This window comes from Roseibium sp., from assembly GCF_048260565.1.
In the GTDB taxonomy this organism is placed as follows: Bacteria; Pseudomonadota; Alphaproteobacteria; order Rhizobiales; family Stappiaceae; genus Roseibium.
In genome coordinates this window covers 1-56892 of sequence record NZ_JBLXGP010000009.1, presented here as the reverse complement: position 1 = coordinate 56892, position 56892 = coordinate 1, and the positions used below count along the sequence as shown (strand labels likewise).

The following is a 56892-nucleotide window of genomic DNA, read 5'->3' as shown; positions in this document are numbered from 1 at the left end:
CGCGATATCCTCGTGCCCAAGAACGAGCTCTGGAAAGAGGAATGGATGGCCGACAAGGCGCTTGCCTATTACGACCGGGTGCTCGTCCACGCCGATCCGGATTTCATCACCCTGGCGGACAGCTTCCCCTTCGCCCACAAGGTGGAGAACCTGGTGCGCTACACAGGCTATGTGATGCGCGCCGGCGACCGGCCCGAGCCGCCCGAAGGTGACGGCGAGGACGAGGTGATCGTCTCCTGCGGCGGCGGTGCCCTGGCCGAGGCTTTCCTGAGTGCGGCGGTGGATGCCCGACCGCTGTCGCGCCGGGCAGGCGACTGCACATGGCGCATTCTGGTCGGCCACAATATTTCGGAAGACGATTTTCAGGACTACCGCAGACGGGCGGGCGAGGGCGTCATCGTCGAGCGCGCACGGCCCGACTTTACCGGCATGCTGAAACGGGCCCGCCTCTCCGTCAGCCAGGCCGGCTACAACACCATTCTCGACATTCTGGATACAGGGGTTCCATCCGTTCTCGTCCCCTTCGCGCAGGCGACCGAAACCGAACAGGCACAGCGCGCCAAGGCCCTTGCCGCCCGCGGCCGCGTGGTGGTGGCCGAAGAGCATAACCTGACCACGGAAAAACTCGCCCAAGCCGCCGACGATGCGCTGGCCCTGCCGCGCTCGCACCATCATGTGCTTCTGGGTGGCGCGGACAAGAGTGCGGATATCCTCATGGAAGACCTGAAGGCGCGGGGCTGATGGATGAGGGCCTTGCAAGGTTCCGCTCGGAGCTGACCGCGCACCTCGACTGGTTCGCGGAGCGGGGACGGACCGTCCGCTTCTGGTGGCGCGACGACGATGCCGTCGAGCCGACAGCGGATCTGGACCGGCTGCTGTCGATCGCGAAGGAACACGACGTCGACGTGGCGCTTGCCGTCATTCCGAAAGATGCCACACAGGCTCTCGCCGACCGGCTGGCGGGCGAACCGCATGCCATCGTCCTGCAGCATGGCTGGCAGCACAGGAATTTCCAGCGCAAGGATCTCGGCGAGGGGGCCGCCGAACTCGGGACCCGCCGCGACCCGGATCATCTGTTGGGCGAACTGTCGGAGGGCAAGGCAAAGCTTGAAACCCTGTTCGGCGACCGGTTCGTGCATGCCATGGTGCCGCCGTGGAACCGGATCGCTCCGGAAATCTCAAGGCGCCTGCCGAAAATCGGGTTGCCCGGTCTGTCCACCTTCACCTGGATGAATTTCCCGCGGGTGCATCAGGTGCAAACCCACCTCGACATCATCCGGTGGAAGAAGGATCGTCGTTTCATCGGCTGGAACAGCGCCGCCATCCGACTGGATCTGCAGCTCTGCCGGCGCCGCACCAATCCCGGGGAGCCGCTGGGAATCCTCTCCCACCATCTGGCGCACGAGGAAGGCTGCTACGCGTTCCTGGAAGAGTTTCTCGGTATCGCCGCGCACCACGACGGCGCCGAATGGCCGCCGGTGAGGGCTCTGTTCAGCGAATAGACGGGCTTGTCAGGCGACAGAAACGAACACGTCCGTCAGCAACTCGTCTTCCGGCGTCTTGGTCGGATCGTTCAGATAGACCTCCCAGGTCGGCGCGCCGATCCGGATGCCTTCTTTCTCCACATGCGCCATCATCTGTCCGTAGCTGTCGCGCAGCTTCGAATAGGGACCGGTATGGCGGAAGTGAAGAACCTGTCCGGCAGGTGTGGTGGCGTATCTTGTGGGCTCTTCCGCGCTTGCCTCGGCCCCGGCGTCAACCGAGAAGCCGGAGCGAAAGGTCATCCGGTCAGGGGCAATGGCCTGGTAGACGGTCAGCGCCGTGCCGGTTGTTTGCACGCCGCTTTTCTGAAGGAAATCCCAGACCGCCTGAAACGTTCCACCCATGGCGGCATTGACCTCTTCCGGCGCCATGCCGCAGCTGCGCTCCTGATAGAAGTAGGGAATTTCGGCAACGTCGACGAGTTTGAATTCCAGCATGATGCGCTCCGGCGGAAGGTCGAGGATATCCGAAAAAGACTATAGGCCGAATGGGCCTGGATCCCTAATCGTGCCGGTTGCTGTCACGTCAGGCGCCAAGGCTTCTCTCTGAAATGGCGCGGTCGCCTTTTCAAACCGTCTCCGCGTTCAGCTCCTTCATCGCATGAGCCGCAATCCTGAAGGAATTCAGCCGGGATACGTGGTCATGGATCTGGCCGGTGATGATCACTTCGTCCGGCTGATAGATCGAGGTCAGTTCCGCCAGCTTCGACTTGACCGTCTCCGGAGCCCCGACGGCCGAGATGCGCAAGGCATCCTCAACCATTTCGATGGCGACCGGCCCGACGAGGGCCTCAAGATCCGCGACCGGCGCGGGCAGGGGGCCGGGCCGTCCGGTCCTCAGGTTGATGAAGGCCTGCTGCATGGACGTCCTCAGATAGGCGCATTCCCCGTCGGTCGCTGCGGCAAAGACGTTGATCGCCATCATGAAGTGGGGCTTGTCGAGGTATTTCGACGGCTGGAACTTGCGCCGGTAGATCTTCGAGGCATTGGAAAGTTCAGCAGGCGCGAAGTGGGAGGCGAAGGCGTACGGTAGTCCGTAAAAGGCCGCCATCTCCGCACCGTAGAGGCTGGAGCCCAGGATCCAGACCGGTACCTTGGTGCCCATGCCCGGAACCGCGCGGATCTTCGCGCCTTCCAGCGGATCGCCGAGATAACCGATCAGCTCCATGACATCCTGCGGGAACGTGTCCGTCTGGTCCATGTTCCGGCGCAGGGCGCGGGCAGTCAGCATGTCGGTCCCCGGCGCCCGGCCGAGGCCGAGGTCGATCCGGTCCGGATAGAGTTCGGCCAGTGTGCCGAACTGTTCGGCAATCACCAGAGGTGCATGGTTCGGCAGCATGATCCCGCCGGAGCCGACCCGTATCGTCGAAGTCGCCCCGGCCACATGACCGATCAGGACGGACGTTGCCGCACTCGCGATACCGCGCATGTTGTGGTGTTCGGCAAGCCAGTAGCGCTTGTAGCCCCAGCTTTCCGCGTGCTGGGCGAGGTCCTTCGTATTGGCGAGCGCTTCACGGACCGTATGGCCTTCGGGGACGGGGGAAAGGTCGAGAACGGAATAGGGGATCATTTGGATTTCGCCATTGCGTGATCAGGGTAATTTTTAAAATAGGAACGTTCGGTCCAAAATGTAACCCTTGCGAACACGTTGCAGGCAGAAGGCGGGGGGCAAGTTCGGCAGAGCTCCTGAAAGTTTCCGCTGTATCTTGAACGAATTTTGCAGCAGTGATTTCCGGTGTGAGCATGTCAGGCCACGCTTCCGGTCCTGTTCATGCTGCACTTCCGGCTTCATGCTGTGATGAAAAAACGGCGGGGGTCGTAAAATGCGTATTCAGGAACGCTCGCTTTTCACCAAAAGATATCGATCTACCGATATGACGTGAATTGCGTCGGTCAACCAAAGGGTTTGATCCGTTTGATTCTGAAGGGTTTTTTGCCGGAAATCAGCTCATCGGGTACGGAGAACAGTTGCACGGCACGCGGATGGGCTTCCACCTCGCCGAAGGTGATCTCCGCCATTTCGAACCGTTCCGGCTTGAAGGTGCCTTCCTGGGCCTGGGCCATGGCCCTTTCCAGAAAATCCGCGCCGAAGACGATGGCGCCGTCGAAGTCGACCGACTGCAGGCCGGCGCCGGTAAAATCCGGCGCGACGAGAAGGGCGTTCCGGAAGGTCGTTCCGCCAATGTCTGCGCCGTTGAAAGTGGCGTTCGAGACGAGGGCGCCATCGAAGTTCATGGCAAGGGCGTGGACGCTGGTGAAGTCGGTGTCGAGCACGACGGCGTCGGCAAAGTCGACGCCCGCCATGGTCGTCGGCATGAACTCCATGCCCGGATCGCCCCGGTAGGGCGGTTCCACCTTGTCGCTGGGGACGGAGGAAAAATCGCATTTCGTGAGCACCGAGTTACGAAACCGGGCCTTGTCGAGGCTGGCCCCGCCGAAGGTCACGGAATTGAGCGCCATGTGCTCGAAACTCGAAAACCGCAGCCGTGCGAAGCGGAAGGTCATCAGGTTCAACGTGTCGACCGCGACTTCGGAATAGGAGAAATCCGCCCCGAAAAAGCTCAGAAGTTCGGTTTCCAGGATACCGGCGCTGTAGAGCATGGACAGGATCACCCCGCGCTCCGGGCTGACCGGATGCTCCTTCAACACACCTCTGTTTCGGCGCCCCACCATTTGCTCGACCAGCTCCGGGTTGCGCAGGATTTCAGGGCGACGGGACATGGCGAGTATGTTGAGGGCGTCGGTGTCGTTGGCGTTGACGAGCGAGGTTTGCAGATAGCGGTAGGGTCGGGCCGATTGGGTCGCCGCTATGATGCGCGCCCGGATGCCGTTGGTCAGTTCGTCCAGCTTGAAGAAAGCGGCAGGGCGGCCGTCGCCTTTCAAGACTTCGGTTTCCTGAGCGAGTTTGTCGCCGATCTCCAGAAGTCCCTGGACGATGCCGGCGGTGCGCTGAGCCTCGCCGAGTTCGATCTGAGTGACGATGAGGTCGTTCTGCTGCTCCAGCCGGGTTGTCTGGATGGCGATGAGTTCGTTCTGGCGGAAAAGGAGCGCCGTCCCGGCCAGGGCGGCCAGAGATGCGATCAGTCCGGTCAGGGAGCCGATCAGCCAGCGGCGGGTGGAAATCCAGGTCCAGCGCGCCAGCAAAAGGCGGGTCAGCTCCTCCGCCGAGTTGATGGCGCTCGCCGGGTTCTTGTCCATGATGCTGCGGGCGGTTTCCGAAAGGGGGCGGGAAAACAGCTCGAGCTGGGTCGCGGAGACATTGAACAGGAATTGCAGGATCCGGCGGCGGAACAGCAGGATCAGCGTGCCTATAAGGGCGATCACCCCTGCAAACGTCAGGATGATGGCAACGAGTGTGCCGGCGTTTTCGGTCAGGAACGAAGTGCCGATGACCGCGAGCGGGAAGCCGACCGCGATCCCGATCATGAACAGGATCAGCCCGATGGTGACGGTGCTGAATTCGAGGCGCTTTGCCGCCGCTTCGGAAAGTTCCGCCTTGTCTTCCGGCGTGAGGGTGTCGTCGTCCATAAAACTTGCCTGAAATGCGGAATAAACAATGATAAACGGCCTGAAACGCCCCCGCTTTGGCCAATTCAAGGGACTTTAGGCGTTTTCGCAGGCGTGATCCAGTCTGTCGAGGCAGGGCGGCCCATGCCGGGTTTGGTCGTCCGGTGGAACCTAAAATCGGAATATCCGGTCCAAAATTGCAGCTGGCGCTATTGAATTACGAACCGGGTGGTCCAATATTCTTGTCATGACCCGAGAACACATCCATACAATTGCCTCGGCAAAAGGCAGCCCGAAAGCCCATGCAGGCCCCGGGCGGCCGCGCTGCTATGACGAAGCGGATGTGCTGGACAAGGCGTTGCAGGTGTTCTGGCGGCAGGGCTACGAGGCCACGTCGGTCGACGATCTGACGGCGGCGATGGGTCTGTCCCGGTCGAGTTTCTATTCCGCCTTCGGTTCCAAGCAGGGCGTTCTGATTGCCGTGCTTCAGAGTTATTCCCATGCAGCCCTCCAGGCATTGGAACAACTTGCCGAGGGGCCGCGTGATCAGGCGATCAAGGCCATGCTGGACGCCCTTTCCGATCCGACCGGCGGACCGCGCGGCTGCATGCTGGTCAACTGTATTACCGAACTGGCGCCGCAACATGAAGAGGTCGCCGAGCTCGGCCGCCATCACCTGGAGCGGATCGAGGGCCTGTTCGCCAAGGCCCTGTCACCCGAAAATCCGGATGCAGCCCGCGATAAGGCCCGCGCCTTGTCCGCACTGGCCATCGGAACTCTGACCCTTCGAAAGTCCGGCATGCCGCCGGAAAGCATTTCCACAGCCCTTGAGGCGGCGAGGACGATCCTGGCCACATAGCCTCAAAAGGGCGGAATATCCGCCGCAACACCGATCCCAAGCAGTGGTGCGGCTATTTTTGGACTGATTGGTCCGTAATTTCCCAGCCTCCGAGGAGAGCAAAATGAGCGAAGCGAAATTGTTTACCCCCCTGAAAGCCGGTTCCATCGCGTTGAAGAACCGGATCGTCATGGCGCCTTTGACCCGCAACCGGGCCAAGCCGGAAGACGACACGCCCTATGACATCCACGTCGACTATTATTCCCAGCGTGCCGGCGCAGGGTTGATCGTGACCGAAGGCTCTCAGATCTCGCCCCAGGGAAAGGGCTATGCCTGGACGCCGGGTATTTACTCCGAAGCCCAGATCGAGGGCTGGAAAAAGGTGACCGATGCAGTTCATGCCAAGGGCGGCAGGATCGTTGTCCAGATCTGGCATGTCGGCCGGATATCACACAGTTCGCTGCAGCCGAACGGGGAGGTCCCGGTCGCCCCGTCCGCGCTTGCCGCGAACTCCCGGACCTTCGACGGCACGGGTTTCGTCGAGACGCCGACGCCGCGTGCGCTTGAGATCGGTGAAATTCCGGGCATTGTCGAAGACTATCGGAAGGCCGCCGCCAATGCGCTCAAGGCCGGCTTCGACGGTGTCGAGATCCATGCGGCGAACGGCTACCTGATCGATCAGTTTCTGCGCGACAGTTCCAACAAGCGCACGGATGCCTATGGCGGTTCGATCGAGAACCGGGCGCGGTTCCTGAACGAAGTCATTGAAGCGGTGGTCTCCGAGATCGGAGCCGACAGGACCGGCATCCGTCTCAGCCCTTTCTCCTCGGCCAACGACATTTCCGACAGCGATCCGATGGGCCTCTTCGGCCATGCCATCGATATCGTGAACGGCCACGGTCTGGCCTATCTGCACCTGGTCGAAGGTCAGACCGGCGGTCCGAGGGACCTGCCGGAAGGCGCAAGCCTGCAAGCGCTTTACGACCGGTTCAAGGGCACCCGCATGGGCAACAACGGTTACACGCGGGACATGGCCATCGAGGCGGTGGAAACCGGCAAGGTCGATCTGGTCGCCTTCGGCAGGCCCTTCATCTCCAATCCGGATCTGGTGCAGCGGCTTGAAGCCAACGCACCGCTGAACGAATGGGATCAATCGACATTCTACGGCGGCGGCCGGGAAGGCTACACCGACTATCCGAATTTGGAGGAAACCAGAGCCGCCTGAATTCAGACGTGTTGAGCCCGGCTGTGCCTGCCCCCGCCACGGTCTCTCCTTGAGCCCGACCGCAGGCGCAGCCCGAAAAACGGCCGGCGCGGAAGCCTCCTCCGCCCGGCCGTTTCAGTTTTTCGCTTCGAGGTCCAGCCTAGCCGGTCGCCTGCCGCCGGGTCGCAAAGGGCGAGAGAACGGTTTTGGGATGAAGCGGACCGGGTTCCAGCGTGTCGTTTGCGACAATCCGGTTGCCGCCCTTGGCTTTCGCCTTGCTCAGGCAATGATCGGCGATTTCAAGAGCGCGTTCGAACGAGGTGTTCGCCTCTCCGCAGAAAATCCCGCAGCTGATGGTTACGGTCATCCGTTTCGCCGCCGCACGGGCGCTTTGCACCGTCAGGGTCCGACTGATCCTCTTGGCAATGGCGCCTGCTTCCGTCTGGTCCGTTTCAGGTACGAACAGCCCGAACTGATTTTCCCGGATAAGGCCGACCTCGGCGCGGCCTGCGGCGGTCTCCTGGCAAACGTGCGCCAGCAACCGCATCAGGGCCTCGCCCATGGAGTGCCCGAACCGGTCATTTATGTTTTGCAAGCCATCGATTTCCAGGGTCACAAGGGCGTAGGTCCCATCACTGCGTTTCATGGTGTCGAGCCGGTTCTGGGCCGAACGTTCAAAGCCGCGGCGGTTGGGCAAGCCGGTAAGGGCATCCACCAGGGCCTGCTCCTTGTACTGGCTCTTCATTTTTTCGAAGACCGCCAGACCCAGCCCGACGATCTTGAAGACGACGGCCGTCAGCAGAACGATCATACTGACCTTCAGGGACGGGGTCTGGAAGGCGTCCTTGAAGGTCGGAAAATGCATTGTGAGATTCGTGACGATCATATTGAGGCGGATCATGATATCGACGCCGAAAATGCTGATCAGAAACCACGAACTGATGAATTGCACCTTGTGCTGAAGCCAGCATTCCCGGATGCAGAGCGCCATTGCGAGAATGCTGAAGCCGTTGATGTACAAGACCCGCAGGATCAGGTCGTCCCGGAACCAGGGGACCTGATACAGTAAAATCCATCCGAAGAGTCCGGCAACCGGCAGCCACGGATAACGAATTCGTTCCGCATTCAGCAGGCTGAGAGCATTGGGGCGGATGCCGAAGCCGAAAATCATCAGAGCATTGGCGACGCCGATGCTGACCAGGTCGGGGATGGCTCCGCGGAGGCTGACCAGAGACGCGCAGGTTCCCGACAGAAGCATGGCAACGGACCACCCGGCCCAGCCGAACCGGATATGTCCGGGCAGGGATCTCAGTGCGAAGGCCATGATCCCCAGCACGAGCGCTCCGGTGTAATAGGCGATGGTAATCGCCGCAAGAAGCGTCGGAGTGTCCAGATTCATGTGTCGAAGACCTTGAGGGATGCCGCACAAAAGTATGGTGAAAAGTCTCTTAAGAAACTCCTACGGTATTGTCTGAATTGCATGGAAAGACAGGCTGGGCTGTCGCGAGCGTGATGATTTTGGAGTTTCCGAATTCAAACTTGCAACAGGTGCCGTACCGCAGCGTACTGTTTTTGCCCAATCCGCCCTTTCGTTCCGGCCAAAAAGCTGACAAAACGGTGCCTAAGAATGGCCGTGCCGGGAAATCCCGAGGGAGAGCGGCCGGACCGGGTGCCAAAGCCCCGGACAAGACCAAGAAGGACGGAAAGATGCCCCCGTATCGTTCAAGAACGTCGACCCATGGACGCAATATGGCTGGCGCGCGCGGATTGTGGCGCGCTACCGGCATGAAGGACGGCGACTTCGGCAAGCCGATCATCGCCATCGCCAACTCCTTCACCCAGTTCGTGCCGGGGCACGTGCACCTGAAGGATCTCGGCCAGCTGGTCGCCCGCGAGGTGGAAAAGGCAGGCGGTGTCGCCAAGGAATTCAATACGATTGCGGTCGATGACGGTATCGCCATGGGCCACGACGGCATGCTCTATTCGCTGCCCTCGCGCGAGGTGATCGCCGACGCTGTCGAATACATGGTCAACGGCCATTGTGCCGATGCGCTGGTGTGCATTTCCAACTGCGACAAGATCACGCCCGGCATGCTGAATGCCGCCATGCGTCTCAACATTCCGGTTGTTTTCGTTTCGGGCGGCCCGATGGAGGCCGGCAAGGTCGTGCTGGAAAACGGCGAGGCGAAGTCCATCGACCTGATCGACGCCATGATCGCGGCCGCCGACGACAACGTGTCGGACGCCGACGTCCTGACCATGGAACAGAATGCCTGCCCGACCTGCGGCTCGTGCTCGGGCATGTTCACCGCCAACTCCATGAACTGCCTGACCGAAGCCCTCGGGCTGGCGCTGCCGGGCAACGGCTCGACGCTTGCCACCCACGCCGACCGCGAACGGCTGTTCGTCGAGGCCGGGCACCTGATCGTCGATCTGGCCAAACGCTATTACGAGCAGAACGACGAAAGCGTCCTGCCGCGCAACATCGCCACCTTCAAGGCGTTCGAGAACGCCATGACGCTCGACATCTCCATGGGCGGCTCCACCAACACGGTGCTGCACCTGCTGGCTGCGTCCTTCGAAGGCGAAGTCGGCTTCACCATCGCCGATATCGACCGTCTGTCGCGCCAGGTCCCCGTGCTGTGCAAGGTCGCGCCGTCGGTTGCCAACATCCATATGGAAGACATCCACCGCGCCGGCGGGATCTTCGGCATTCTCGGCGAACTCGACCGGGCCGGACTGATCGACAGCACCGTGCCGACGATCCATTCAAAGTCCATGAAGGAGGCGCTGGCCCGCTGGGACGTCAAGCAGACCAATTCCGAAAGCGTGCACGACTTCTACCGCGCCGCTCCGGGCGGCGTGCCGACCCAGGTCGCCTTCTCCCAGGATCGCCGCTGGGACGATCTCGATCTCGACCGTGAGACCGGCGTCATCCGCAATGCGGCTCATGCCTATTCCAAGGACGGCGGCCTGGCGGTTCTGTTCGGCAACATTGCCGAGGACGGCTGCATCGTGAAGACCGCGGGCGTCGACGAGTCGATCCTGAAATTCTCCGGTCCGGCGCGCATCTTCGAAAGCCAGGACAGCGCGGTTTCCGCGATCCTGACCAACAAGGTCAAGGAAGGCGACGTCGTGCTGATCCGCTACGAAGGCCCGCGCGGCGGCCCCGGCATGCAGGAAATGCTCTACCCGACGAGCTACCTGAAATCCAAGGGCCTGGGCAAGGCCTGCGCCCTGATCACCGACGGCCGTTTCTCCGGCGGATCCTCGGGGCTTTCCATCGGTCACATCTCTCCGGAAGCCGCCGAAGGCGGCGCCATCGGCCTGGTGGAGGAGGGCGACACCATCGTCATCGACATCCCGAACCGGGTGATGAAGGTGGACCTCTCGGATGCCGTTCTCGCCGAGCGCAGACAGGCCATGGAAGCCAAGGGCGCGGACGCCTGGAAGCCGGTCGAAAAGCGCACGCGCAAGATCACCACGGCCCTGCGCGCCTATGCGGCGCTGACGACCAGCGCCTCCAAGGGCGCCGTCCGGGAAGTCAAATAAGGCGACGGTCACGAACCGAACGCATCAAAAAAAACCGCCCCCGATTTTGGGGGCGGCCCCAGACCCGACCGTGGTCGCATTGCGCTAGGTGCTTCGTGCTGCAGCCCTGCCGAATTCCCGCGCCATGTCGATGAAAGCACGGAATGCAGCCGATGGGTTTTTGCGCCCTGGATAGTAGAGACAAAGGGGCGTTGTTGGCGGAGTCCAATCCTGCAGGACCCGTTTAAGACGGCCCGCGGCGATGTCGTCACGCACGTCTGCTTCCATGAAAAAACCGATCCCGATCCCGTCGAGAACGGCGATCCGCGAAAGCGAGGACTCGTCGAGCGTGATCGGCCCCTCCACGTCGATCAGGAGGGGACTTCCTTCCCTCTCGAAGTGCCAGCGATAGGGCGCACCGTTCGGCAGCCGGATGCAGATGCATTTGTGGGCCAGAAGATCGGGGGGCGTGCACGGGCTACCGTGCTCTGCGAAGTAAGAGGGAGTGGCGACCACGGCGAAGCTGCGAGGCGCTCCGAGCGGCACCGCGATCATGTCACTCGGCACCAGGTCGGCGGTCCGGATGCCCAAATCGAACCCTTCGGCGACGATGTCGATAATTCGGCCTTCGGTGACGACATCGACGTGGACCCGCGGGTAGCGCCGCAGGAAAGCCAGGACCAGCGGTGCCAATATTTCGCGGGCGCCGGTGGCGAAGGCATTGATACGCAAGGTCCCGGATGGCGTGTCCTGTTGCGATCGTACCGTTGCCATTGCGTCCTGGATGCCGCGGAGTGCTGGCGCCACCTGTTCAACGAAGGTTCGACCGGCATCCGTCAATGAGACACTGCGTGTGGTTCGGTTGAACAGGCGAACGCCGAGTTGTCGCTCGATCCTGCCGATAAGGTTGCTGAGCGCCGTTGGCGACAGCCCGAGTTCGAGCGCTGCTGCCCGGAAGGACCCTCGATTTGCAATAGCGAGCACGGCCTCGAGTTCGAGCAGGATCTGTCGCGACATTGTTTCGAAATCCGAAATGTTACATCCAGCTTTGTCCCAATTATCGCAACGAAGGTCCAGCCATATATTTCGAACATCGACGCCGGAACGGCCTGATGATCCGGCCGAACCATCATCAGAGACGGAGATGTGACATGGACATTCAGTTACCCAAGCCGATCACTGCCTATTTCGAAGCCGACAGGAATAAGAATGCCGACGCCGTGGCGGAGTGTTTCAGCGACGAGGCGGTGGTCAAGGACGAGCAAAACGTCAACGTCGGACGGGCTGCGATCCGCCGTTGGAAGGCTGAAGCATCGACCAGGTTCTCATACACGGTCGAACCATTCGCGATCCGGGATGAGGGAAACCGCACGGTGGTGACGGGCCACGTTGTCGGCGACTTTCCCGGCAGCCCGGTCAATCTGCGGTATTTTTTCGTTCTGAAGGGAGAAAAGATTGCTGAACTGGAGATCTTGCCGTGATCCCGTTCATCAGTCTGGAAGGCAAACGAGCACTCGTCACCTCCGGCACCCGAGGTGCAGGAGCCGCGACGGTCAGGCAATTCCGCGAACTCGGTGCCGAGGTGCTGACCTGCGCGCGCACCAGGCCGGAAACGCTTGAAGACGGCATTCAGTTCGTCGCTGCGGATCTGGCGTCGGCAGAAGGCTGCGACACCCTCGCAGCCGCGGTCCGGGAGCGCCTGGGAGGTCTGGACATCATTGTTCATATGCTCGGAGGATCATCCGCTCCAGGCGGCGGGTTCACGGCGCTGACTGATACCGAGTGGCATCATGAGCTCCATCTCAATCTCTTCCCGGCCGTTCGTCTGGACCGGCAACTTGTGCCGGACATGGTTGACCGGGGAAGCGGTGTCGTAATCCACGTCTCGTCGATCCAGAGAGAGTTGCCACTGCCTGAGTCGACGACCGCCTATGCGGCGGCGAAGGCAGCGCTTTCGACGTACAGCAAGGCGCTGTCGAAAGAGGTGTCGCCCAAGGGGGTGCGTGTTGTCAGGGTTTCTCCCGGTTGGATCGAGACGGAAGCTTCTGTGCGTCTCGCCAACCGTCTCGCAAAACAGGCCGGCACCGATTATCAGGGCGGCAAGAAAATCATTATGGATGCGCTCGGCGGCATTCCAATCGGTCGCCCGACGAAGCCTGATGAAGTCGCGAACCTCATCGCCTTCCTGGCTTCCGACCGTGCTGCGACGATTACCGGTACCGAATACGTCATTGATGGCGGAACCGTACCGACGGCTTAAGCAGATCTTTGAACCGGATCATGCGGGTGCAGGGCCTGCTCCGCTTCAGTGGAGAGCGGACAGCTCGCTTTCCGGCGCTCGATCTCGATTTGCATGGCGCTTTTGAAGGCAAGCGATGAAGGCCGTCTGGCGGGGTTGCAGAACTCGTCAGTCCGCAAATGGCCTAATCCGGAGATTTGTCCGGACCGCAGTGACTGGCCGTTCTCCATCGCACAGGAACAAAACGGCTGCCTCGGAAGGCGGCTTTCCATTTTATCGAAGGCCGGTTGTTGCGTGGTTTCTAATCGCGCTGGTACTGGGTGCCGAGCTGGACGTTCTTCAGGCACAGGGCGGCGACGAAGCCGATGAAGCCGAGGAAGGCCGCGACCAGGAACAGCGGGTGACAGGCTGCTGCGTAGAGGTGACTGATCTGATTTTGGGCGTCCGCGGGCAAGGTGGCGATCTGGGCCGGTGTCAGTTTCGCGAAGGTCTCCACGCCGGGGATTGTGCCCTGGAAATTGCCGATCCCGTGGGAAACGATCGCGCCGTAGATCGATATGCCGATGGAGGCGCCGCCGATGCGTGTGAGCGTGGTCGCGCCCGTTGCCGCACCGAGATCGCGATAGGGTGCCGCATTCTGAACGCCGAGGACCGGCACCTGCTGCCCCACGCCGACCCCCAGGCCGTGGATGAAGCACAGCGGAATGAGCAGATACAGGCTCGTTTCGGCATCGACGTAGATGAACAGGAACGTGGCGACCGTGCAAACGCCGGTGCTGAGGATGGAAAAGTTCTTGTAATAGCCGGTCCGTGACATGATCTTGCCCGCATTGACCGAACCGACGGCAATGCCGACGGTTATGGGAATGAAGAGCAATCCAGCCATCGATGGTGTCATCCCCAGTCCTGTCTGGAAGAACAGGGCGAAATAATTGGCGAGGCCTATACCGAGGCAACCGCTGACCATGGTGATGATGAGCAACAGGCGGATCGTCGGGCTCTTGAACAGGTGCAGAGGTACAACTGGCTCTTCCACACGCTTTTCGACCGCAATCCATCCCAGAACACAAGCGATGCCCAGGGCAACGATCATGAGGCTTTGCGGGGCGATCAGGCTGCCGAAAAGTTCGGAACTGTCGGCCCAAAGAACCACGCTGGCGATGGCGCCGGCCAGAAGCAGAGCGCCCAGGTAGTCCACCTTCGGCTTGCGGTCCGGGCGCTTGTACGGCAGCAGGAAGGCGAGCGCGATCAGGACGGCGATGCCGATCGGGATGTTGATGAGAAAAATCGAGCGCCATCCGAACAGATCGGTCATCAGGCCGCCGAGGGTCGGGCCGATGGAGCCGGAAAGCATCAGCACCAGACTGGAATAGCTTTGGTAGCGGGCGCGTTCGCGGGGCTCGAACAGATCCGCATTGATGGAAAAGATGGTCACCATGATCCCGCCGCCGCCAATGGCCTGCAGGACACGGGCGGCGATCAGGGTATTCATGGAAACGGCCAGGCCGCACACGGCGGAGCCGATCGTGAAGATGAAGATGGTCGCCATCATCACGTATTTGCGGCCGAACAGGTCGCCGAGCTTGCCGTAAAGGGGCATGACCGCGCTGGAGGTCAGCAGGTAGGCGGAGCCCACCCAGCTGAACCGCTCCGGGTGCCCGAATTCACCGACGATGGTCGGCAGGGCGGTGGAGACGATCTGGTTGTCGATCATCGCCATGAAAACGGCGGTCATCAGCGTCAGGAAAACGAACAGCCGCAGGCGTCTGTCGGTAATCAGCGGGGCGTGGTGGAGTTCGCCCCGTTGTTCTGGAGCGGAATCGGAAAGAGTATCGGCGGTCATGGAATGTCCTGAAGCCCGACGGGGCATTTATCATATGCTTGACACATATATATGACAGACGCATAAATATGACTAGAGCATATATTATGCAGGGCGGGAAAATTCCTTGGGAGGAGGAGCGGAGCGTTATGGCTTTCGATCGCTGCGAGAGTGACCTGACAGACGAGACATCGCCGGATATCTCCCGGATATCGCAGGCGATGTCCCGGATGCGGGTTTTGATCAAGAACCGGGCGATCGGTAAGCTCATCATGAGTGCCGCCGCGCCGGATCTGGATATGTCTCATCTCGACGTGATCGAACTCGTTCGACGCGGTCCGCAAGATGGCGAGGTCACCATCGGCCACGTCGCGGAGAAAATGTGCATGGATCCGTCGCGAGCAAGCCGTGTTGTGGCTTATCTGGTGGATAGTGGCATCCTGAGCCGTGCTGTTTCGCAGGCGGACGCCAGGCGTGCGGTGATCGTTCTGACCGATAAGGGGCAGGCGATCCTGAAGGAAAAGCGGCGCGTGAAGCTCGAAATGATCGAAAAGATCCTGTCGGACTGGACCGATGAGGAGGTCGCGCAGTTCGCGGAACTTTATGCCCGGTTTGTCGACGAGTTCGAAAATCTCGCCTTGCCCGGCCGGGAATAATCGGCGCCGGGATCAGGCTGGCCCGGACATCCCGGTGAGACACTCCGCCCGTGAACGATGCGCCTATTCTGCCAGCCGATTGACCTCATCTTCGGTTTTCTCAAGGACGATCAGCCCGTTGGAAACCGCGAAGTCGGTTGCGGGAACGGTAATCGTCGTTTCACCGATGCCGAGGAAGCCCCCGATTTCCACATCGACCGACGACAAGGCTCCATTCTCGTCGGTGCCGACAGACGAGACTTCCCCGACGGAGATCCCCTCCAGTGTGACGACGGATTTTCCAACCAGGTCTTTCGGAACAGCCACGACGGCCTTGGTCTTCATTCCCGCTGTGGCGGCCGATACCGGTTCCTGGGCTTGAGTGGCCCCGCACAGGGTGACAGAGAGCGCGAGGCCAAAGACGAGGGCTGTGGTCATCGACGAGATCTTCGCTGCGTTCAGCATTGCGTTTCTCCTCTTTTGTCCTGCGAAAATTCGGTGCCCTTGCACCATTTCTCGAGCTGATACCAGTTGAAGATAGAAATCCGGCCGCAAGAAGATAGTTCCCATGTTTTTTGGGCAGTGCTTTAAGTTCTTCAAATCGCGAGAGGATTCATGTGACAAATTGTCTGGAGACAGTCCGTACGGTGCCGGGGTCCGGACCTGATGGCAATATTAAGGCATCCAGGTTCGGGGCAGGCGGGACCGCTAGCCGGTAAGCCCTTCCAGTCTGCTCGCGATAGAGAGGCGCGCCCTGACGTTCACTTCAAAGCCGGAATATCCAGGGAATTCTTGGGGTTCTCCAGTGATGTGCCGTTCCCGAAATTCCAGTATTTTTGACATTGTCGAAGATGTTGTAAGGTTGTGAAAAACGGAGCATTCGAGCAATGCTTGTAAAATGTACTATTGTATATAGTTACCAGAATTTTAGGTAACCTAACGTGAATTAATACACGTTTAATATTGTTTATATCATGGTGTTTTCAATGAATTTAAAGGTGTTCGATCATTTGATGATCGAGCATCTTCACCTGCCCGCGAGAGTTTCAAATGGCAAAACCGGTGTTTCTCACAGGGGTCGAGAGAACCTTTCCCGACGACGACATTATTGTCAGCAAGACGGATCTGAAGGGACGCATTACCTATGCGAACCAGGTTTTCCTCCAGATAGCCGACTACACGGAAAAGGAGGCGATGGGCCAGCCGCACAGCATCATCCGCCATCCGGCAATGCCGCGGTGCGTGTTCAAACTGCTGTGGGCGACCATCGAGGCAGGCCAGGAAATCTTCGCCTATGTGATCAATCGCGCAAAGAACGGCGATCATTACTGGGTCTATGCCCATGTGACGCCGAGCTTCGACAAGACCGGTCGTATTATCGGTTACCATTCCAACCGGCGTGTTCCCGACCGCAAGATTGTCGACGAGCACATCGTTCCGCTCTATCAGGCGCTCCGGGAGGAGGAGGCCCGCCACCAGAGCCGCAAGGACGGCATGATGGCGGCGGAGCAGATGATCGTCGACGTGCTCGCCGAGCAGGGTGTCGCCTATGACGAATTCGTCGCGACCATCGGCCAGGAGCGACGGCGTGGCTACCGCTGATCTCAGGGCGGTATGACCGGTTCAGACACACTTTCAGGATGATCGACATGTTTTCAGGATTAAAAAAATCGTCACTGAGAAAAGCCACGGCCGTTTGCAAGGCTGTGGCAAACGGCGACTTCGAGGCACGGATCACCAATATCACTGAGACGGGCGAGGCCGCCGAGCTGATGCATGCGATCAACCTGCTGATCGACAGGACCGATGCCTACCTGCGCGAATCCAAGGCCTGCCTCGACTATGTCAGCCGCAACCAGCATTTCAGGCTGATCGCCGAAAAGGGCATGGTCGGCAGCTTTCAGGCGGCCGCGCGCAGCATCAACACGGCTACCTTCAACATCAAGGAAAAGCACGATGGTTTCTGCAAGGTCGCGGCGGACTTCGAAAACCAGTTGAAGGACGTCGTCGATGCGGTGAGCCATTCCGTCAGTGACCTCAACATCGTGTCCACCAATGTGGCCGATGCCTGCAACGAGGTGAACGAGCAATCGCTCGTCGTGGCCGCCGGCGCAGAGGAAGCTTCCGCCAACATGCAAAGCGTTGCCGCTTCGACCGAGGAACTGACCAGCTCGATTGCCGAGATCAACCGGCAGGTCGTTTCCGCGGCCGATATCGCATCCGGCGCCGTGGCCAAGTCCCAGGCCATGAGCAAGGAAATCGACAGCCTGTCGAGCATGTCGACGAAGATCGGCGAGGTCGTGCAGCTCATCAACGATATTGCTGCGCAGACCAATCTGCTGGCCCTCAATGCGACCATCGAGGCAGCGCGAGCCGGCGAAATGGGCAAGGGCTTTGCCATTGTCGCCCAGGAGGTAAAGGCGCTCGCCAGCCAGACGGCAGGCGCCACCGAGGAAATCAACATGCAGATTTCCGGTCTGCAGGAAGTGACTGCGAACGCGGTCGGTGCCAATGCCGAAATCAGCGAGGCGATCGCGCGGGTCAGCGAGATCTCGACGGCCATTGCGTCTGCCGTCGAACAGCAGACGACCGCGACCGGAGAAATCGCCCAGAATGTCGAGGAAGCCGCAAACGGCGCGACCGACGTCACCTCAAGCGTCGTCGGCATCCAGACGGCGTCGGCGGGAACCAAGGAAATCAGCTCCCGCGTCGTCGAAGCTGCCGGCAGCCTGCATCAGCAGGAAGCGCACCTGCAGAAGTTGCGTGACGAGATGAATGAATTTCTGGCGACGGCGACGAAAGTAGGCTGAAAACCGGCGGAGAAATTAGAGCCTCGGGCGCTAACGCCCCCACAAGAATGGGATCAGGATCAAACTGACTGCAGGCAGAGCGCCGACCAGCACCCGCGCGCCCCAGCGGGCGTTCGATTCCGGATATTGGATAAGCGCTCCGCCAACGATGCAAACAAACACGCTTCCCGCGGTAAGCAGGTAATACTTCACCGGGATGTCCGCAGCGAAGTGGAAAGCACCGTTCTCGTCGCGGCCGCCGAGTGCGGAAATGCCATAGAACAAAATCACATAGTTGATTACGCCGACGATCGTTACGATCGTCGTCTGGATCGTGGGGTCACGACCGAGGCCGAGGATTCCAAATGGGACTGTTTTCTTCCTGTCGTCGGGCAAAGCACTCTCCAATTTCAGGGAGAGTGCTGCAAGAGTTGTTAACTTGAGGTTGTGATTTTGGCCAGGTGCCTGACTGTCACACTGTCTCTGCCACCTTCGCCTTCACCAGCTTTGCCACCACATTTTCGATAATCCTGTGGCCGGCGTCCTGGTCGAGCGACATGATCGATTCCGGATGGAACTGCACGGCGGCGATCGGTTCGTTTTCATGTTCTATCGCCATGACCACGCCATCGTCTGTTTCCGCGGTGACGCGCACGTCCTGCGGCAGGGTCTCTCGTTTGGCATAGAGCGAGTGGTAACGGCCGACGATCACCGGCGCCTGCAGACCGTCAAAGAGCAGCGAATTGCCCGATGTCGTGATCGGTGACGGCTTGCCGTGCATCGGTATGTCGAGCTGGCCGAGTTCCGCGCCGAAGCTTTCCGCCAGCGCCTGCAGTCCCAGACAGACGCCGAAGATCGGCAGGCCCCGGGATCGCGCCCGACCGATAGTGGCGGCACAGTCGAAGTCTTTCGGATTGCCTGGTCCGGGTGACAGCACAACCAGATCCGGATTGACATCATAGAACACGTGATCGGCGACCGGCGAGCGATAGGTCACGACCTCCGCTCCGGTCTGGCGGAAGTAGTTGGCAAGCGTATGGACGAAGCTGTCCTCGTGGTCGACCAGCAGGATCTTCAGGCCCTGACCCGGCTTGGCCTTGTGAGCCTTGTCTTCCGCCTGCAACGCCAGCCCGGCTTCGCGCACGGCGGCCCGCATGGCTTCCGCCTTGAGTTCCGTTTCGGCTTCCTCGTCTTCCGGCACGCTGTCGTAAAGCAGGGTCGCGCCGGCGCGGATCTGGGCGACGCCCTCCTTGATCCGTACCGTCCTGAGCGTCAGGCCGGTGTTCATGTCGCCGTTGAAGAGCACCGCGCCGATGGCGCCGCCGTACCAGGCGCGAGGGGATTTCTCGTTCTCCTCGATGAATTCCATCGCCCAGCGTTTCGGTGCGCCGGTCACCGTCACCGCCCAGGTGTGGGACAGGAAGGCGTCCAAAGCGTCCATGTCCTCGCGCAGGGTGCCTTCGATATGGTCGACGGTGTGGATCAGGCGGGAATACAGCTCGATCTGGCGCCGGCCGATGACGCGCACGGAGCCCGGCACGCAGACCCGGCTCTTGTCGTTGCGGTCCACGTCGGAGCACATGGTCAGTTCCGCCTCGTCCTTGGCCGAGTTCAGGAGCTTGCGGATCTGCGCCTCGTCCTCGATGGCGTTCTTGCCGCGCCGGATGGTGCCGGAGATCGGGCAGGTCTCCACCCGCCGTCCGCCGGTGACACGCACATACATTTCCGGCGAGGCACCGACCAGATATTCGCGGTTTCCGAGATTGAAGAAGAAGGAATAGGGGGAGGGGTTGATCTGCTGGAGGCGGCGGGAGACGGCGGACGGCGGATTGGGGCAGGGCTCGTAGAAGGTCTGTCCCGGCACGGTTTCGAACAGGTCGCCGCGGCGGAAATAATCCTTGGCCTTCTCCACCAGCTTTGCGTATTCGCCGGGCTCGTGGTCGCCCCGGCCCGGGTCTTCGTTCGCCGGCGTATACTGGCTCTTCTCTCCGTCGCGCGGCAGGCCGGCGGTCGACTTGCCGTCGACCTCGAACTCATACTCCAGAACATGGGCCCGCTTGCCGTGGTGGTCGACGATCAGAATCTCGTCGGGCAGAAAGAGCACCACGTCGCGCTGGTCGTCGGGCCGTTTCAGCTTCAGGTCGATCGGTTCGAACTGGAAGGCGATGTCATAGCCGAAGGCGCCGTAGAGGCCGAGCTGGTCGTCGCCGCAGGCAAACAGATCCTTCAGCGCCCGGACGATGGAAAACGTCGAGGGCTGGCGGGACCGCTCTTCTTCCTGGAACACCCGGTCGGGCTTTTTGACGGTCAGGTCGATACGGGACCCGTCGGCGGAAAAACTGGCCACGTCCGGATGGCTCTCAAGCGCTTTGGCAATCGCCGGGATCAGGACCCGGCCGCGATCATTGAGCGCCCGGATCTCCACCGAGCGGTCGGCGGCTTCCATGACCAGCGGCGGGTTGACCAGGGCCATGTCCCAGCGGGTGTAGCGGCCCGGATATTCGTAGGATGAGGACAGGACGGCACCACGCTCGGCATCGAGCCGGTCGATCCACTGGGAAGTCCCGGCCTCGTAATCGGAAGGCCGGGAAGAGCGGGTGATCGTGATCCCGCCGTCTGTCTCAAAAGTCTGTTCCGCCAGTGCCGGCATGAAATCTGTTCCCTTTACGCATCGGGCGTTTCGCCCGCTGGGTCGCCTTGAAAATACCGCCAGAAAGACCAAAGGCCGCCTGCGGTGTCCCGCGGCGGCCTTTGGTCTACTTCGATCACGTCAAGACATGAGAGTGCGCTGGCCGCCTTTATGCGTCCCGCCACCACCAAGTCTGTGCCATGATCATGTTCATGGCATTTTGAATAGCGGAAGAGGGCAGGGGAGGCAATGGGATTTTGAATCCGGACAGGATGTATCTCTGCGGATCGAACACACTGTTTCTTTCGGCTGATCGCCCAATGCTTTCAAGGGTGACATGAGTGTCCTAACTAGGGCGTAAGGAACAGCCGGAGAAAATCCGGCCACGGCAACAAGAAATGGAACCTTTCATGACCAAACCCCTCGAACTCGGCCTCGATACCTTCGGCGATATCACGCAAGGGCCGGACGGCCGGTCGCTGCATGAGGCAGAGGTACTGCGCAATCTGGTCAAACAGGGGGTGCTGGCCGACGAAACCGGAGTTGATTTCCTGGGGCTCGGAGAACATCACCGCGCCGACTTCGCCATCTCCGCGCCGGAAATCCTGCTCAGCCATATCGCCGCCCTGACGAAGCGCTTGCGGCTGGGGACGTCCGTCACGGTGCTTTCCTCCGACGATCCGATCCGGGTGTTCCAGCGGTTTTCGACCCTGAACGCCTTGTCGAACGGCCGGGCCGAAATTACCGTCGGCCGGGGCTCCTTCACCGAAAGCTTCCCGTTGTTCGGCTACGACCTCAATCTCTACGAGGAACTGTTCGAGCAGAAGCTCGATCTTCTGTCAGCATTGGTCGCCGACGAAGTGGTCACCTGGGAAGGGGAGTTGCGTCCGCCCCTGAAAAAACAGCGGGTGTTTCCGCGGGTGGAAGACGGAAGCCTTGTGGTCTGGGTCGGGGTTGGCGGCACGCCGCAGTCGGTGGTGCGCGCGGTCGCTTATGATTTTCAGCTGATGCTGGCGATTATCGGCGGCGATCCAGCCCGGTTCAAGCCTTTGGTTGACCTCTACCACCGTGCCTGCGATCAGATGGAGCACGCCGTCAAGCCTATTGGCGTGCATTCGCCGGGGCATGTCGCAGAGACGGATGAACAAGCCCTTGAGGAGCTGTGGCCCCATTACAAGGCCTTCCATGACCGGCTCGGCCGGGAACGGGGCTGGTCGCCGATGGTCAAGGATGCCTTCGTGTCGGAAGCCCGGCATGGGTCTATCTATGCGGGCTCTCCGGAAACGGTTGCGCGTCGGATCGCCAAGACCGCGAAAACATTGGGCCTGTCCCGTTTCGACATGAAATATGCCACGGGAGCCATGCCGCACGACATGCTGATGAACAGCATCGAACTTTACGGCACCAGGGTCATCCCGCTGGTGCGGGACATGCTTGCATGAAGCCTGCCTTCAGCAGAGCCAGCAGCTTTCCGGCAAAGAGGCTTGCGTCACTTCGTTGCCGGCCGCGATCCAGCCGGAGATGCCTTTCTCGACATTGTCCACATTGGTGAAGCCCGCCTTGCCGGCGAGGTATTCCGAAAGGGCGGAGCTGCGGCTGCCGGTCCGACAGATGAAGACGACCTCGTCGCCCGGGCCCGAGATGACCTTCTGCAGCTCTGTGCCGAAGGTCGGGTTCACATTGCCTTTTTCGTCGAAAAAGGTGATCAGGTGGCTGCCCGGCACGACACCGGTCTGTTTCCACTCGTCCGGACGGCGGATGTCGATCACCGGAACGCCGGCCGCGATCTTCTGCTTCAGGTCGTCATTGGAAAGATCGGAGAATTTCTTGCCCTTGACCGCAAGCAGTTCCACTTCGAACTTCAACGTGGCATTGGGCGGAATGACGCCTCCGGCTCCGTTCGCGCCATAAGCCAGTTCCGGCGGAATGATCAATTCGCGCTTGCCGCCGACCTTCATGCCGACCACGCCCTGTTCCCAACCCGGTATGACCCGGCGCTCGCCGAGGGTGAAGGAAAACGGCTGATTGCGGTCGAGGCTGCTGTCGAACTTGGTGCCGTCCATCAGCCAGCCGGTGTAGTGAACCGTGACCGTCTTGCCGACGTCGGCTTCCTCGCCGGTTCCTTTGACGATGTCCTTGATCTGAACTTCGCCCGCTATGGCCGGTATCAGGAGCAGGGCGGAAAATAGGGCGGCAATCATGGGCCTGATCATGTCTTCCTCGTGGAGTTCTGAGCACGTACGCTTGTTTGGGAAAGAACACGCCTCAGCTTCAAGGCGAAGTCAAGGCGAACGCCGCGCAAATGGCCCGACTGCGGCATCCGGTCCCGTGAAAGTGATGGGCGTTACGTGTTCCAAAGCCAGGCGGCGCCGCGGACGCCTGAGCTGTCCCCATGGCGCGCCTTTCGGATCGGCACCTCATACACATCGGAAAATATGTACGGCGCCATTGCCGCAGGAAGGTCGTCGTAAAGCTCGTCGATGTTGGACATGCCGCCGCCGAGCACGAAGACGTCCGGGTCGAGGAGATTGGCCGCCATGGCCAGCGCACGCGCGAGCCGGTGGACATAGGCTTCATAGGCGGCAATGGCCTGCGGCTCGCCGGCACGCTTGCGGGTCATGATCTCATCGCCCTTCAGCAGTTCGCCCGTGCGCACCTGGTAATCGAGCTGGAAGCCGGTGCCGGAACACCAGCGGTCGATAGCCCCCCTGTGGCCGGTCCAGTTTTCCGGGCCGGGGAATTCGTCGTCCGTCATCCAGGGTACCGGAATTGCGCCCCATTCCCCGGCAATGCCGTTGGCGCCCCGATGGGCCTTGCCGTCGATGGCGATCCCGGAGCCGCTGCCGGTGCCGATGATGATGGCATGCACCAGATGGGCACCCGCGCCCGCGCCGTCCGTCGCTTCGGAGACCGCAAGGCAATTGGCGTCGTTCTCGATGCGCACCGGACGTCCGAGCCGCTCTTCCAGATCCTTGTCGAGCGGCATGCCGTTCATCCAGGTGGAATTCGCATTCTTGACCAGGCCCGTGCCCGGAGAGATCGAGCCGGGAATACCGAGACCAATGGTGCCGGTCTGTCCGGTTTCCGCTTCGGCTGCAGAAATCAGGTCTGCGACGGTCTCGATACAGCCAGGATAGTCGTCGCGCGGGGTCGCCACGCGCTTGCGGTAGATCTCCGTGCCCGTCTCCGCGAGCGCGATGATCTCCATCTTGGTGCCGCCCCAGTCGATCCCGAGCCGCATGGTCAGTCTCGTCTCACAGGCATGTCGAAGGCAGCGCCATGGGCGGTATCCATCTCGTCCGGCTGCTTGCCGTAATTCTTGAACTTCCGCAGGATTTCCGCCATTTCCGCGTCGCCGAGAATGTCCGGTTCGCCGACGGACAGAGCCGACAGATACTGGTCGGCCAGTTCCTCCACGCCGTCCGCCACACCGAGCGCCTTCTTCAGGGTCGGGCCGCAGGCGATCTGGCCGTGGTTGGCGAGCAGGCAGGCGTTGCGGTCTCCAAGGGCCGCGATCATCACGTCGGAAAGGGCGGCCGTGCCGAAGGTCGCATAGGGCGCGCAGTCGATCCGGTCGCCGCCGGCCAGCGCCACCATGTAGTGGAAGGCCGGGATGCCTCGGTTGAGGCAGGCGAGCGCCGTTGCGCGCGGCGAATGGCAATGGACGACCGCTCCCGCCTCCGGTTTCGCCTTGTAGATATCCATGTGCATCCGCCATTCCGAAGACGGCAGGGTATCGCCGCGATAGGTCCCTTCAAGATCCATCGCCACGATCAGGTCTTCGTTCAGGTCGGCATAGGGAATGCCGGACGGGGTCACCAAGAACCCATTCGCGGCGCGTGCGCTGACGTTTCCGGATGTTCCCTTGGTCAGACCCTTGAGCGGCAGGGCGCGGGCCGTCTCGATGATGTCTCGGCGGAGTGCGGGCGTATCGGCGGGAAAGGGCAATTGGCTGTTCCACGGTTCATGATCGGGGATGGTTTCATGTAAGCGGGAGCGCACGGGCCGTGCAAGTGGCGTTGCCTCAATATGCGGAGAAGTGTTCGGTTGCGCCCGCCGGGGGGATGTTTCTCGAGATCAAGACAGGGTATGACGGAGCGGGGCATCGAGACAGCGCGCAAATGAAACGCGGCATTTTGAAATTTCTGCAGGACCGGCTGACGGTACGAAGTCGGTTGCGCGACGATCCGGATCGAACGGCCGGGCGGGCCTATTCCCCGCATTTTCGCGCCGAGCGCCAGCGGCTGCGTTGGGGCGATGGCGAGCAGATTGCCACCCGTTCGAAGAGCGATCTTCGACCTGGGTCAAGGCATGGCGGAGGGGCACAGGCCTCGCAGTTTGGGCTGCCCGATCGCCGGAAGGTATTTTTTTACATTCTGCCGCTGCTGATTTTTATAGCGGCTGCCGCAACGCTGTTCGCGCTCGGACGCAAGGATACGGCTCCGCCGCCGCCGATCGAGAAGACGGTGACCTTGCCGGATCCGCTCGCCGGTTATCCGGAGAAGGTGAAACAGGAACTTCTCGCGCCGGAAGCTCGTGTGCCGGCGACCCTGAAATTGACATTCACCGGAAAGCCAGGGGACCTGTGCCAGGAATTGGCGGCTCTCGGACTTGAAAACAACGGCTGGCGACGGGCCGCTTTTTCCGGTGACCGGTGGCAATGCAACTCCGACCTGGTGGCGCTGACGACGCCGAGCGTCGACTACGGGCCGGCCACGCTGTTTTTCCTGATGCGCGGGCCGGACGCCGAGACGGTCGACTATCTGCGGCTGAAACTCAATGTCGAGGATCCGAAGCAGATGGATATCGGTCAGGACGCGGTCCGGCTTGTGATTGGCGCCTTGTCCGACCGTTATGCCTGGGCTGTCCCGGACAAGGTTCTGGACGCCATTGCCCATTTCAGGCCGCTGGAAATGACGGACAGGGGCGTCCGGCTTTCGGTCGCACCGGAAGACCCGGACCTGACGGGCGATCCGGCCGCCCGCCAAAGGCTCAATATCATCATCGACTTCGGCAAGCCGGATCTGATCCGGCCGGCGAAGGAATTCGAACCGCAGCCGCGAAAGCGGCGGGGCCCTATTCCGGCAACGGAATGAACTCCTGCTCGTCCCCCGGGACCGTATCGAAACGGCCCTGGCGCCAGTCTTCCTTGGCTTGCTCGATCCGCTCCTTCGACGAGGACACGAAGTTCCACCAGATGTAGCGTTTCTCGCCCATGGGTTCGCCGCCCAGGAGGACGAAGCGGGCCGGTTCCGGTCCGGCATTTTCGATCGCCAGCCGGTCGCCCGCCTTGAACACCAGAAGCTGGCCCGGGTCGAAGGCCTGTCCGGCAATCGTGACCTGGCCCGAAATCGTATAGAGGCCGCGTTCTTCATGGGCCGCGTCCAGCGGCATCCGGGCGCCGGGGGCCAGCCGGACGTCGGCATAAAACATCTCCGAAGCGATTTTAGCAGGTGCCTTTTGGCCGAAGAGATCGCCGGCAATCAATTTGACGAACGCTCCGTCATCGGCGAATTCCGGCTGGGCGCCGCTCGGCAGGTGCTCGAAAGTCGGATCGCCCTCTTCCATATGTTTCGGCAGAGCCACCCAGCTCTGCAGCCCGAACAATGGCCTGGAAGATGTTTTGCGCTCCGGGCGTTCCCGTTCCGAATGCACGATGCCCTTGCCGGCCGACATCCAGTTGAGCGCGCCGGGGGTGATTGCCTGCTCGGTGCCGAGGCTGTCGCGGTGATAGATTTCACCGTCGAACAGATAGGTCAGAGTCGCCAGTCCGATATGCGGATGCGGGCGGACATCGATCCCGCCGCCGACCAGCAACTCGGCCGGCCCCATCTGGTCGAAAAAGATGAAAGGTCCCACCATGCGGCGGCGGACGGAGGGCAGGGCGCGACGAACTTCGAACCCGCCGAGATCGCTGGTGCGCGGCACGATAATGGTGTCAATCGGGTCGCAGGAGGTCGGGTCTCCGGGGATCGGGTCAGGTCCGTTAATCCAGCTCATCGTCTTTTCTCCAACAAGTATCTTTAGCCGGATCTAGGTCACCTGCAGCTCCGCCGCCATTGAACGGATTGTTCAATAATCGAGCGGCTATTGCGCTTTTTCGTCTTCTTGCGGGAGACGGTCACCAGATGTCGACATCCTTGCCTTCCGCTCTCAGCTTCGCAGCCCGGTCGTCCAGATACCGTTGAAAGTCGCCGCCGTTCTGGTAGGCGTCGGAAGCGATGAAATGCATCATGGTGTCGAAGTGGAACGGCTTGAAATAACCGGGCATCACCATGACCGCCCGTTCCTTGGCATTGCCGGACCCGTCGGCCGCTTCCTTGGGAATGAAGATCAGCGTGGGGGTAAAGGTCACGCCCCATTTGCGCACCAGGTCCCGTTCCTCCATGGCGGTTCCGTCCATGTCGGTCACTTCGCGGGAGCCGCGCATATCCAGCTGCACGACCAGGAAATTGTCCTTGATGCCGTCGACGATCTGCGGGATGCGCAGGTTGACCTGGTGCATCTCCCGGCAATAGGGGCATCCGGGTTGTTCGACGATGATGAGAAGGTCCTTGCCTTCCTCGGCTGCCGTTGCGAGGTCGTCTTCCAGTTCCAGAAAACCCTCGTGGAACCAGTCCTGGATGTGCAGTCCGTTGTCGCCGAGCCTGGGCTCCGGCAGACGATCTGCCGCAGCCGCGCCGGTTGCGATCAACAGGCCGGCGATTGCGAAGAATGATTGGAAAACACGCATGGCATTTCCTCCTGTGCCGCGGTTTTCCTCACCTTACAACAAATCGGCGGTTCCATCGGATCACATTCGCGCGCGCAGACGGGCGTTTAGAGCCTCTAGATGAAAATCTGCCTTTCCCGCGCGACCAGCCCGCCGATGAACTCCAGCACCGCGTTGACATGCCTGAGCGGCCGCGTGCTTTCGTGCGACACGGTCCAGTAAGCCCGATTGATCACCTTGTCGGGCAGGACCCGTTCCAACTCCGGGTCTCCCTTGGCGATGAAGGTGTGCAGGATGCCGATGCCCGCGCCGGACCGCACCGCTGCCGTCTGTCCAAGGGCCGAGGCGATTTCGAACCGCGCCGGCCACTCCCGGAAGATTTCCGCCGCGTAGTTGAGGGACGGCGAATAGACCAGGTCATCGACATAGCCGACCAGCTGGTGGGACGTCAGGTCGGCCGGTGTCTGAGGGGTGCCGTTGGCCGCCAGGTAGGTTTTCGATGCATAGAGACCGAGCGAGTAGTCGACGAGCTTCCTGGCGATCAGCCGGCCGTGCTCCGGACGGTCGACCGTGATCGCGATATCGGCCTCCCGCCGCGACAGGGAGAACGAGCGCGGCACCGGCACCAGCTGTACCGTGATATCCGGATAGGTTCGGCTGAGTTCGCCCAGCCTCGGGGCGAGAAAGGCGACGCCGAAACCGTCCGGCGCGCCGATCCGGACCGTTCCGGAAATGGCGACGTTGGTGTCGGCGATCTGCGACTGGGCGGCCAGCATCTCCGCTTCCATGCGTTCGGCATTCACCAGCAGTTGCTGGCCCTTTTCCGTCAGCACGCAGCCGGACGTGGACCGGTCGAAGAGCTTGGTCCGCAGATCGCCTTCAAGCGCGGTCAGGCGACGGGCGACGGTCGCATGATTGACGCCGAGCCGGCGCGCCGCGGCCAGGATCTGGCCGGAGCGGGCCACGGCAAGAAAGATGCGAATGTCGTCCCAGTTCATGGCAGACTGTCTTTGAAAATGATCGTTGCTTTAGTTTTTGCACATTGGGTGCGGAAATCATACGCTTGTTTGCGACAAAAATAAAAGGCAGTAAAGGCCATGACAATTTGGCGTCCGTGCAATCGTAATCAGGAATACGGCGCGCCTGATCAGGGAGAAACGCTATGCAGACCATTGGGCATTTCATCGGCGGCAAGCTCGTAGAGGGCACCTCCGGCCGCTTTGCAGACGTCTATAATCCGGCAACCGGCGAAGTTCAGGCAAAGGTCGCGCTGGCGTCCAAGGCCGAAATGGACGCAGCCGTCGCCAATGCGGCCGCCGCGCAGCCGGCGTGGGCCGCGACCAATCCCCAGCGCCGCGCCCGCGTGCTGATGAAGTTCGTCGATCTTTTGCATCGCGACATGGACAAGCTGGCCGAGGCGCTGTCGCGCGAACACGGCAAGACCCTGCCAGACGCCAAGGGCGACGTGATCCGCGGCCTGGAAGTGGCCGAGTTCTGCATCGGCGCGCCGCATCTGCTGAAAGGCGAGTTCACCGAAGGCGCCGGCCCGGGCATCGACATCTATTCCCTGCGCCAGCCGCTGGGCGTCGTTGCCGGCATCACCCCGTTCAACTTCCCGGCCATGATCCCCATGTGGAAGTTCTGCCCGGCGATCGCAGCCGGTAACGCCTTCATCCTGAAGCCGTCCGAGCGCGATCCGTCCGTGCCGATCATGCTGGCCGAACTGATGCTCGAGGCAGGCCTGCCGGCGGGCATTCTCAACGTCGTCAACGGCGATAAGGAATCCGTCGACGCGATCCTCGACGATCCGGAAATCCAGGCCGTCGGCTTCGTCGGCTCCACCGCAATCGCCGAATATGTTTACTCGCGCGGCTGCGCCAACGGAAAACGCGTGCAGTGCTTTGGCGGCGCCAAGAACCACATGATCATCATGCCGGACGCCGACATGGATCAGGCCGCCGACGCGCTGATCGGAGCCGGGTACGGTGCGGCCGGTGAGCGCTGCATGGCGATCTCCGTGGCCGTTCCGGTCGGCGAGACGACCGCAAACGCGCTGATGGCAAAGCTTGCTCCGCGGGTCGAGGCCCTGAAGATCGGGCCGTACACCGCCGGCGACGATGTGGACTTCGGTCCGCTGGTGACGAAGGAAGCCCTTGCCCGCGTGAAGGGCCTTGTCGACCAGGGCGTCAAGGAAGGTGCCGATCTCGTCGTCGATGGCCGTAACTTCACCATGCAGGGCTATGAAAACGGCAACTTCATGGGCGGCTGCCTGTTCGACAAGGTCACCAAGGACATGGAGATCTACAAGACCGAGATCTTCGGCCCGGTCCTGTCCGTGGTTCGTGCGGGCGACTATGAGGAAGCGCTCGATCTGGCCATGAGCCACGAATACGGTAACGGTACCGCGATCTTCACCCGTGACGGCGACACGGCCCGCGATTTCGCATCCCGCGTCAACATCGGCATGGTCGGCATCAACGTGCCGATCCCGGTGCCGCTGGCCTACTACACATTCGGCGGCTGGAAGCGTTCAGGCTTCGGCGATCTGAACCAGCACGGCCCGGACGCCTTCCGCTTCTACACCCGGACGAAGACCGTCACATCGCGCTGGCCGTCGGGCCTCAAGGACGGGGCGGAGTTCGTCATTCCGACGATGAAGTAATCGGACGCAATAATATTTGAGGCCAATCCTCCCGGCCTCTACCTTAAGAGCGGCAGGTTTCTGCCGCTCTTTTTTGTCTCGTTGAGCTTTTCAGGCGCGCAAAAAAAAGCCGGCGGGGGAGCCGGCTTTGCGAGGTGTTTTGATACCCAGGCGAAGTACGCAAATCCCCAAGGTAAAATCGACTTCCGACCGTAGTAAAAAGCAGCCGCGAAGTTGATCCAGAGTCTCGAAAAGGCCGTGAAGTTGACCTTGTGAGAACGTATGCATAACAACACACGCTACTTCGGTTTTCACCCCTCAAAAATGGGGGGAGTGGGGAAGAAAATACGTATAGGACGTCAGGTCGCAGCAATTGCACGGGATGGGAACCAATTGGGGTGTCTGACATCGGGTGTGTCTGAAAAGGTTTCTGGAAAAGTAATGAATATCAGAAACTTATGATGCTTCTGCCGATGCGGTGAGCTCGGCTTGCGCCATATGTGAAAAGCCCGGTTTCGTCGGAAACGGCCTGCGGGCCCATGATATGGGGACAGGCAAACCTTCCAATTGCCGTATAAATATGCTGAAAGGCCAGTGGAGGGTGTGGAAGCTGGTCCTTTATCCGGCTTCAGGGGCTTGAGCCGGCAATGAAAACAAGGGACGGACGATTGACGCGGAGACTGGCCCCCTTTGGCGCCCATTGGGTTGAAGAAGCGCCACCCTTGAAAAACAAAAGATCTGTTCGGGGCAAGGGGCAGGCATGACTGTGTCCGCAGCAAAAGATGCTGCCGAAAACGGGGAGCAGGGAGGACCGGTCGCGGATCTGGTTCCTGCGGAAAAGCGTCTGCTCCGCAGGGCCGGATGGTTGCTTTCGATATCCGATCTGTTGTGGATCGGACAGGCCGCATTGCTGAGCCTGGTCATTTCCGAATTTATTGCTGGAAGACCGCAAGCCGGAATCGTGACTGTTCTTGCTTCCGCCGCCGCCGGCTTCATCGCTCTGGCCGGTGTGCGCCAGTTGCTTGGATTGAAAGCCGCGGCGTCCGCGCGATCGGCGGCCCGGGCTGTCAAGACGAGGGTCCGGACGACGCTTCTGGGCGCTATCGCGAACACATCTCCGGCGGCGGCCTTGCCGTCCAGCGGCCATGTGGCGGCCACTCTGGGCGAGCAGGTGGATGCGCTTGGTCCCTATCTCGGCAACTTTCATCCGCAGCAATTCCGGTTGAAGGTTGTCCCGCTCGGTATCCTTGCCGCAACCCTTTATGTGAGCTGGTTGGCCGCGGTGATCCTGATGATCGCCGGACCAGTCATTCCGCTGTTCATGGCGCTGATCGGGATCAAGGCGAAAGCGGCGAGCCAGGGCCAGCAGGAAGAGCTGACCCGCATGAGCGGATTTTTGCTCGACCGGGTGCGGGGCCTTGAAACTCTTCGGCTGTTCGGCGCTCTCGGCCAGACCGAAGCGCAGATAGATCGTGTCGGCGAAGCTTTCCGGACCGGCACGATGCGGGTCCTGAAAATCGCCTTCCTGTCCTCCACGGTGCTGGAGCTTTTCAGTGCGCTGGGGATCGCCTTCGTCGCCGTCTATGTCGGATTTTCGCTGCTGGGCAGCGTGACCACAGGTACCTGGGGCGCGCCGTTGACCTTCGGCGGAGGTTTCTTCGTTCTGCTGCTGGCGCCGGAGTTCTTCGCGCCGCTTCGCGCCTATGCGGCTGCCTATCACGACCGCGCCGCAGGCCTGGCCGCCAAGGAAAAGCTTCAGGACCTCTACTCCGGGATCGTCGCTCAAGGTCCGCAGTCGGGATCGACTGAAGGATCGGGCAGGGCGGAAGAAGAGGCAACCGCGCCGGCCTCCCGGCAAACCCATGCACCCGAAATCAGGCTCGACCACGTGTCCGTCACGCTGGGCGGCAAGGGCATCATTCGCGATTTCTCCCTTGAAATACCGTCCGGCGAGACAGCAATTCTCACCGGGCCGAGCGGTGCGGGCAAGACGACGCTGCTCGATTGCCTGCTCGGCCTGCATCGTCCCGATGGCGGGAGGATCATTGTCGACGGCAAGGATCTTCTGACGCTCGATCTTGGGCGGTGGCGCCAGGAGGTCTGCTGGATCGGCCAGCATCCTCGTCTGTTCCACGGCTCGCTGCGCGCCAATCTCCTGCGTGCGGACCCGCAGGCCTCGGCCGAGGATATGATGCAGGCGGTCCGTCTGGCGGGCGCCGCCGCGCTGGTGGAGAGCCTGCCGCGCGGTCTGGAGACGATCATCGGCGAAGACGGCTTCGGCCTGTCCGTCGGCGAGAAACGCCGGATCGCCCTGGCGCGGGCGGCCCTTCGGAAGACGGCCGGGCTGATCCTGGCCGATGAGCCGACCGCCGGCCTCGACGACCAAACGGCCAGGGACGTTATTGCCGGCCTGAAAAAGATGGCGGCCGGCAGAACGCTCATTCTTGCGACCCACGATCCGAAACTTATGGCCCTGCCCGGTCAGCGGATCGAGCTGGACGCCGCGCATCTGACGGAGGCGAGCGCATGAGCCCGCTCCGCCGGATCGTCCAGTGGCAGTGGCGCCATTCGCCGACTGCGTTCCTGTTGGGAATTGCGGTCGCTCTGATACCAGCCCTTGCCGGTATCGCGCTTCTGGGCGTTTCGGGATGGTTCATTACCGCGGCAGCCCTTGCGGGGCTTGGCCTGTTCGCATTGAACATCTTCATTCCGAGCGCGTTGATCCGGGCGCTTGCGATTGCCCGGACCGCCGGCCGTTATGGCGAGCGCGTGCTCACTCATGACGCCACCTTCCGTTTCCTGACCAATCTGAGAAAACGTATCTTCCAGGGTCAGGCCGCCAGGTTCGGCGACGGCACGCGTCCGGCGCGAAGCGGCGCGGCCCTCAACCGGTTGACCTCCGATATCCAGGCTCTCGATGCGGTTTATCTCCGGCTGATCGTTCCGGCGGTGCTGTGCCTCGTGACGGGCCTTCTGGCACTCCTTTGGATCTCGAAAACGGCTCCGGTCGCGGGTCTGGGCATTGCGGGGTTGGTGCTCTGGGATCTGGCTTTCTTCGGTTATCTTCTGAAAAACCGGCAGGCGGCCGCCGCCCGCCGGCAGGAAGCCGCGCACGAGGCCATGCGCCTCAGAAGCGTCGATCTGGTGGCCGGGCGCCGGGACCTGGCCGTCTACGGCGGTCTTGAGCAAAGCGCGAACGCCATTCTGCATGCGGAAGACAGGTTGGCGACGTCCATCGAGGAGATGGAGGCGCGGACGGCCCGAATCCTGTCGCTTCAAGGCTTTGCCGCACAGACTTCCGTTGTTGTGACGTTGATTCTGGCCAGCATTTTCATGTTGCGCGGAGAGCTGGAGCCGGTCTGGGGCGTGACGCTGATCCTGGTTGCGATCGCACTTCCCGAAGTGCTCGGAGGGTTGGTGCCGGGGCTCGCCAATCTGCAAAGGACGAACCTTGCCGCAAAACGTGCCGCCGACGGCGCGCACGAGAGTTCCGATGCTGCCGGGTACCAGACGGATTTGATCGAAGGGAAGTCCCCGTCCGATCCCGTCCTATCCTTCACCTCTGTCACGTTTGCCTATCGGGGCGCGGAAAGCGCCGTCCTGTCGGATTTCTCTTTCGATATTGCCAGGGGCGAGATTCTGGCGCTGACCGGACGCAGCGGTTGCGGCAAGTCGACGGTCTCCGCCATTGCCTCCCGGCTGCTCACGCCGCAGGGCGGTTCGGTGAAGCTCTGCGGGCAGGACCTGCAGACGATCGCCGAAGAAGACTTGCGCGGCACGGTCACGGTCCTGGGACAAAAGCCGTACCTTTTCAACGATACGGTCGCAGCCAATCTGAGGATTGCCAAGCCTTCGGCAACCGAAGACGAATTGTGGGCCGCGCTGGAGATGGCGGCGCTGGGCACGCGCATTCGCAGTAGTGACAGCGGCCTGGAAACGGTCCTGGGCGAGGGCGGTCTGGGATTGTCGGGCGGCGAACAGCGGCGTCTCGGTCTGGCCCGGGCCTATCTCACCCGGCCGGTGCTCTTCATCCTCGATGAAATGACGGAAGGCCTGGATGAAAAGACCGCCAGGGACGTTCTGGACCGCTGCGAGGAATTCCGCGGAGATGCCGGCGTACTGATGATCGCCCACAAACCGATGGAGATCGCCCGCGCCGATCGGGTTCTGGCTCTCCGTGACGCGGAAAAGAGTGTGGCCGCCGAATAGGACAGGCCATCCTTGTCGGTTTTAGCGAGCTCAACTCCGTGTTTTCGGAAGGAAGCGGTCCGGCTGCGGTCGGTACACGAAAATTTTGCAAACTGACCCCAGTATGATCTTCTGTTGCCAGATTCGGAATTCCGGTTCGGCCAAACCAGAGGTGTCGCGATGGAACTTGATGTTGTCAGCCTGTCCAGGCTGCAGTTTGCGATGACGGCGCTCTACCACTTCCTGTTCGTGCCGTTGACCATAGGTCTTTCCATCCTGCTTGCGACCATGGAAACGGTCTACGTCATGACCGGGCGCGAAGTCTGGAAGCGCATGGTCAAGTTCTGGGGGACCCTGTTCGGCATCAACTTCGTGCTGGGGGTTGCGACCGGCCTGACCATGGAGTTCCAGTTCGGCATGAACTGGAGCTATTTCAGCCAGTATGTTGGTGATGTCTTTGGAGCGCCGCTGGCCATCGAAGGGCTGATGGCCTTCTTCCTGGAGGCGACCTTCGTCGGGCTGTTCTTCTTTGGCTGGGACAAGCTGTCGAAGCGCCAGCATCTGGCCGCCACCTGGGCGGTCGCCATGGGCACCAACCTGTCGGCACTCTGGATCCTGATCGCCAACGGCTGGATGCAGCATCCGGTCGGCAGCGAATTCAATCCCGAAACGATGCGCATGGAAGTGACCAGCTTCTACGACGTGCTGTTCAATCCGGTGGCCCAGGCCAAGTTCGTGCATACGGTTTCGGCGGGCTATGTGACCGCCTCGCTGTTCGTTGTCGGCATTTCCGCCTGGTATCTGCTGAAGGGCAGGCATATCGAGATCGCACGGCGATCGATTGCCGTCGCCTCCGCCTTCGGCTTCGCCTCGGCCTTGTCCGTGGTCGTCCTTGGCGACGAAAGCGGTTACGAGGCGAACTTGAACCAGAAGATGAAGTTGGCGACCATCGAGGCCATGTGGGAAACGGAGCCCGCTCCGGCGTCCTTCAACATCATCGCTTTTCCCGACATGGAAGCTCGAGACAACAGTTTCGCCATCGAGGTGCCTTATGTCATGGGATTGATCGCCACCCGGTCGCTGACCCGTGAAATCCCCGGTATCAAGGAACTGGTGGAAAGGTCAAAGGACCGGATCCGCCAGGGCATCATTGCATGGCAAGCCCTGCAGAAGATCCGGGAGGCGGACGATGCGGGGCAGACGGTCGACCAATCGGTGCGCAACGACTTCGTCAGCAACCAGCATAACCTCGGCTATGCCTATCTGCTGATGCCGTTTGCCAAGGATCTACCCAACGCGACCAACGAGGAGATCGATGCGGCCGCCTGGTCCGCCGTGCCGAACATCTGGCCGATGTTCTACGGCTTCCGGATCATGGTCGCCTGCGGCTTCTTCTTTATCCCGCTGACCGGGGTGTTCTTCTTCCTGGCGTCCACGGGCAAGGTGGAGGGCCTGCGCTTCAAGGGGCGGTGGCTGCTGCATGTTGCGGTCCTGTCGATCCCGCTGCCCTGGATCGCCTGCGAGATGGGGTGGCTCGTCGCCGAATACGGTCGTCAGCCCTGGATCATTGAGGGCATGCTTCCCACGCACGCCGCCGTTTCCAGTCTCTCCGTGCCTGAAGTCCTGATGACTTTGGCCGGCTTTGTCGCTCTCTACAGCACGCTTCTGGTGATTGAGGTCGCCCTGATGCTCAAATACATCCGGAAGGGACCCGATGACGGTGGCGAGCCGGATGCAACGCCGGTCCGAACCGGCGGCATGTCCTTTATCGCAGCGGAGTAGACCAATGATCCTTCATGAATTGATCGACTATTCGACGTTGAAGCTGATCTGGTGGCTGCTTCTGGGCGTTCTGCTGATCGGCTTTGCCGTGACGGACGGCTTCGACATGGGGGTCGGAACCCTGCTTCCTTTTGTTGGTCACACCGATATCGAGCGCCGCGTGGCGATCAACTCCATCGGCGCGACCTGGGAGGGCAATCAGGTCTGGTTCATTCTTGGTGGCGGTGCGATCTTCGCCGCCTGGCCGCCGCTTTACGCCATCAGCTTTTCCGGCTTCTACCTGGCAATGTTCATTGTGCTTGCGGCGATGATCCTGCGTCCCGTGTCGTTCAAGTACCGCTCCAAGCGGCCGGACCCGTCCTGGCGCAACGGCTGGGACTGGGCGTTGTTCGTCGGCTCCTTCGTGCCGGCGCTGGTCTTCGGCGTGGCGGTCGGCAACGTCCTGGAAGGCGTGCCCTTCACCCTCGACCGGGACCTGAGGATGACCTACGAAGGCTCCTTCTTCGGGTTGTTCACGCCGTTCTCGCTTCTGTGCGGCCTTCTGTCGGTCGCCATGCTGGTCATGCACGGCGGAGCCTGGCTGGGGCTGAAAACCGACGGCATCGTTGCCGTCAGGGGACGCCGCTACGGCTCGATTGCCGCAATCGCCGCCCTGGTGCTCTTCGCTCTCGGCGGTTATCTGGTCTATTCCGGCTACGTCCAGGGCTACCGGATCACGTCGGAGATCGACCCCAACATGCCCGCCAATCCGCTTATGAAGAAGGCGGTGATCGAAGGTCCGGCCTGGATGGCGAACTATTCGACCTACCCCTGGATGATGCTCGCGCCTGTTCTCGGGTTCCTGGGAACGGTCGGTGCGCTGATCGGGCTGCAGACCCGGCTGGAGATGCTGACCTTCGCCTGCTCCAAGATCGCGGTCTTCGGCATCATTTCGACCGTCGGTGTCTCAATGTTCCCCTTCCTGCTGCCCAGTTCGGTGCAGCCGGATGCCAGCCTGACCGTCTGGGACGCCGCCTCGAGCCATCAGACCCTGTTCAACATGCTGGTGGTGACCATCATCTTCCTGCCCCTTGTTCTGGCCTATACCGCCTGGGTCTACAAGGTCCTGTGGGGCAAGGTCGACGAAGCCACCATCGAACGCGACAACGACACGGCGTATTGAGGAGAAACGACATGTGGTACTTCGCCTGGTTCCTCGGCATGCCGCTGGCCTGCTGCCTCGCCATTCTCAATGCCATGTGGCTGGAATTGCGTGCAGATGACGAAAAGGCCCGCGACGGCCGGTAGGTCGCGTTAGACCCGATAAGCGAACAGCAAACAAAAAGCCCCGGAGCGATTAAGCTCCGGGGCTTTGATTTTTTTCAGGCTTTGCCGAAGGCTCAGGCGGCTGCGGTGGAAGCGGCGGCCTTCAGGTTTTCCAGGATGTTCTGCGGAGAGGAAACACCGTAGGGGTCGCTCTCGCAGTTGTCGGAGAAGCCTTCTTCCTCGAACCACATTTCGATGACGCCGTTGTTGATCACGGCACCGTAGCGCCAGGAGCGCATGCCGAAGCCGAGGTTGTCCTTGGCGACCAGCATGCCCATCTTGCGGGTGAACTCGCCGGAGCCGTCCGGAATGACCTTCACCTTGTCCACGCCCTGTGCCTTGGCCCAGGCGTTCATGACGAAAGCGTCGTTGACGGAGACGCAGTAGATCTCGTCGATGCCTTCCGCCTTGAACTCGTCATAGAGCTTTTCGAAATCCGGCAGCTGGTAGGTGGAGCAGGTCGGGGTGAAGGCTCCGGGTAAGGAGAAGAGGACGACGCGCTTGCCGGCGAAATAATCGTCGGTGGTCTTGTCTTCCCAGCGGAACGGGTTCGGGCCTTCGATGGATTCGTCACGCACGCGGGTGCGGAAGGTCACGTTCGGAACTTTTTTGCCGATCATGGTCAACTCCTGAAAATGAATGAACTGGGACCGCCCCGGCATGCAGATCTACGTCCGGGCAGAGCCAGCGGGAGGGCGGCTTGAACGGGGTCGAGGCTGCACAAGGAGCGATGTTCGTTTCCCGGTAGCGCAAATATTGCGACGCAGCAAGGTAGAACGCGCCATTGTTCGTCGGTTTGACCCGATTTTGGGCGCTGTGCCGGGGAAATATGCAATTTGAAATTGATAAGTGATTAGTATGTATACGTATTTTGCCAGGAGTGAAGTGACGTTGTCCATGCGGTGACGGGCGCATTCCTGCCGCCATTTTACTCCCGCAGTGCCATAAGCCGATCGATTGGAGCGTAGTCGTCCGTCAGGATCAACGCGTTCTCGTTCGTGATCAGTCGCTGCACCGTATCCTGCGTGAGCCGCCCGGCCACATAAGGCTCCGGGTCGAGCCCCTCCAGCCTGGATGTCTTGGAAAGGGAGTTACCGGCGGCCAGAATGAAGACCAGACGCCCCTCCAGCGGCTGGCCGGTGTTCTGCACCCAGATTTCCACTTCCGGAAACACAGATTTCAGCGTCGCCGCGATCGAGGCCATTGCCTGCAGCCGGTCTGCATGATCGATAACATTCATCAGGTAAACGCCGTCGTCGGTGAGACGGCTTCTGACCAGTTCGAAGAACTCCTTTGTGACCAGATGCTGCGGTACGGTGATGTCGGTAAAGGCGTCGCCGATTACCACGTCGTATGTGTCGGGACGGGAGGCAAGCGCGCGCCTGGCGTCCTCGTGGAAAATCCGGGCAACTGCGGGATCGAACCAGAAATACTTTTCCGCCATTTCGGTCACCGCCGGATCGATCTCGGCCACCGTGACCTTAACCTGTGGCTTCGGTCCCCAGGCCCGGGGGATCGAATAGGTGCCGCCACCGATAAAGAACGCGGAATACGGCCGGTCCTCCATGCGGGTTCTGGCAATCAGTTCCAGCATGGAGGCATGCGGCGTGAACATGACCTCAGGAAAGTCGCGCGCCGAAATTCCGTGGGCGAGATGGTCAAGCACCATCAGCCTGACCGGCGTTTTCGCCTCCGGATAGACATCCACGACCCGAATGCAGAAATAGTTGCTTTCCCGTTTGCATGGGTTTTCCGCGGCCAAACCGGATCCGGCCAAGATCAGGGCCGCGCCAAGGACAATGGCGGCCGGAACGATCGCCGGGGTTTTCCGGCGTGCCAGGCCAAGCAGGAGCGCTGCGCAAAGGACGTAGGTGGCGGTGACGACCGCCAGGGTGCCAATGGTGCCGAGGAACGAGATGAAGACGAAACCGGCCAGCAGCGTTCCGGCGATGGCGCCGAGGGCACCGGCCGCGAACATCGCACCGAGGGCCCGCCCGGCCTTTGCACGGTCCGCATCCACAGCGATACGGGCAAGAACCGGTGCCGGGATGCCGGCGAAAAACGACGGCAGGAAAAAGACGATCATGGAAATCGCGGTGATCGAGGCGATGGGAGCCGTCAGCGCGTTAATGACCGGTTCCGCGCTCCAGCGCAGCAGGAAAACGGCGGCGGCCGTGGTCAGGGCCGCCCCTGCCAGCCCAAACCCGGTCGCCATAAGGCCGGTGGCCGCGGGTCTTTCGGCAAGTCGCCCACCGGCCCAGTGGCCGGCCGAAAACCCGGCCAGCACCACGGCGATGATCGAGGTCCAGGTGTAAAGAGACATGCCGACGTAAGGGGCAAGCATACGGCCGGCCACGATCTCGACGACGAGGCTTGCGGCCGATACGACCGCCTGCAGAAAGACCAGCAGGAAAACCGGCGGCATTCTGGGAGGGGCTGAATTGTCCGGGGGGGAAACGGGTTCTTCCAAGGATAGTCCTAATTCGTGACGACCGTGTAGCGGACGATGCGGTTGTTGCCGGAATCGGAAATATAATAGTCATTGCCGCGGATCGCGACGCCTTCCGGATTGGCGAACTTGTTCGCTCCGGCCCCGGGAGATCCATCGCCCAAGACCCCCAGAAGGGTGCCGCCGTCCTGCCCGTCCGGATCGATCAGAAGAACCCGCTGCGCATCGCTGTCGGCGACAACAAGACGGCCCAGGGCGTCGATATCGAGATAACGGGGCGCAAGGAAGCCGAATTTCGGCTGATCCAGGACCTGGAGTTCCTTCAGGTCCGGGCTGAACTTGACCAGTCGCCGGCTGCGGGTGCAGGCGACCCAGATGTTGCCATCCGGGGCTTCGGCCACGTCATGGGTTCCGAACAGGCCGCCGACCGAGCCGATTTCCTCGCCATCCTGAAAGGCGACCAGGCGTCCGGTCGTTCCTGTGGTGGCGTAGATCCTGCCATTGGAATGGGCCAGGACCCCTTCCGTGCTGGAGGCGGGCAGGAAGTCGAAGGCCTGCGGTCTGTCGCCTTCCAGCCGATCGAAGATCAGCACCGCACCAAGGCCGGTCGCCGCAACCGCAGCGGCGCCGTTCCGGCTAAAAGAAATGTCATGGACGTCGGGCAGCTGTCCGGACGCAACGGATTCGACGAGGGTGAGCGTTTCGGGATCGAGGACCGCGATCCTGTCGCCGCGCTTGTCGGCGACATAGAGCCGCCCGTCGGGCCCGAAGGCCAGGTCAAACGGATCGTTCAGGATCGAGGGGCCGGCCATGTCGAAGGCAGCAAACGGCCTTGGCTTGTCCCCTGCTGTGGCGGCTTTCGCCAGGCCGAGACCAAGCAACAGAAAAACAAGGCATGTCGAAAGACGCATGGACCTCCTCCCGGTCGATCAGAGCTTATCACCAGCAGCCGCTTCGTCCAGAAGAAGGTTTCCTTGGCTTTGTCCGGATAGCGTTCCTGCTCTATGTTGATGCGTCGATACTCTGGCCGACTGACCGAATACGGAGCCCGACTGATGCGTCCGCCATTGCCGCCGAGCCGTTTGCGCCAGTCTCTGGTGGCTGTTCTGATGGTCCTCGTTTTGCTGCCGGTGGAAACCCGGCAGGCGGAGGCCTTTCCGGAAAAGACGCTGCAGTCGGTCGTCTCGGTCTTGCCGCTCTGGCCCGGAAAGCCGCAGGGCGGAGCAGGAACGCCTGCGGGCAAGGCGCCTGAGGGCTCCGGCGTTGTCGTCGGTCCGGACGGTCTGATTGCCACGGCCTACCATGTGGTGGAACCGGCCACCCGGATGCCTGAACCGCGGATCGATGTGCGCCTGTTCGACGGGCGGATCCTGCCGGCAAGGCTGAGGGCTTTCGATACGGCATCGGATGTCGCGCTGCTCGAGGTGAAGGCGGACCTGCCCATATTCGACCTCGCGCCGGCGCCGTCTCTCGCCGAGCCGGTCTGTATCGTTTCCAATGCCTATGGCCTCGATCTGTCGGTGACCTGCGGCGTGGTCTCTGCCCGTCATGTCGCCAATGCCGGGTTCAATCCCGTCGAGGATTTCATCCAGACCGATGCCGCGGCCAATCCGGGCAGTTCCGGCGGCGCACTGGTGGACGCGGACGGCCGTCTTGTCGGCATGATGTCGGCGATATTCGCCTCGGCTGGCGACACCAATATCGGCGTCAATTTCGCCGTCTCGGCGGATTTGCTCAAACGCGTGGTCGAAGACCTCGATGACGATGGCCGGGTCGACTATGTGTCGGCGGGCTGGGGGCTCGAACTGCCGTCCCGTTCGGAGCTTGCGATCCGCGCGGGTGTCAAGATTACCTCGCTTTCCGACGGACCGGCGGCAAAGGCGGGGCTTCAGGTCGGCGACCTGCTTGTCGCCGTCGCCGGCCGCGCCGTCCGTCATCCGCGCGATGTTGTCAGCACGCTGTCGCTCGTCCGTCCGGGCGACACAGCCGAAGTCGTCTATGTGCGCGCCGGGCAGGAGGCCAGGGCCAGTCTGTCCTTTGGTGATACCTCTGACGCATCTCGAAAGGCGGCAAACTCGGCCACCGGAACGCCCGACTGTCCCTATGCGGAGGCGGTGTGCCGGACACGGCAGGCCGTTTTCCCGGTGGAAAGCTTCGATCCGCTGGCAAGCGCTGTTCGCATCGGCAAACAACTTCTGGTGACCAGCCGCCACGTGATCGCTGACCGCACCGAGGCGACGGTGTTCACGCCAAATGGTCCTCTGAAAGGCACGGTGGAGCCGTCTGCCTACAGGGGCGATCTTGCATTGATCGAAGTCGAAGGTCTTCCCGAAGACGGGCTTGTGTTGAACCCGGACGAGGACGGCGACGTGAACGCAGCCCTTTACGCGGTCGGTGCGGATATCGGGCAACGGCAGATCCGGGTTTTTCAGCCGGGTATGCTGCTTTTGCCGCCCGAACCGGCGGCGGATCTCGGGCGCCTTCAGGTCACAAGCTTCATGCAGCCGGGCGTGAGCGGCGGGGCGCTTGTCGATCCGAACGGCCGGCTTGCCGGAATTGCCGCCGGCGGCGGCGAGGGACGTTTCGAAGCCTTGCCGGTTCGGGATGTACGCGACTTGCTGCAGGGGCGAAGCGCGGCGAATGCGGAGGCGGTGCAGGCCGAACTCGGCAGGGCACTGGCCGACTGTGAACTGGCGCTTGACACGATTGCGTCGGCAGAAGCCGGACAGGCCGCCGTCAGGCTGATCGAAAAGCTCCAAGGCGCCTGCATGTCGGCGGAGAATGAAGGCCTCTACCTGGAAGCCGGGCGTACGCTGGCCATGGCAGGGGCGTTCGATCGGGCGATCGTCCTGCATCAGGCGGCGGTCGATCAGGTGCCCCATTCCCTGAATGCCCGTCTGTCCCTGCTGGTTTCCCTGCAGCTGGCAGGACGGTTCGAGGCCATGCTGCCGCACGCGGAGTTCATTTTGACGGCCCTGCCGGACGATCAGCAGGCCTTGCGTTTGGCCATCCAGGCCGGTGTCCGCGGCGGCAAGCCCGAGCTGGCCGAACGGGCTTACACGCTAATGGAAAAAGCCGACCCCCGGCAAGCCGCCGCTGCCCGGCAGTTCATCGACAATCCGCCGCCGGCGCCAGAGCGGCGTTAGGATCTTTCCGGCTACCGCCAGCGTCGGCTCAGAAATAGACTTCCCAACTGTCATCGCCGGTGCTTGCCTCGGGAAGCAACGCGCGCAAGGCAGCGATGGCCTCCGGTTTGCCGTAGACCACATGGTCCGTGCCCTTGAGATGGATCGCTTCCATTCGCATGCCTGTGACCTGCTGCGTTTCCTGACCGTCGCGGTCGACAATGACACTGCGCAGAGGGGCCTTTGCGCTTTCGTAGAATTCCACCTGAGACGCCAGGGAGCGCAGGCATTTCCCAACGACATCCGCCACGGCGTTCAGGCGTTCATGGCCGAGTTCCTGAAGGCCGTCCTGGAGCTTGCCGAGTGCGGACAGTGCGTTTTGTACAGAGGCGGTCATTATACGAATCCCTCAGTTGTGTGCTGTTGGGACTCTCATATCAGAACGTGTGACAGCACAGGCTGGTAAATCTGTTTCGGTTCCTGGGCGCAGGTCATGCGGTTCGAAAGCGAGGGTAATTCCAATCGCTTCCCGGCCGGAAATTGACCGCTGCGGATGATCGGATTTGCGGTGGGAACGATGCGGACGGGGGGCAGAGATGCGTATCAGCGCATCTGTCCGCATGGAGAAAATGATGACTATCCAAGATCTCAAAGCATGGAATATCAGGATTGCCGCTGCCGAAACGGAGAGGGGAGGGTTGAATTCCCTGGACCTGTCCAGATCCGTGATTGCACTCTGCGGCAAACTGATGGAGCTCGGTGTCGCCGAGCTTCGCTGGCATGACACTGTCCCCAGTTACACCGCGGCGGTCGCCGAATCCAAGAAACGGGTCGTCGGCGAATATTTTCGCGATGATATGAACACGCTGCCGCCGAGCCGCTTTTTCGGCGTGACCGGGCACGATGAAACCGGCCGGACAGTCTGTACCACCGCCAATCGTTATGACGACGTGGCCGGTTGGGACCTGCGGGACTACATTCAGCGGTTCTGGTACCGGAATTACAGGGCCGAAGGAGGCGGGCAGGCCCGCCTGGCGCCGACTTCCGTTCCGTTCGCGGCAGGACTGACCGGGCCGTTTGCCTATATCGGCGACACCTCCGTGGATCCTGCCCTGGCGGGATCCGATGTCGCGGCCTATCTGGTGCGTCTGTGCATTCTCGGATGTTACCTGGAATGGCGTCCGGCCAACATCTATGGCTGGATGGCCCGTCACCACGCAGCCAAGGGCCTGCCGTTCCGCTGGGGGTTTCCGACCGTTTGGCCAAGCGGTTTTATCTGGGATGCAGCGCCGGAAAACAGGGCATATTCAGATTTATGCTTCCTGCTGTGCCCGCCTCAGGGAGTAGCGATTGTCGCGAACTCGCCACTGGATATCGGGGTGGCTCCAGATCCAGCGAATAGCAAAGCGTGAAACGGGCGCCCTGATCGGTGAACACCGGCAGAAGCAGCCGGTGATAGGTCTGCTGCTGATAGTCGCCTGAAATCATCGGCCGGGACACCCGGACGAGATCGAAGATCGGCTGCATGTCCGATGCCGTATCGAAATAGGCCTCAGCGCACATGCGACGGTAGTCCGCGGAAAAATCGTTTCGCTTGATCTGCGGACTGTCCGTCACCGGGGTGTTGCCCAGATTTCGCTTGAGCAGCGAATTGACGCCGTGGAAGAGCACCTGCGGCGAATCCGTCTTCTGCGGCTGTCCGTCCAGGATCACGAGCTGATCGGTAAATCCTGCTATTTCCTCGCAGATGCGCCCGCCGTTGGTGCGCCATGTGTCAAGGAGCGCGCGTGCCGTATCATCGGCACCGCCGCGAAGGATGTCATCGAGGTCAAAACGGACTACAAAATCATCTGCCATAACGGTCGTCACGAATGGGATTCCTGCTGGGACCTGGCACAGTATACGAGCTCGCTGACCGCTTCTATCAGCAACTCAGCCTGCCAGCCAACAAGTGTTTCCGGCTGTGGATGGTCGAACAACTGACCGCAGATGGACCGGACGAATGGGTCGACACTGTATTTGCGGGCTTCTTCCAGAAGGTCCGCGAGTTGCTGCTCCACGTTGGAGTTAGTTGTTGCCCAGTAGGCGTCGGCATTGAATGCGTCTGTCAATGCATCGTTATTTTCTTTGCTCATCGAAGTCGTTCTCCTCGAAACCGCCTCCTACAACGAAGCAATGATTTCGATTGTATGCCCGTGCACCTAGCGGAAAGGTAGTTTTGGTTATGCCTCTTGAGCAAGACAAAATTAACTCTTTTGGTCGTTGGCGTGGATTGTGACGTCTTGTGCGGATCCGGATCCAACATTTATCCGTGATAGCTTCGGCGAAGCCCTGAATCCAGTCATTGCCGATACCTGCACGAAATCATCCAAAAGGGAATTGGTGCCGCCGAAAGTGCAAGCGGAAGTGCCTGTTTTCGACGGTTGCTCCCAATACACTGATCCGACTGCGCTTTTGCATTCCGCGCTTGAGCCTTGTCAAATATCTGCAGTGAAAATGCGATAAGCTGGCGCGACCGCGAAGGGCTGCCCGTGACGCTTGATACCATGATGCCGGAAATCGTTCATTCTGCCGTGCCGGGCCGTCTACGCCTGAAAGTTCCCCGGATTCTGAACAGGCCGGAGCGGGTAAGAAATCTGGTGACACATGTCCGCGGCCTCTCCGGAATCAGGAGCGTCAACGCACGCAGCATGACCGGCAGCCTGATTGTCACCCACGATCCGAAGATTGACGCAGAGGATATCCGCAAACAGATCTCCGGTCTTCTGAGCCTGATCGACGACCCTGCGCAACATGCTGCTGCATCCCCGCCAAGGGAACGAAAAGAAGCGGGTAAAAGACCGGCGAGGCGGCGCGTTCGCACGGCGGCGCGCGACGTGCCGGCTTGGCATTGTCGGCCAGCCGGTGAGGTCATCGGGACGTTCGGGAGCGACGAAACCAGGGGCCTCGACAGCCGCGAAGCGTCGGCCCGGCTGAAACGCTTCGGCCCGAACGTCCTGCCGCACGAAGCCGGCCCGTCCAATCTGGCGCTCTTTGCCAAGCAGTTCGAGGGCCTGCCGGTGATGATGCTCGTCGGATCGGCTGCGGTTTCCTTTGCAACCGGAGGCGTGGCCGATGCGGTCGCCACGCTGTCCGTTGTCGCGCTCAACGGAGTGCTGGGATACGTGACCGAAGGTCAGGCGGAGCGCAGGATCCACGCGCTGACAGGCCAAAGCGAGCATCCGGTTCGTGTCCTGCGGGACGGCGCGGTCCTGAACCTGCCATCCAGCCGGCTGGTTTCCGGCGATGTGGTTCTGGTCTCGGCGGGGAGCCTGGTGCCTGCCGACGCCCGGCTTGTTTCGGTCGATGGCCTCATGGTGGACGAATCCGCCCTGACCGGTGAGAGCATGCCCGTGGCGAAGTCCGATACGGACCGGCTTTTGCGCGATACGCCGATCGGCGACCGGTCGACCATGCTTTATGCCGGCACCATCGTGGCGGAAGGCCGGGGGAGGGCGGTCGTGGTTGCGACTGCCGGTGACACGGAAGCTGCACGCCTGCAGCGCCTGTCGTCCACCGCAACGCGTCCCCAGGCGCCTGTGGAAGCCGAACTCGACCGTCTCGGAAGCAAGCTCGCGATCGCCAGCCTTGCGGCTTGCGGCGTCTTTGCCGGCATCGGGATCCTGCGCGGCTACTCCGCGTCGATGATCCTGAAGGATGCGCTGGCACTTGCGGTCGCCGCCGTTCCCGAAGGCCTGCCGATGGTGGCGACGACGACCCTTTCGCTCGGCCTGGGCCGGATGCAGCGCAGGGGGATCCTGATCCGCCAGTTGAGCGCAGTGGAAAGCATGGGCGCCTTGCAGGTACTGTGCCTCGACAAGACCGGCACGCTCACCCAGAACCGGATGGAGGTGGTAACCGCGGTCGCCGGAGGCGAGGAAGTGCCTCTCGATCGTAAAGCGGACCTTGACGTGCTCGCGGCGCTGGCTGTGCTCAACAACGACGCTTCGGTCGAGGACGGCGCTGCGAACGGCTCGTCCCAGACGGAACATGCCATCCTGGGGTTCGCGCTATCGCAAGGTCTCGACGCCGGCCAATTGCGGCAGCACTATCCGCGAAAAGCGACGATCGAACGTAAGCCCGGCCGGCCCTGGATGGCGACGCTTCATGAGGAGCCGGGCGATGACCGTCTGCTTCTGACCTTGAAAGGATCCCCTGAGGATGTCCTGAACCGCTGCAACCGGCTTGTGACGGTCGAAGGCTCGGTGCCGCTTGAGGCCTCGGACAGAAAACGGATCATCGAACTCAACGAGCGTCTTGCCGCCCGTCCGGCCCGCGTTCTCGCTTTCGCTCGGGGACATACCGACAATCCGGATGCGGACCCGCAGGGTTTGGAGTTCGTCGGTATGCTGGCCATGGTCGATCCGGTGCGGCCGGGGGCGAAGGCGCTCATCCGGAAGATCCGCCGCGCCGGGATCCGTCCCGTGCTGATCACCGGCGATCAGGCCGCCACGGCCGCGGCCGTGGCGGACGAAGTCGAATTGAGCGGCGGCGGCGCGCTTCGGGTCATCGACTCGACATCGATTGCAGATCTGTCGCCGGATCTGCTGGCGGGCCTTGCCCAGGACACGCATGTGTTTGCCCGCGTTGCCAGCCATCAGAAACTCGCCATCGTCAAGGCGCTCCAGGCCAGCGGCCGGATCGTGGCCATGACCGGAGACGGGGTCAATGACGCACCGGCTCTGGCGGCGGCAAATATCGGCATTGCCATGGGCGAGAGCGGGACCGAACTCGCCCGGGATGTTGCCAATGTCGTCATCCGCGACGACAATCTGGAAACCCTTGTCGAGGCGATCGCTCAAGGCAGGGCGATTTACCGGAACATCCGCCGCTCGCTGGAATATCTGGTAACCACCAACATGTCGGAAATCGCGGTTTCAATCCTGGAGGCCCTGCACGGACCGGGGGAACTCGAAACGCCGATGGAACTCTTGTGGATCAATCTGGTCACCGACGTCTTTCCCGGTCTCGGCCTTGCTCTCGCCGACCCGGATCCGGACGTGATGGACCGCCCGCCGCGGATGGCGGGCGAGCATATCGTGCCCGAGCGGGATTTTGCCCGCATGGCCCAGGATAGTGGGGTCATCGCGGTTTCCGCCCTTTTGTCCCATCTGGTCGGGCTGGCCCGCTACGGTCCGGGGCCTGAAACCCGAGGCATGACCTTCCTGACCCTGTCGCAGGCGCAACTGCTTTATACACTCGTCTGCCAGCGGACCGATCCGAAGAAACTGCATCCCGAAAAGCTGCTGGAGAACCGGACGCTGGACCTGGCGCTGCTTGGATCCTCAGCGCTGGGAGCCCTGCCGTTCTTCGTTCCCTTTCTGCGCCGTCTGCTCGGCATTGCGCCCCTGCGCGCGTCGGACATGGCTCTCTCGCTCGGGGCTGCGGCCATTCCATTGGCAACCGTGCTCGCGCGCCGCAGCATTCAATTGCATCTGGATCCGGAGGACCCGCCAAATGCGTGATTTTGTTTTGATGTCGGAGGCCGTCACCGCAGCCCATCCGGACAAGTTGTCCGATCAGATCAGCGATGCGATTGTCGATGCCTGCCTGACAAGCGGCCCTGCTGTGGGTTGTGTCGCCGAATGCGCGCTCGCAAGCGGCGTCGTGTTTCTGTCTGTACGCCACGGGGCGCCGTTGACCTTTGATCCCGCAAGCGTCGCACGGCGCGTCCTGGCGGAAGAAGGGTATGTCCAGATGGCGGGCGAGTCTCCGACGACGGTCATTCTGGATCTGGTGGAAACGCCGGAGCTGGTGGGGCCGGTCGATGGGGGCGATGCTGTCGCCACCCGGATGACGACGGCTTTCGGTTTTGCCTGCGACCAGACGCCGGAGCGCATGCCTTTGCCGATCATCTGCGCCCGTGACATCAGCCTGGAGCTGGAACGCACGGCAAAGGCGGGCTTTTCTTCCTGGCTGGCCGCCGATGCCCAGGCGCAGGTCGCGGTCCGGTTCGCGAACCGGAAACCAATGGACATCACCGGCATCGCGCTCGGTGTTTTCACATGCGGCGAGGAGCGCGCGACCGAAGACGAACTGGCTGCGAAGCTTCGAAAGGCAATTGTTGACCCGGTCATGGCCGCAAGGGGGCTCGAACCGGCAAGGGATATCCGCTTTTCGGTTCATCCGGTGCCGGGAAAGGGCGGTCCGAAAGCCCATGCGGGGCTCACCGGGCGCAAGACGACCAGCGATTTTTACGGCGGTTATGCCCGCCAGAGCGGTTCGGCCTTGAGCGGCAAGGATCCCTCGCGCATCGACCGGATCGCCGCCTATGCGGCCCGTCAGGCTGCCGTCAGCGTGGTTGCCGCCGGTCTTGCGCGCGAATGCGAGGTGCAGCTTTCCTACGTTCCCGGCGAACGGGGGCCCGCCAGCATCGAGATCGACTGTTTCGACACCGCGATGAAACCGGAACCCGAAATTTCGGCGCTGCTTGCCGAAAAATGCGATTTCCGGGTGGGGGCAATCGTCGAGCAACTGGGCCTTTGGACGCTGCCGTCGTCTTCCGGGGACGGGTTCTACCGGATGCTCTCCCGCTATGGCCATTTCGGCCGGAGCGACATGGATCTTCCCTGGGACAGGCCGGTAGCGCTTTAGGCTAGCGTGGCCTTGACCCGGTCTCCAGAAGCGCCAGCGCATTGACCAGAAGTGTGGCGGTCGGTCCGAAGACGCGCCCGCGCCCCAACTGGACCAGCGCTGCTACCAGAAGAAGCGCGCCGAGGGCCGTGTGCAGGTTGAGCTGCCCGAAGGTCCGCTTGCGGACCTGTTCGTCAGTTTGCAGAACGCCAAGCTGCAGGGCCATGCCGAGGGGAGGGACGGGCGGCTTTTGTTTGAGTTTCAGACAGTCCGCTGTCTCCAGAAGGGTGCGAAGGGCGTCTTCGGCGAGATCCGCCTCGATGATCAGGCTGCCGGTATTTGGGCGCGCAAGGGTCCGGGTGATGCCCGGGACAACGGCCAGGGCATCGAGCGCGGCATGCCAGGCGCCTTCCGACGGTTTTCCGACAGCGCGCAACCGGGCCCGCCCGTCTGTGGCATGGGCGATATAAACGGGAAAGGGGGAGGCGGCCGTCTCAGGCACGTTCCGGTCCCGGTGCCGTATCCGCTTGGGCGGTATCTTCGGCAGTGCCCGCCTCATCGGCGGCTCCGCCCATTTCGGCGCGCACTTCGGCAGCCATATCCTCGAAATGCTCGTAAGCCTCGGCTCCGGCCTTGCGGAATTCGTCAAAGGCGGTTGCGCCGGTCTTCATCGCAGCACGCACGACCGGCCGCCCGGCACGTGCCACGGCCGCAGCGACGCCTGGAACCAGCAACAGGCCCGCTGCAGCGGCAGCGGCCCCAAGAACAAATCCGCGACCAGACATGAAAACCTCCAATGCTGTTTGGCCAACTTAAGAGACCTAATGCCAGCCCTTCGTGACATTTATCAAACAACACGACGGTTTACGATCAAATCAGGGATGCAGGTATCGGCCCTCAGCCCGCAACGAATGCACTCCGATCGTGGAAATTGAGACTAATCTCACCCAAGCGCCACATGTTATGTATACTTGGCGCGAATTGTCATCAGCATGGGAAAAAGGGAGTAGCAGTAAGGGAATGGCGGATACAGGGGGTAGTAGCCACACAATCCGGGCTTTGACGGAACTTCGGCAACGGATCCTGAGCGGGGAATTCAAGGGAGGGGAGCGATTGTTCGAAGTTCCCCTGGCCGAAATGCTCAATATTTCCCGAACACCGGTCCGCGAAGCGATGTCTCGGCTGGCGGAGGAAGGCCTGCTGGAAAGGGCGAAAAGCGCGGGCTTCGTTGTGCGGGAATTCGGCCTGGACGATGTGATCGATGCCATCGAGTTGCGCGGGGTCCTTGAAGGCACGGTCGCACGATTGGCTGCGGAGCGCGGTGTCGGGGCTGAGGATCTGACCCGGATCACCGAGATCGTCAACGGGATCGATGACTGTTTCAAGGATGACGGCGATGTCGATTTCGACTGTTATTCCAAGCTGAACGCCGAATTTCACGAAGCGCTCGCAGGTCTCTCCGGCAGCAAGATCATCCAGCGCGAACTGGAGCGGGTCGTTCGTCTGCCTTTCGCATCTCCCTCTGCCTTTCTGCCGGACAAGATGCAGATGGAAAGCCGTCGGGGCTCGCTCGAACTCGCCCAGGCCCAACATCGCGAAATGATTTCGGCGATCAGGAACCGGGAAGGGGCGCGGGCCGAGGCACTGGCTCGCGAACACGCCCGTACCGCCCGGCGTGACCTGGAATATGTCATGAAGGAAAAGGCCGGAATGGTTCAGCAAATGGCAAGTCTGGCCCTTATCAAGACCTGACCCGGACCTGCCCCGTCGGGCGGACTGAGATGGGGTCTGAAGTTCCACTCGAAGCGGAAAAGCATACATTCTGAAAATTTTTCTGGCATTCAGCGCGTATTTTGATAAGGAATGTATACATCTAGTTTCTGTCCTAGGGAGGAAGAAGTATGTCTGTATCCAGCTTGGAAGCCGTTTTGTCTCAAAGCGGCGGTGCCGTGAACCTGCTCCGCAATTCGAAGATCGGGATGTATGTATACCCGGTCGTGGCGCCGGAATTCAGCAACTGGCGTGACGAGCAGCGGGCCTGGCGCGAATCGGCCGTCCTTTTCGATCAGACCCATCACATGGATGAACTGATTGTCGAAGGTCCTCAGGCCGAGGATTTCCTCGCCTATCATGGCATCAACGCGTTCGGAAACTTCAACCTCAACCGCGCCAAGCACTTCGTGCCGGTGACCCCGAACGGACACGTGATCGGCGATCACATCATTTTCCGCGAGCGTGAAGACAAGTTCATTCTCGTCGGCCGCGCGCCGACCTCGAACTGGCTGATGTTCTGTGCTGCCTATGGCAAGTGGAATGTCCGCATCAAGCACGATCCCCGCTCTCCCTCCCGTCCGGACGGCGAGCGCGTGCTGCGTACCCATTACCGCTATCAGATCCAGGGCCCCGATGCGCCGAAGATCTTTGAAAAGATGAACGGCGGTCCCGTGCCGGACATCAAGTTCTTCCACGTCGACTGGATCAACGTCGGTTCCAAGAAGGTTCAGGCGCTTCGTCATGGCATGTCCGGCGCGCCGGGCCTGGAAATCTGGGGTCCTTATGAGGACAAGGCGTATATCCACGCGACGATCCTGCAGGCGGCGCGGGATGCCGGTGTCAATCTGGTGCTTTGCGGTAGCCGCGCCTATTCGACCAACACCCTGGAATCCGGCTGGATTCCGTCGCCGCTGCCGGGCATCTACACCGGGGACGGCATGCTGGCCGAATACCGCCAGTGGCTTGGTGCGGATTCCTACGAGGCAGCCGGCGCCATCGGCGGGTCCTTCGTGTCCGACAACATCGAAGACTACTACGTCAACCCGTTCGAGCTTGGTTATGACTTCTACATCGGCTGGAAGAAGGACGACTTCATCGGCAAGGCGGCCCTGACCAAGATGAAGGAGCAGACCAACCGCAAGAAGGTCACCTTCGAATGGAACCGGGAAGATGTGCTCAAGGTCATCGCCTCCAGCTTCGAGCAGGGGACGCCTTACAAGTGGATCGACTTCCCGCAGCCGAACTACGCGTCCACCAGCGCGGACATGGTCATGCACGGCGACAAGATGGTCGGTATGTCCATGTTCAACGGTTACTCGTTCAATGAGCGCTGCCTGTTGTCGCTCGGTGTCGTCGATGCCAGCGTTGAGGAAGGCGATGTTCTGACCATGATCTGGGGCGAGCCGGAAACCACCGGCAAGACGTCGACGGAACCGCACAAGCAGGCGGAAATCCGCGTGCGTGTCGCTCCGACGCCTTATGCCAGTGAAGCGCGCGAGAACTACGCCGACAGCTGGCGTACCAAAGGCAGCAAGTAAGTCTTACCCTTGTATGGGAGCCGGCCCCAGGTCCGGTTTCCATTCGAATGAGAAAAGGTGCTGCGGAGAAATCCGCGGCACCATTCTTTAGTGATTAGTTATTTCTTTTGGCTGGCCTGTCCCGAATTTGAGGGACTTTGCAGAGGAAAAATTCCATTTGAAATTTGAAAGCCAAATAAAACAATTGCATATGAAGAACTCATGCAGAGATTTTTGAGTATCTCGTAATTCCAATTTGCTGGTGGTGGTCGCCGCTAAGTGGATTATTAATAACCAGTACTTATGACATTCACTTAAAATCAATTCGTCATTCGGCTGTTTTTAGCGTAATCTCCCCGTATCCGGACCGTCCATGGAAGGGGCTGTCCTGTGTCTGACGTAACGGGAGGTTACCAAATGTTCAATCGATCCCTGCGCCGCATTCTGATGTGCGCCGCGGCCGCCGGTGGCATGGCTATGATGGCTGCGGCCGTGCCGGCAAAGGCTGAAACACTCAAGCTGGCGCACTGGGTGCCGCCCGCGCACACCCTGACCAAATCGACGGTAGAGCCGCTCAAGAACGGCGTGGAAGCCGATACCAACGGCGGTCTGACCATCGATGTCTATCCGGGCGGTGCGCTCGGCAAGGGGCCGCTGGAGCAGTATGTCCGCGCCGTTCAGGGCGTTGCCGACATCACCTGGGGCCTGGAGGGGTACACCTCGTCCCAGTTCCCCAACACCATGATTTCGGAACTGCCGGGCGTGTTGAAGCCGGGCGAAACCGGCTACGATGCGATCTGGAACGCCTATGATGCCGGTCTGCTGGACCGCGAGTTCCCGGGCACCGTTCCGCTGGCTCTGTGGCTGTCCGAGCCGAACATCTTCATCATGAAGGACCGGGATATCCGCAAGCCGGAAGATCTCAAGGGTTTGAAAATTCGTGTGTCCGGTGCAGCCGCAGCTGCCGTCATCGAGGCCCTGGGCGCTACGCCGGTGCAGATGCCGGCCGGTGAACTTTACAACTCGCTTCAGACCGGCCTGATTGACGGCCTCGTGACCGGCGCAAGCGCCGTTGGCGATTTCAAGCTCGACGAAGTGGCCAACAGCTACACCATCGGTGCCCCGCTTGGCCGCATCTCCTTCTATCTGGTGATGAACAAGGACCGTTTCGACGGCCTGTCCCCGGAATTCCAGAAGGCGATCAAGGACAACAGCGGTCGGAAGCTCTCCAAGAGTGCCGAGGATGGCTGGAACGCACGCGCCCTGCAGGTGATCGAGTCCCTGAAGTCTGCTGGTGACAACACCGTGATCGAGCTTTCGGACGACGAAACCGCTGCTTTCGGTGAGATCACCCTTCCGGTCACGGACAACATCGTGAAGAGCCGGAACGCGGAGATCGTCCTCAAGACGATGCGCGGGGAGTAAAAAACGCCGTGTACGCGTTTTTGACACGTTGGGCGGACAGGCTGATCAGCCTGTCCGCACTTGTCGGTACACTCGGTCTTCTCACCGAGGTGCTTGTCATTCTGATCGATGTCATCGGCCGGTATTTCGGCGCGCCTTTGGTCGGCTCGCAGGACATCAGCCAGATGGCCATGGTACTCGTCGTGTTCGGGGGCATGGCGCTGTGCGACAAGGTTGGCGGGCATGTATCCGTCGATGTGTTCGAGCGGCTGTTGCCGACGCGTGCATTGTGGATCGGAGATGTTCTGGCGCCCTTGCTCGGCGCGGTGATCTTCTGCGCGATTGCCTGGACGGTCTGGGAATCCGCAGCCCTTTCGCGGATGCTCAATCTCGCGACCAATATCATCTATCTGCCCAAGGCGTGGTTTCAGTACGCCGTCGTGGCGATGTCTCTCATCACCGCGCTCGGAATGTTGATCCGAGGGTTCGGGATCGCGGTCAGCGGTAAGCCGATCCGCCATATGCAGGAGCGGGAAGAAGTTTTATGAGTGCGTCCGTTATCGGCCTGATCGGCATGGCCGTTCTTCTCGTCCTGATGGCTTTGCGTGTGCCTGTGGCCTTTGCCATGTTTGCCGTGAGCCTGGCCGGAATTGCAGTTCTCGACAGCGCGAAATCGGCGCTCAGTTCCCTGGCGTCCAGCAGTTTCACCGTTGCATCCTCGGCTGAGCTGGTGGTGGTGCCGCTGTTCATTCTGATGGGCAACGTGGCGACCGAAACCGGCATGAGCCGACGTCTCTATGACGCGGCTTATGCCATTATCGGCTCGGTCCGGGGTGGGCTCGCCTCAGCAACAGTGATCGGCTGCGGCGGCTTCGCGGCCCTGTCCGGATCTTCCGTCGCCTCGGCGCTCACCATGGGCAAGGTGTCGCTCGGCGAAATGGACCGCTTCAATTATGATCCGAAGCTGTCGACAGGTGTCGTGGCTGCCGGTGGAACACTCGGCATCCTGATCCCGCCGTCGGCCGGTTTCGTGATCTATGCCATTCTGGCGCAGGAATCCATCGGACGCCTGTTCCTGGCCGGCGTCCTTCCGGGCCTGTTGCTGCTGACAATGTTCGTCCTTACGGTCTCCGTGCTGTGCTGGATCAATCCGCGCATGGGGCCTGCGGGCCCGAAGACGAGCATGTCGCAAAAGGCGAAGGCCCTTATAGGGGCAATGCCGATCCTCACCGTCATCCTCCTGACCATCGGCGGAATTTACGGCGGTCTGTTTTCACCCGTGGAGGCGGCTGCCGTCGGCGCCGGGCTGGTGATCATCTACGGAGCCTTTTCCCGAACCCTGACCTTGGGTCGGCTGTGGAATGCCACGCGCGATTCCGTGGTGACGACTGCAACCGTGATGCTGATCCTGATCTCGGCCTACATGATCAACCAGTTTCTGGCGCTGAGCCACATCCCCCAGGCGATCGGCGACCTGCTCGGCGGGCTGCATCTGCCCGCAATCGGTACGCTCATCCTGATCCTGGCCTGCTACATGGTGCTCGGGTGTTTCCTGGAAGGCCTTGCCATGCTGGTGCTCAGCATGCCCGTCTTCTTCCCCGTGATCACCCAGCTGGGCATAGATCCGATCTGGTTCGGTGTGCTGGTTGTCCTCACTCTGGAAATGGGGCTGATTTCTCCCCCCGTAGGCGTCAACGTGTTCATCGTGAAGTCGGTGGCGAAAAACGTTCCGCTCGGCACGATTTTCAGAGGGGTGATGCCGTTCTGGCTCGCCATGCTGGCGACGCTGGCGCTGTTGGTGGCTTTCCCGCAGATCTCGCTCATCCTGCCAAACACGATGATCAACTAGGTCCAGGACGGGCAAAAGTCCGGCGCGGATCATGTGAAAGTCTGAAAGATAGAGCCCTGCTTTTACGTTGCCGGCTGCGGACACGTTGAAGCGGTCGGGGAGAGTGCACGGAACGTTCGTTCCGTCTGACAATGTGACGCCGTTGGTCCGGCTGGCCGACTTGTCGCCCGACCGGAAGAGCGGCCAGGCCCTGGGCCTGAAGACAATCGAGAGTTTCCATACCCACGGCGCGTTGCCGGTTGGAGAACCAGAAGAAAGGGATTGACCATGTCCGACAAGAAAACGGCATTGGTTATCAGTGCGCATTCGGCGGATTTCGTGTGGCGTTGCGGCGGCGCGATCGCGCTGCACGAGGAGCGCGGCTACGACGTGACGGTGGTGTGCCTGTCCTATGGCGAGCGCGGCGAGAGCGCGAAGCTGTGGAAGCAGGAAGGCATGACCCTGGAAAAGGTCAAGACCGAACGGCGCAAGGAAGCCGAAAACGCGGCAGCCGCCCTTGGCGCTTCCGACATCCGCTTCTTCGACCTGGGCGACTATCCGCTCAACCTGGACCGGGACGCCAAGGACCGCATGGTCGACGTGATCCGCGAAGTCCAGCCGTCCTTCATGCTGAGCCACTCCAAGTGGGACCCCTACAACACCGACCACATGGCCACGACCCAGTTCGCCATCGAGTGCCGGATGATCGCCCAGGCCTGGGGCCACAATCCGGGCCAGAAGGTGCTCGGCGCGCCGCAGCTCTACCTGTTCGAGCCGCACCAGACCGAGCAGATGGAATGGAAGCCGGACGTGTTCCTGGA

50 protein-coding genes (1 of these 50 only partly in view) are annotated in these 56892 nt (G+C 61.3%); 28 read left to right on the top strand and 22 right to left on the bottom strand.

Features of this window, described 5'->3' with window-relative positions; translation table 11 throughout:
• Both ACN0SO_RS18070 and ACN0SO_RS18065 read left to right on the top strand, forming a co-directional pair.
• A protein-coding gene (locus tag ACN0SO_RS18070; protein ID WP_417680118.1) for a glycosyltransferase family protein crosses the window boundary here: on the top strand, positions 1 to 741 show its 3' portion. 414 nt of this gene lie to the left of the window's left edge; only the last 741 of its 1155 coding nucleotides appear in the window; the start codon falls outside the window, past its left edge; its stop codon occupies positions 739 to 741.
• Positions 741 to 1502 (top strand): polysaccharide deacetylase family protein, encoded by a 762-nt coding sequence (locus ACN0SO_RS18065; protein WP_417680117.1) that lies wholly within the window; start codon positions 741 to 743, stop codon positions 1500 to 1502. The genes ACN0SO_RS18070 and ACN0SO_RS18065 overlap by 1 nt, the downstream gene beginning before the upstream one ends.
• A gap of 9 nt (positions 1503 to 1511) precedes the next feature.
• Here ACN0SO_RS18065 and ACN0SO_RS18060 read toward each other — a convergent pair whose 3' ends face one another.
• From ACN0SO_RS18060 to ACN0SO_RS18050, 3 genes are all read right to left on the bottom strand, one after another.
• The gene (locus tag ACN0SO_RS18060) at positions 1512 to 1979 is read right to left on the bottom strand and encodes a GyrI-like domain-containing protein (RefSeq protein ID WP_417680116.1); all 468 of its coding nucleotides are present in this window, start codon (positions 1977 to 1979) and stop codon (positions 1512 to 1514) included.
• A gap of 130 nt (positions 1980 to 2109) precedes the next feature.
• Positions 2110 to 3111 carry an LLM class flavin-dependent oxidoreductase gene (locus tag ACN0SO_RS18055; protein ID WP_417680115.1) on the bottom strand — a complete coding sequence of 334 codons (1002 nt, stop codon included), beginning with the start codon at positions 3109 to 3111 and terminating at the stop codon, positions 2110 to 2112.
• Between the two features lie 323 nt (positions 3112 to 3434).
• Positions 3435 to 5069 (bottom strand): pentapeptide repeat-containing protein, encoded by a 1635-nt coding sequence (locus ACN0SO_RS18050; protein WP_417680114.1) that lies wholly within the window; start codon positions 5067 to 5069, stop codon positions 3435 to 3437.
• Positions 5070 to 5295: 226 nt separating this feature from the next.
• Here ACN0SO_RS18050 and ACN0SO_RS18045 point away from each other — a divergent pair, with 226 nt between their 5' ends.
• Entirely contained in the window at positions 5296 to 5907 is a 612-nt protein-coding gene (locus ACN0SO_RS18045; RefSeq protein ID WP_417680113.1) for a TetR/AcrR family transcriptional regulator, read from the top strand.
• A gap of 103 nt (positions 5908 to 6010) precedes the next feature.
• Complete coding sequence (locus ACN0SO_RS18040) at positions 6011 to 7111, top strand: alkene reductase (RefSeq protein WP_417680112.1); 1101 nt, start codon at positions 6011 to 6013, stop codon at positions 7109 to 7111.
• Between the two features lie 139 nt (positions 7112 to 7250).
• Here the strand turns inward: ACN0SO_RS18040 and ACN0SO_RS18035 are convergent, their stop codons facing one another.
• Positions 7251 to 8489: a GGDEF domain-containing protein gene (locus ACN0SO_RS18035; RefSeq protein WP_417680111.1), complete on the bottom strand. Its 1239-nt coding sequence runs from the start codon at positions 8487 to 8489 to the stop codon at positions 7251 to 7253.
• Between the two features lie 308 nt (positions 8490 to 8797).
• Between ACN0SO_RS18035 and ilvD the strand changes: the two genes are divergently transcribed.
• Positions 8798 to 10642, top strand: coding sequence for a dihydroxy-acid dehydratase (gene ilvD, locus ACN0SO_RS18030; RefSeq protein ID WP_417680110.1), 1845 nt, complete (start codon positions 8798 to 8800; stop codon positions 10640 to 10642).
• A gap of 84 nt (positions 10643 to 10726) precedes the next feature.
• Here the strand turns inward: ilvD and ACN0SO_RS18025 are convergent, their stop codons facing one another.
• Positions 10727 to 11638 (bottom strand): LysR family transcriptional regulator, encoded by a 912-nt coding sequence (locus tag ACN0SO_RS18025; RefSeq protein ID WP_417680109.1) that lies wholly within the window; start codon positions 11636 to 11638, stop codon positions 10727 to 10729.
• A gap of 95 nt (positions 11639 to 11733) precedes the next feature.
• Here ACN0SO_RS18025 and ACN0SO_RS18020 point away from each other — a divergent pair, with 95 nt between their 5' ends.
• Both ACN0SO_RS18020 and ACN0SO_RS18015 read left to right on the top strand, forming a co-directional pair.
• Complete coding sequence (locus tag ACN0SO_RS18020; protein WP_417680108.1) at positions 11734 to 12102, top strand: nuclear transport factor 2 family protein; 369 nt, start codon at positions 11734 to 11736, stop codon at positions 12100 to 12102.
• Complete coding sequence (locus ACN0SO_RS18015) at positions 12099 to 12881, top strand: SDR family oxidoreductase (protein ID WP_417680107.1); 783 nt, start codon at positions 12099 to 12101, stop codon at positions 12879 to 12881. Before ACN0SO_RS18020 ends, ACN0SO_RS18015 begins: the two co-directional genes overlap by 4 nt.
• 280 nt (positions 12882 to 13161) lie before the next feature.
• Here ACN0SO_RS18015 and ACN0SO_RS18010 read toward each other — a convergent pair whose 3' ends face one another.
• Positions 13162 to 14703, bottom strand: a complete 1542-nt coding sequence (locus ACN0SO_RS18010; RefSeq protein WP_417680106.1) for an MDR family MFS transporter — start codon at positions 14701 to 14703, stop codon at positions 13162 to 13164.
• Between the two features lie 128 nt (positions 14704 to 14831).
• On the opposite strand from ACN0SO_RS18010, the gene ACN0SO_RS18005 reads away from it, so the two are divergent.
• Positions 14832 to 15338, top strand: coding sequence for a MarR family winged helix-turn-helix transcriptional regulator (locus tag ACN0SO_RS18005; protein WP_417680105.1), 507 nt, complete (start codon positions 14832 to 14834; stop codon positions 15336 to 15338).
• A 63-nt stretch (positions 15339 to 15401) separates the two neighbouring features.
• On the opposite strand, the gene ACN0SO_RS18000 is transcribed toward ACN0SO_RS18005, so the two are convergent.
• On the bottom strand, positions 15402 to 15782 hold the full coding sequence (locus tag ACN0SO_RS18000; protein ID WP_417680104.1) for a PRC-barrel domain-containing protein: 381 nt from the start codon (positions 15780 to 15782) through the stop codon (positions 15402 to 15404).
• Positions 15783 to 16367: 585 nt separating this feature from the next.
• On the opposite strand from ACN0SO_RS18000, the gene ACN0SO_RS17995 reads away from it, so the two are divergent.
• Together ACN0SO_RS17995 and ACN0SO_RS17990 are read left to right on the top strand one after the other, a co-directional pair.
• Complete coding sequence (locus ACN0SO_RS17995) at positions 16368 to 16919, top strand: PAS domain-containing protein (RefSeq protein WP_417680103.1); 552 nt, start codon at positions 16368 to 16370, stop codon at positions 16917 to 16919.
• Positions 16920 to 16966: 47 nt separating this feature from the next.
• Complete coding sequence (locus tag ACN0SO_RS17990) at positions 16967 to 18127, top strand: methyl-accepting chemotaxis protein (protein WP_417680102.1); 1161 nt, start codon at positions 16967 to 16969, stop codon at positions 18125 to 18127.
• 30 nt (positions 18128 to 18157) lie between these two features.
• Here the strand turns inward: ACN0SO_RS17990 and ACN0SO_RS17985 are convergent, their stop codons facing one another.
• Both ACN0SO_RS17985 and ACN0SO_RS17980 read right to left on the bottom strand, forming a co-directional pair.
• Positions 18158 to 18502, bottom strand: coding sequence for a hypothetical protein (locus tag ACN0SO_RS17985; protein WP_417680101.1), 345 nt, complete (start codon positions 18500 to 18502; stop codon positions 18158 to 18160).
• A 76-nt stretch (positions 18503 to 18578) separates the two neighbouring features.
• Positions 18579 to 20756 carry an anthranilate synthase component I gene (locus ACN0SO_RS17980; RefSeq protein WP_417680100.1) on the bottom strand — a complete coding sequence of 726 codons (2178 nt, stop codon included), beginning with the start codon at positions 20754 to 20756 and terminating at the stop codon, positions 18579 to 18581.
• A gap of 389 nt (positions 20757 to 21145) precedes the next feature.
• Here ACN0SO_RS17980 and ACN0SO_RS17975 point away from each other — a divergent pair, with 389 nt between their 5' ends.
• A complete protein-coding gene (locus tag ACN0SO_RS17975; protein ID WP_417680099.1) occupies positions 21146 to 22177 on the top strand; it encodes an LLM class flavin-dependent oxidoreductase in 1032 nt (343 codons plus the stop codon).
• A 9-nt stretch (positions 22178 to 22186) separates the two neighbouring features.
• Here ACN0SO_RS17975 and ACN0SO_RS17970 read toward each other — a convergent pair whose 3' ends face one another.
• The 3 genes from ACN0SO_RS17970 to ACN0SO_RS17960 form a co-directional block, all read right to left on the bottom strand.
• A complete protein-coding gene (locus ACN0SO_RS17970) occupies positions 22187 to 22948 on the bottom strand; it encodes an FKBP-type peptidyl-prolyl cis-trans isomerase (RefSeq protein WP_417680098.1) in 762 nt (253 codons plus the stop codon).
• A 131-nt stretch (positions 22949 to 23079) separates the two neighbouring features.
• Positions 23080 to 23976: an ROK family protein gene (locus ACN0SO_RS17965; protein ID WP_417680097.1), complete on the bottom strand. Its 897-nt coding sequence runs from the start codon at positions 23974 to 23976 to the stop codon at positions 23080 to 23082.
• A gap of 2 nt (positions 23977 to 23978) precedes the next feature.
• A complete protein-coding gene (locus tag ACN0SO_RS17960) occupies positions 23979 to 24683 on the bottom strand; it encodes a class II aldolase/adducin family protein (RefSeq protein ID WP_417680096.1) in 705 nt (234 codons plus the stop codon).
• A gap of 173 nt (positions 24684 to 24856) precedes the next feature.
• Between ACN0SO_RS17960 and ACN0SO_RS17955 the strand changes: the two genes are divergently transcribed.
• Positions 24857 to 25831, top strand: a complete 975-nt coding sequence (locus tag ACN0SO_RS17955) for a DUF6030 family protein (RefSeq protein ID WP_417680095.1) — start codon at positions 24857 to 24859, stop codon at positions 25829 to 25831.
• Here the strand turns inward: ACN0SO_RS17955 and ACN0SO_RS17950 are convergent.
• The 3 genes from ACN0SO_RS17950 to ACN0SO_RS17940 form a co-directional block, all read right to left on the bottom strand.
• Complete coding sequence (locus tag ACN0SO_RS17950) at positions 25812 to 26735, bottom strand: pirin family protein (protein ID WP_417680094.1); 924 nt, start codon at positions 26733 to 26735, stop codon at positions 25812 to 25814. The genes ACN0SO_RS17955 and ACN0SO_RS17950 overlap by 20 nt on opposite strands.
• A gap of 121 nt (positions 26736 to 26856) precedes the next feature.
• Positions 26857 to 27468 carry a thioredoxin family protein gene (locus ACN0SO_RS17945; protein WP_417680093.1) on the bottom strand — a complete coding sequence of 204 codons (612 nt, stop codon included), beginning with the start codon at positions 27466 to 27468 and terminating at the stop codon, positions 26857 to 26859.
• 95 nt (positions 27469 to 27563) lie between these two features.
• A complete protein-coding gene (locus tag ACN0SO_RS17940) occupies positions 27564 to 28445 on the bottom strand; it encodes a LysR family transcriptional regulator (RefSeq protein WP_417680092.1) in 882 nt (293 codons plus the stop codon).
• 164 nt (positions 28446 to 28609) lie between these two features.
• Here ACN0SO_RS17940 and ACN0SO_RS17935 point away from each other — a divergent pair, with 164 nt between their 5' ends.
• From ACN0SO_RS17935 to cydX, 6 genes are all read left to right on the top strand, one after another.
• Complete coding sequence (locus ACN0SO_RS17935; protein WP_417680091.1) at positions 28610 to 30109, top strand: CoA-acylating methylmalonate-semialdehyde dehydrogenase; 1500 nt, start codon at positions 28610 to 28612, stop codon at positions 30107 to 30109.
• 739 nt (positions 30110 to 30848) lie between these two features.
• Complete coding sequence (gene cydD / locus ACN0SO_RS17930; protein ID WP_417680090.1) at positions 30849 to 32618, top strand: thiol reductant ABC exporter subunit CydD; 1770 nt, start codon at positions 30849 to 30851, stop codon at positions 32616 to 32618.
• Positions 32615 to 34297: a thiol reductant ABC exporter subunit CydC gene (cydC, locus tag ACN0SO_RS17925; protein ID WP_417680089.1), complete on the top strand. Its 1683-nt coding sequence runs from the start codon at positions 32615 to 32617 to the stop codon at positions 34295 to 34297. Before cydD ends, cydC begins: the two co-directional genes overlap by 4 nt.
• 159 nt (positions 34298 to 34456) lie before the next feature.
• The gene (locus ACN0SO_RS17920; protein ID WP_417680088.1) at positions 34457 to 36058 is read left to right on the top strand and encodes a cytochrome ubiquinol oxidase subunit I; all 1602 of its coding nucleotides are present in this window, start codon (positions 34457 to 34459) and stop codon (positions 36056 to 36058) included.
• Positions 36059 to 36062: 4 nt separating this feature from the next.
• Positions 36063 to 37220 carry a cytochrome d ubiquinol oxidase subunit II gene (cydB, locus tag ACN0SO_RS17915; RefSeq protein WP_417680087.1) on the top strand — a complete coding sequence of 386 codons (1158 nt, stop codon included), beginning with the start codon at positions 36063 to 36065 and terminating at the stop codon, positions 37218 to 37220.
• An 11-nt stretch (positions 37221 to 37231) separates the two neighbouring features.
• Positions 37232 to 37345 (top strand): cytochrome bd-I oxidase subunit CydX, encoded by a 114-nt coding sequence (gene cydX, locus ACN0SO_RS17910; protein ID WP_417680086.1) that lies wholly within the window; start codon positions 37232 to 37234, stop codon positions 37343 to 37345.
• Positions 37346 to 37437: 92 nt separating this feature from the next.
• On the opposite strand, the gene ACN0SO_RS17905 is transcribed toward cydX, so the two are convergent.
• The 3 genes from ACN0SO_RS17905 to ACN0SO_RS17895 all read right to left on the bottom strand — a co-directional run bounded on the left by ACN0SO_RS17905 (position 37438) and on the right by ACN0SO_RS17895 (position 40723).
• Positions 37438 to 37983 carry a peroxiredoxin gene (locus ACN0SO_RS17905; RefSeq protein WP_417680085.1) on the bottom strand — a complete coding sequence of 182 codons (546 nt, stop codon included), beginning with the start codon at positions 37981 to 37983 and terminating at the stop codon, positions 37438 to 37440.
• A gap of 308 nt (positions 37984 to 38291) precedes the next feature.
• Entirely contained in the window at positions 38292 to 39788 is a 1497-nt protein-coding gene (locus tag ACN0SO_RS17900) for a fused MFS/spermidine synthase (RefSeq protein ID WP_417680084.1), read from the bottom strand.
• A gap of 53 nt (positions 39789 to 39841) precedes the next feature.
• Entirely contained in the window at positions 39842 to 40723 is an 882-nt protein-coding gene (locus ACN0SO_RS17895; protein ID WP_417680083.1) for an NHL repeat-containing protein, read from the bottom strand.
• Positions 40724 to 40867: 144 nt separating this feature from the next.
• Between ACN0SO_RS17895 and ACN0SO_RS17890 the strand changes: the two genes are divergently transcribed.
• Positions 40868 to 42958 (top strand): trypsin-like peptidase domain-containing protein, encoded by a 2091-nt coding sequence (locus ACN0SO_RS17890; protein WP_417680082.1) that lies wholly within the window; start codon positions 40868 to 40870, stop codon positions 42956 to 42958.
• A 28-nt stretch (positions 42959 to 42986) separates the two neighbouring features.
• Here ACN0SO_RS17890 and ACN0SO_RS17885 read toward each other — a convergent pair whose 3' ends face one another.
• Positions 42987 to 43334: a hypothetical protein gene (locus ACN0SO_RS17885; RefSeq protein ID WP_417680081.1), complete on the bottom strand. Its 348-nt coding sequence runs from the start codon at positions 43332 to 43334 to the stop codon at positions 42987 to 42989.
• Between the two features lie 235 nt (positions 43335 to 43569).
• Here ACN0SO_RS17885 and ACN0SO_RS17880 point away from each other — a divergent pair, with 235 nt between their 5' ends.
• The gene (locus ACN0SO_RS17880; RefSeq protein ID WP_417680080.1) at positions 43570 to 44349 is read left to right on the top strand and encodes a hypothetical protein; all 780 of its coding nucleotides are present in this window, start codon (positions 43570 to 43572) and stop codon (positions 44347 to 44349) included.
• 453 nt (positions 44350 to 44802) lie between these two features.
• Here ACN0SO_RS17880 and ACN0SO_RS17875 read toward each other — a convergent pair whose 3' ends face one another.
• Positions 44803 to 45072, bottom strand: a complete 270-nt coding sequence (locus ACN0SO_RS17875; RefSeq protein WP_417680079.1) for a hypothetical protein — start codon at positions 45070 to 45072, stop codon at positions 44803 to 44805.
• Between the two features lie 396 nt (positions 45073 to 45468).
• On the opposite strand from ACN0SO_RS17875, the gene ACN0SO_RS17870 reads away from it, so the two are divergent.
• Positions 45469 to 48441 carry an HAD-IC family P-type ATPase gene (locus tag ACN0SO_RS17870; RefSeq protein ID WP_417680078.1) on the top strand — a complete coding sequence of 991 codons (2973 nt, stop codon included), beginning with the start codon at positions 45469 to 45471 and terminating at the stop codon, positions 48439 to 48441.
• Positions 48434 to 49570, top strand: coding sequence for a methionine adenosyltransferase domain-containing protein (locus ACN0SO_RS17865; protein WP_417680077.1), 1137 nt, complete (start codon positions 48434 to 48436; stop codon positions 49568 to 49570). The genes ACN0SO_RS17870 and ACN0SO_RS17865 overlap by 8 nt, the downstream gene beginning before the upstream one ends.
• A gap of 1 nt (position 49571) precedes the next feature.
• Here the strand turns inward: ACN0SO_RS17865 and ACN0SO_RS17860 are convergent, their stop codons facing one another.
• Together ACN0SO_RS17860 and ACN0SO_RS17855 are read right to left on the bottom strand one after the other, a co-directional pair.
• The gene (locus ACN0SO_RS17860) at positions 49572 to 50051 is read right to left on the bottom strand and encodes a hypothetical protein (protein WP_417680076.1); all 480 of its coding nucleotides are present in this window, start codon (positions 50049 to 50051) and stop codon (positions 49572 to 49574) included.
• Positions 50044 to 50334 carry a DUF5132 domain-containing protein gene (locus tag ACN0SO_RS17855; RefSeq protein WP_417680075.1) on the bottom strand — a complete coding sequence of 97 codons (291 nt, stop codon included), beginning with the start codon at positions 50332 to 50334 and terminating at the stop codon, positions 50044 to 50046. Before ACN0SO_RS17855 ends, ACN0SO_RS17860 begins: the two co-directional genes overlap by 8 nt.
• A 178-nt stretch (positions 50335 to 50512) precedes the next feature.
• Between ACN0SO_RS17855 and ACN0SO_RS17850 the strand changes: the two genes are divergently transcribed.
• The 6 genes from ACN0SO_RS17850 to ACN0SO_RS17825 all read left to right on the top strand — a co-directional run.
• Entirely contained in the window at positions 50513 to 51301 is a 789-nt protein-coding gene (locus ACN0SO_RS17850; RefSeq protein ID WP_417680074.1) for a GntR family transcriptional regulator, read from the top strand.
• Positions 51302 to 51450: 149 nt separating this feature from the next.
• Complete coding sequence (gene ligM / locus ACN0SO_RS17845) at positions 51451 to 52860, top strand: vanillate/3-O-methylgallate O-demethylase (RefSeq protein WP_417680073.1); 1410 nt, start codon at positions 51451 to 51453, stop codon at positions 52858 to 52860.
• A gap of 396 nt (positions 52861 to 53256) precedes the next feature.
• Complete coding sequence (locus ACN0SO_RS17840; RefSeq protein ID WP_417680072.1) at positions 53257 to 54264, top strand: TRAP transporter substrate-binding protein; 1008 nt, start codon at positions 53257 to 53259, stop codon at positions 54262 to 54264.
• Positions 54265 to 54272: 8 nt separating this feature from the next.
• Positions 54273 to 54791: a TRAP transporter small permease gene (locus tag ACN0SO_RS17835; protein ID WP_417680071.1), complete on the top strand. Its 519-nt coding sequence runs from the start codon at positions 54273 to 54275 to the stop codon at positions 54789 to 54791.
• Positions 54788 to 56092 carry a TRAP transporter large permease gene (locus ACN0SO_RS17830; protein WP_417680070.1) on the top strand — a complete coding sequence of 435 codons (1305 nt, stop codon included), beginning with the start codon at positions 54788 to 54790 and terminating at the stop codon, positions 56090 to 56092. The genes ACN0SO_RS17835 and ACN0SO_RS17830 overlap by 4 nt, the downstream gene beginning before the upstream one ends.
• A gap of 267 nt (positions 56093 to 56359) precedes the next feature.
• A partial coding sequence (locus ACN0SO_RS17825) for a PIG-L deacetylase family protein (protein WP_417680069.1) occupies positions 56360 to 56892 on the top strand: 533 nt, incomplete at its 3' end.

Coding starts and splice junctions, on each gene's coding strand:
- ACN0SO_RS17980 (WP_417680100.1), bottom strand. CDS start 20,756: ATGCCGGCACTGGCGGAACAGACTTTTGAGACAGACGGCGGGATCACG.
- ACN0SO_RS17995 (WP_417680103.1), top strand. CDS start 16,368: ATGGCAAAACCGGTGTTTCTCACAGGGGTCGAGAGAACCTTTCCCGAC.
- cydX (WP_417680086.1), top strand. CDS start 37,232: ATGTGGTACTTCGCCTGGTTCCTCGGCATGCCGCTGGCCTGCTGCCTC.
- ACN0SO_RS17895 (WP_417680083.1), bottom strand. CDS start 40,723: ATGCGTCTTTCGACATGCCTTGTTTTTCTGTTGCTTGGTCTCGGCCTG.
- ACN0SO_RS17970 (WP_417680098.1), bottom strand. CDS start 22,948: ATGATCAGGCCCATGATTGCCGCCCTATTTTCCGCCCTGCTCCTGATA.
- ACN0SO_RS17950 (WP_417680094.1), bottom strand. CDS start 26,735: ATGAGCTGGATTAACGGACCTGACCCGATCCCCGGAGACCCGACCTCC.
- cydC (WP_417680089.1), top strand. CDS start 32,615: ATGAGCCCGCTCCGCCGGATCGTCCAGTGGCAGTGGCGCCATTCGCCG.
- ligM (WP_417680073.1), top strand. CDS start 51,451: ATGTCTGTATCCAGCTTGGAAGCCGTTTTGTCTCAAAGCGGCGGTGCC.
- ACN0SO_RS18060 (WP_417680116.1), bottom strand. CDS start 1,979: ATGCTGGAATTCAAACTCGTCGACGTTGCCGAAATTCCCTACTTCTAT.
- ACN0SO_RS17975 (WP_417680099.1), top strand. CDS start 21,146: ATGACCAAACCCCTCGAACTCGGCCTCGATACCTTCGGCGATATCACG.
- ACN0SO_RS17905 (WP_417680085.1), bottom strand. CDS start 37,983: ATGATCGGCAAAAAAGTTCCGAACGTGACCTTCCGCACCCGCGTGCGT.
- ACN0SO_RS17935 (WP_417680091.1), top strand. CDS start 28,610: ATGCAGACCATTGGGCATTTCATCGGCGGCAAGCTCGTAGAGGGCACC.
- ACN0SO_RS17900 (WP_417680084.1), bottom strand. CDS start 39,788: ATGCCGCCGGTTTTCCTGCTGGTCTTTCTGCAGGCGGTCGTATCGGCC.
- ACN0SO_RS18040 (WP_417680112.1), top strand. CDS start 6,011: ATGAGCGAAGCGAAATTGTTTACCCCCCTGAAAGCCGGTTCCATCGCG.
- ACN0SO_RS18010 (WP_417680106.1), bottom strand. CDS start 14,703: ATGACCGCCGATACTCTTTCCGATTCCGCTCCAGAACAACGGGGCGAA.
- cydB (WP_417680087.1), top strand. CDS start 36,063: ATGATCCTTCATGAATTGATCGACTATTCGACGTTGAAGCTGATCTGG.
- ACN0SO_RS17830 (WP_417680070.1), top strand. CDS start 54,788: ATGAGTGCGTCCGTTATCGGCCTGATCGGCATGGCCGTTCTTCTCGTC.
- ACN0SO_RS18050 (WP_417680114.1), bottom strand. CDS start 5,069: ATGGACGACGACACCCTCACGCCGGAAGACAAGGCGGAACTTTCCGAA.
- ACN0SO_RS18000 (WP_417680104.1), bottom strand. CDS start 15,782: ATGCTGAACGCAGCGAAGATCTCGTCGATGACCACAGCCCTCGTCTTT.
- ilvD (WP_417680110.1), top strand. CDS start 8,798: ATGCCCCCGTATCGTTCAAGAACGTCGACCCATGGACGCAATATGGCT.
- ACN0SO_RS17945 (WP_417680093.1), bottom strand. CDS start 27,468: ATGCGTGTTTTCCAATCATTCTTCGCAATCGCCGGCCTGTTGATCGCA.
- ACN0SO_RS17955 (WP_417680095.1), top strand. CDS start 24,857: ATGAAACGCGGCATTTTGAAATTTCTGCAGGACCGGCTGACGGTACGA.
- ACN0SO_RS17920 (WP_417680088.1), top strand. CDS start 34,457: ATGGAACTTGATGTTGTCAGCCTGTCCAGGCTGCAGTTTGCGATGACG.
- ACN0SO_RS18020 (WP_417680108.1), top strand. CDS start 11,734: ATGATCCGGCCGAACCATCATCAGAGACGGAGATGTGACATGGACATT.
- ACN0SO_RS18065 (WP_417680117.1), top strand. CDS start 741: ATGGATGAGGGCCTTGCAAGGTTCCGCTCGGAGCTGACCGCGCACCTC.
- ACN0SO_RS17880 (WP_417680080.1), top strand. CDS start 43,570: ATGACTATCCAAGATCTCAAAGCATGGAATATCAGGATTGCCGCTGCC.
- ACN0SO_RS17850 (WP_417680074.1), top strand. CDS start 50,513: ATGTATACTTGGCGCGAATTGTCATCAGCATGGGAAAAAGGGAGTAGC.
- ACN0SO_RS17840 (WP_417680072.1), top strand. CDS start 53,257: ATGTTCAATCGATCCCTGCGCCGCATTCTGATGTGCGCCGCGGCCGCC.
- ACN0SO_RS17940 (WP_417680092.1), bottom strand. CDS start 28,445: ATGAACTGGGACGACATTCGCATCTTTCTTGCCGTGGCCCGCTCCGGC.
- ACN0SO_RS17875 (WP_417680079.1), bottom strand. CDS start 45,072: ATGAGCAAAGAAAATAACGATGCATTGACAGACGCATTCAATGCCGAC.
- ACN0SO_RS18025 (WP_417680109.1), bottom strand. CDS start 11,638: ATGTCGCGACAGATCCTGCTCGAACTCGAGGCCGTGCTCGCTATTGCA.
- ACN0SO_RS18045 (WP_417680113.1), top strand. CDS start 5,296: ATGACCCGAGAACACATCCATACAATTGCCTCGGCAAAAGGCAGCCCG.
- ACN0SO_RS17865 (WP_417680077.1), top strand. CDS start 48,434: ATGCGTGATTTTGTTTTGATGTCGGAGGCCGTCACCGCAGCCCATCCG.
- ACN0SO_RS17990 (WP_417680102.1), top strand. CDS start 16,967: ATGTTTTCAGGATTAAAAAAATCGTCACTGAGAAAAGCCACGGCCGTT.
- ACN0SO_RS17890 (WP_417680082.1), top strand. CDS start 40,868: ATGCGTCCGCCATTGCCGCCGAGCCGTTTGCGCCAGTCTCTGGTGGCT.
- ACN0SO_RS17855 (WP_417680075.1), bottom strand. CDS start 50,334: ATGTCTGGTCGCGGATTTGTTCTTGGGGCCGCTGCCGCTGCAGCGGGC.
- ACN0SO_RS18035 (WP_417680111.1), bottom strand. CDS start 8,489: ATGAATCTGGACACTCCGACGCTTCTTGCGGCGATTACCATCGCCTAT.
- ACN0SO_RS18005 (WP_417680105.1), top strand. CDS start 14,832: ATGGCTTTCGATCGCTGCGAGAGTGACCTGACAGACGAGACATCGCCG.
- ACN0SO_RS17885 (WP_417680081.1), bottom strand. CDS start 43,334: ATGACCGCCTCTGTACAAAACGCACTGTCCGCACTCGGCAAGCTCCAG.
- ACN0SO_RS17965 (WP_417680097.1), bottom strand. CDS start 23,976: ATGCGGCTCGGGATCGACTGGGGCGGCACCAAGATGGAGATCATCGCG.
- ACN0SO_RS18055 (WP_417680115.1), bottom strand. CDS start 3,111: ATGATCCCCTATTCCGTTCTCGACCTTTCCCCCGTCCCCGAAGGCCAT.
- cydD (WP_417680090.1), top strand. CDS start 30,849: ATGACTGTGTCCGCAGCAAAAGATGCTGCCGAAAACGGGGAGCAGGGA.